Source organism: Cephaloticoccus primus, from assembly GCF_001580015.1.
GTDB lineage: Bacteria > Verrucomicrobiota > Verrucomicrobiia > Opitutales > Opitutaceae > Cephaloticoccus > Cephaloticoccus primus.
Window position 1 is genome coordinate 1 of sequence record NZ_LSZQ01000040.1, and the last position, 40,470, is coordinate 40,470.

General features: G+C 64.6%; 26 protein-coding genes. 15 read left to right on the forward strand and 11 right to left on the reverse strand.

What is annotated here, in order from left to right; genetic code table 11:
* Positions 1-269 precede the first annotated feature (269 nt).
* From AXK11_RS04545 to nadE, 3 genes are all read right to left on the reverse strand, one after another.
* Positions 270-2,228 carry a SpoIVB peptidase S55 domain-containing protein gene (locus AXK11_RS04545; protein WP_068629758.1) on the reverse strand — a complete coding sequence of 653 codons (1,959 nt, stop codon included), beginning with the start codon at positions 2,226-2,228 and terminating at the stop codon, positions 270-272.
* Between the two features lie 67 nt (positions 2,229-2,295).
* Entirely contained in the window at positions 2,296-3,531 is a 1,236-nt protein-coding gene (hemL, locus tag AXK11_RS04550) for a glutamate-1-semialdehyde 2,1-aminomutase (RefSeq protein ID WP_068629793.1), read from the reverse strand.
* Positions 3,532-3,752: 221 nt separating this feature from the next.
* Positions 3,753-4,676, reverse strand: a complete 924-nt coding sequence (gene nadE, locus AXK11_RS04555; protein WP_068629760.1) for an NAD(+) synthase — start codon at positions 4,674-4,676, stop codon at positions 3,753-3,755.
* Between the two features lie 158 nt (positions 4,677-4,834).
* Here nadE and AXK11_RS04560 point away from each other — a divergent pair, with 158 nt between their 5' ends.
* From AXK11_RS04560 to AXK11_RS04575, 5 genes are all read left to right on the forward strand, one after another.
* A complete protein-coding gene (locus AXK11_RS04560) occupies positions 4,835-5,467 on the forward strand; it encodes a Maf family protein (protein WP_068629794.1) in 633 nt (210 codons plus the stop codon).
* A 139-nt stretch (positions 5,468-5,606) separates the two neighbouring features.
* Complete coding sequence (locus AXK11_RS04565; RefSeq protein WP_068629762.1) at positions 5,607-6,761, forward strand: hypothetical protein; 1,155 nt, start codon at positions 5,607-5,609, stop codon at positions 6,759-6,761.
* Positions 6,758-7,648: an RluA family pseudouridine synthase gene (locus tag AXK11_RS04570; RefSeq protein WP_231865758.1), complete on the forward strand. Its 891-nt coding sequence runs from the start codon at positions 6,758-6,760 to the stop codon at positions 7,646-7,648. The genes AXK11_RS04565 and AXK11_RS04570 overlap by 4 nt, the downstream gene beginning before the upstream one ends.
* A gap of 434 nt (positions 7,649-8,082) precedes the next feature.
* Complete coding sequence (locus AXK11_RS09730) at positions 8,083-8,226, forward strand: hypothetical protein (RefSeq protein ID WP_156469200.1); 144 nt, start codon at positions 8,083-8,085, stop codon at positions 8,224-8,226.
* Between the two features lie 120 nt (positions 8,227-8,346).
* Positions 8,347-9,408, forward strand: coding sequence for a 3-deoxy-D-arabino-heptulosonate 7-phosphate synthase (locus AXK11_RS04575; protein ID WP_068629763.1), 1,062 nt, complete (start codon positions 8,347-8,349; stop codon positions 9,406-9,408).
* 366 nt (positions 9,409-9,774) lie between these two features.
* Here AXK11_RS04575 and mutS read toward each other — a convergent pair whose 3' ends face one another.
* Positions 9,775-12,372 carry a DNA mismatch repair protein MutS gene (gene mutS / locus AXK11_RS04580; RefSeq protein WP_068629765.1) on the reverse strand — a complete coding sequence of 866 codons (2,598 nt, stop codon included), beginning with the start codon at positions 12,370-12,372 and terminating at the stop codon, positions 9,775-9,777.
* 491 nt (positions 12,373-12,863) lie between these two features.
* Here mutS and AXK11_RS04590 point away from each other — a divergent pair, with 491 nt between their 5' ends.
* Together AXK11_RS04590 and AXK11_RS04595 are read left to right on the forward strand one after the other, a co-directional pair.
* Positions 12,864-13,673: an alpha/beta fold hydrolase gene (locus tag AXK11_RS04590; RefSeq protein WP_068629770.1), complete on the forward strand. Its 810-nt coding sequence runs from the start codon at positions 12,864-12,866 to the stop codon at positions 13,671-13,673.
* A 60-nt stretch (positions 13,674-13,733) separates the two neighbouring features.
* Complete coding sequence (locus AXK11_RS04595; protein ID WP_082780892.1) at positions 13,734-16,967, forward strand: glycoside hydrolase family 2 TIM barrel-domain containing protein; 3,234 nt, start codon at positions 13,734-13,736, stop codon at positions 16,965-16,967.
* A 397-nt stretch (positions 16,968-17,364) separates the two neighbouring features.
* Here the strand turns inward: AXK11_RS04595 and AXK11_RS04600 are convergent, their stop codons facing one another.
* The 4 genes from AXK11_RS04600 to AXK11_RS04615 all read right to left on the reverse strand — a co-directional run bounded on the left by AXK11_RS04600 (position 17,365) and on the right by AXK11_RS04615 (position 21,354).
* Complete coding sequence (locus AXK11_RS04600; protein WP_082780893.1) at positions 17,365-18,243, reverse strand: phytanoyl-CoA dioxygenase family protein; 879 nt, start codon at positions 18,241-18,243, stop codon at positions 17,365-17,367.
* A 208-nt stretch (positions 18,244-18,451) separates the two neighbouring features.
* Complete coding sequence (locus AXK11_RS04605) at positions 18,452-19,438, reverse strand: DNA polymerase III delta subunit-related protein (protein WP_068629774.1); 987 nt, start codon at positions 19,436-19,438, stop codon at positions 18,452-18,454.
* Positions 19,439-19,537: 99 nt separating this feature from the next.
* Entirely contained in the window at positions 19,538-20,188 is a 651-nt protein-coding gene (gene tmk, locus AXK11_RS04610; RefSeq protein WP_068629776.1) for a dTMP kinase, read from the reverse strand.
* Positions 20,189-20,208: 20 nt separating this feature from the next.
* Positions 20,209-21,354, reverse strand: coding sequence for a PfkB family carbohydrate kinase (locus tag AXK11_RS04615; RefSeq protein WP_068629777.1), 1,146 nt, complete (start codon positions 21,352-21,354; stop codon positions 20,209-20,211).
* Between the two features lie 217 nt (positions 21,355-21,571).
* Here AXK11_RS04615 and AXK11_RS04620 point away from each other — a divergent pair, with 217 nt between their 5' ends.
* The 3 genes from AXK11_RS04620 to AXK11_RS04630 all read left to right on the forward strand — a co-directional run bounded on the left by AXK11_RS04620 (position 21,572) and on the right by AXK11_RS04630 (position 23,843).
* Positions 21,572-22,279 carry a MotA/TolQ/ExbB proton channel family protein gene (locus tag AXK11_RS04620; protein ID WP_231865759.1) on the forward strand — a complete coding sequence of 236 codons (708 nt, stop codon included), beginning with the start codon at positions 21,572-21,574 and terminating at the stop codon, positions 22,277-22,279.
* 31 nt (positions 22,280-22,310) lie between these two features.
* Complete coding sequence (locus AXK11_RS04625) at positions 22,311-22,739, forward strand: ExbD/TolR family protein (RefSeq protein ID WP_068629779.1); 429 nt, start codon at positions 22,311-22,313, stop codon at positions 22,737-22,739.
* Between the two features lie 204 nt (positions 22,740-22,943).
* On the forward strand, positions 22,944-23,843 hold the full coding sequence (locus tag AXK11_RS04630) for an energy transducer TonB (RefSeq protein ID WP_068629782.1): 900 nt from the start codon (positions 22,944-22,946) through the stop codon (positions 23,841-23,843).
* Positions 23,844-24,387: 544 nt separating this feature from the next.
* Here the strand turns inward: AXK11_RS04630 and typA are convergent.
* The 3 genes from typA to AXK11_RS10035 all read right to left on the reverse strand — a co-directional run bounded on the left by typA (position 24,388) and on the right by AXK11_RS10035 (position 30,302).
* Positions 24,388-26,223, reverse strand: a complete 1,836-nt coding sequence (gene typA, locus AXK11_RS04635) for a translational GTPase TypA (protein ID WP_068629784.1) — start codon at positions 26,221-26,223, stop codon at positions 24,388-24,390.
* 549 nt (positions 26,224-26,772) lie between these two features.
* Positions 26,773-29,397, reverse strand: a complete 2,625-nt coding sequence (locus AXK11_RS04640) for a glycoside hydrolase family 2 TIM barrel-domain containing protein (protein WP_068629786.1) — start codon at positions 29,395-29,397, stop codon at positions 26,773-26,775.
* A 188-nt stretch (positions 29,398-29,585) separates the two neighbouring features.
* Complete coding sequence (locus AXK11_RS10035; protein ID WP_068629788.1) at positions 29,586-30,302, reverse strand: type II secretion system protein; 717 nt, start codon at positions 30,300-30,302, stop codon at positions 29,586-29,588.
* Positions 30,303-30,528: 226 nt separating this feature from the next.
* Here AXK11_RS10035 and ilvE point away from each other — a divergent pair, with 226 nt between their 5' ends.
* From ilvE to AXK11_RS04670, 5 genes are all read left to right on the forward strand, one after another.
* Positions 30,529-31,395, forward strand: coding sequence for a branched-chain-amino-acid transaminase (ilvE, locus tag AXK11_RS04650; protein ID WP_068629790.1), 867 nt, complete (start codon positions 30,529-30,531; stop codon positions 31,393-31,395).
* A 651-nt stretch (positions 31,396-32,046) separates the two neighbouring features.
* Positions 32,047-32,571 (forward strand): UvrB/UvrC motif-containing protein, encoded by a 525-nt coding sequence (locus tag AXK11_RS04655; protein ID WP_068629792.1) that lies wholly within the window; start codon positions 32,047-32,049, stop codon positions 32,569-32,571.
* Entirely contained in the window at positions 32,522-33,655 is a 1,134-nt protein-coding gene (locus AXK11_RS04660; RefSeq protein ID WP_231865760.1) for a protein arginine kinase, read from the forward strand. The genes AXK11_RS04655 and AXK11_RS04660 overlap by 50 nt, the downstream gene beginning before the upstream one ends.
* 110 nt (positions 33,656-33,765) lie before the next feature.
* Positions 33,766-36,297: an ATP-dependent Clp protease ATP-binding subunit gene (locus AXK11_RS04665; protein WP_068629804.1), complete on the forward strand. Its 2,532-nt coding sequence runs from the start codon at positions 33,766-33,768 to the stop codon at positions 36,295-36,297.
* A 1,016-nt stretch (positions 36,298-37,313) separates the two neighbouring features.
* Positions 37,314-40,470, forward strand: a 3,157-nt coding sequence (locus AXK11_RS04670) for an autotransporter outer membrane beta-barrel domain-containing protein (RefSeq protein ID WP_197456804.1), incomplete at its 3' end; no start/stop codon positions are given.

Below are 40,470 nucleotides of genomic sequence, written 5' to 3' on the forward strand. Positions count from 1 at the left end.
AAATATCGCTATGGAGGTGGATGGAAAGTTGATGAGTATCCGTCACTATTGGCCGGGCAAGAACTGGTGGTGCGAGTGGACTTATTATGACCTTATAGTCGCTACTAATGACCGGTGGGTTCCGATTCCTGAGGCGGGTACTTATGGCGCGGCTTTTGCCGCTTTGGGACTCGGTGCGGTGCTCCTTCGGCGAAAGGGCAGGCGAGGAGGAGAGCGGAGCACGAAAGGGGGCGACGTTGTGCAGTGCGGGGAAGGAGCGTGTGTGCGGCTTAATCGACGACGCGGAAGCTGAGGCGGTGGGCGGTGGTGACGAGCCGGTCGGGGAGGCTTTGCGTTTCCCAAAGGACCGTGCCCGTACGGCGGCTCTGGTAGCGGGCGGAGTCGCTGCGCTGGGCGATGCGGGCGAGTGAGGCGGGCAGCTCGCGCGTGGCCTGCGCCTGGTCGAGGAAGAGGCCCGCGCGCTCGACGACGGCGATGCTCAAGCCCGTGTTGCTGCGCGCCTGACGGACGAAGTCGAGGTACGCGGAGAAGCTGCGCAGCTGCGTGTTGTTGTTTATGAACTGGCGGCCCGTGACCTGGTCGAGCAGATCGCCGCGAGCGACGATGACTTCGAGCGACTTGCCCAGCCACTCGGGCGAGATCGGGATGGGGATGCGCGTGCGGCTGACCGCGCCCTGGAAGTTTCGCCACTGGATCGTGAGCGTGAGCGGCTCCCCGGGGGCGAGCTCGCTGCGCGAGAGCTGCACGGACTCGATGGTCGTGAGCGGGTTTTCCGCCAGAGGGCGCAGGCGCAGCTTCACCTCGGTGGGGAAGACGCGTTCGTAGGGGTTTTGCATGAGGCTGCCGATGCCGCGCGCGAGATCGCTGATGCCTTGCAAGGCGCCTTGCGCCCCGGCGAGGAGCGTCTCGAAACGCACGGGAGCCTCGCCCGGGAAACTGAACTCGGCGATGAGTCGCGCGCCTTCGTTGAGGCCCGCATCGTTTGAGCCGAGCGTGGCTTGTGCTGCGCCAACGCCGACTGCCAGCGGCATGAGTTGCGGGTGCGGCACGACGCTAAAATGCAGCGTGCGCGCGGCAGCAGTGGCGGTGCCATGAGCACCGCTACCGGTCGGCGCAGCGGGTACGGCATTTGCCTCGCCGTGGCGGCTTGGCGCGGTGGGCTCAATCGCGACCTCGACCGGAATCATAGGCGGGGTTTTCCCAAAAAATCCGGCGATTGCGGAGAGCCGGTCCTGATTGATCGTGCCGATGAGCTCGCCCGTGTTGGCGATTTTTACCGAGTTCTCGCTTGAGGGCAGGATCGTGACGATCTCGGCGCGCGCCATCGGTAGCGCGACTTCGCCCAAGCTCATCATCGGATGGCCAAAGGCGATAAGCCGGTCGCCCTCGACGTAGGAGACGGTGCCCGTCCCTGCGAGGGAGATATCGCCCGTAGTGAGCGCGACGGCGACGGCATCACCCGGGCGCAGCCTGTCTTTATCTGGCGCGCCGCCCGCTGCCGTTGCATCCAGTCCGCCCCTCCCGCTCCTCCCGCCGAGTGAGGAAACCCGGAGCCCGAGCTCGGCAAACTGCGGGCGCAGCCAATCGACTACCTGCGGCGAAAGCCCGCCCACGGCGAAGACGGGCGAGAGCGGGCGCAGCACATCGGCAGTCGGCGCAGTGGCGGGGGCGGACTTGCGGGCGGCGGTGGTCGTAGCAAGCGTGGGGCCGCCATTACGGCGCGCGGACTCCTCGGTTTGAGCGGCGGCGAGTTGTCGGGATTTTTCGCCAACTTCGAGCAGGTCTTCTATCGGCGTAAAACCTGCGTAGCGCACGGTCTCAAACTTCTGGACCTGATAGGAGAGCGCACCCGCGAGGCGGCCTTCGATATAGAGCGGACTGCCGCTCATGCCCGCGACGGCGCCCATGTGTTGCACTCGCGCGTCGGTGAGCAGGCAGAGGATGAGCGACTTGCCCGGGCCGAGCGCGTCGTGGATCACGCCCGTCACCTCGACCTCAAAAGGCTCGGGCTCGGTGCCGCGAAAAACCGTCCAGACCTCCCCGCGCATTCCGGGGCGGAGCTCTGCGAGCGGCAAAAACTCGGGGTTGGCCGGCTGGACTGCGGATAGGCGCGGCGGGAGGGGCGGCTCGGTCGGCGCGACTGTGGGCGGGGCAGGGGGCGTTTGTGCAGCGAGCTGCGGCAGGGAAGAAAGCGCAGCGAGGAAAACGGGGAGGAGCAGGGATCGCATTTTATAAGGGAAGGGCGGCCCGGGCGGGTGCCCCTTGGTTTGAATCGGTGAGCGGGGGAGCGCGGTCTTAAAGTAAACGGATGGCTTCGGCGATCACGTCGCAGGCGCGGTCGATTGCCGGACCCGCGTGGGCAGTGCTGATGAAGCCCGCTTCGTAAGCACTGGGCGCGAGGTAGACGCCGCGGTCGAGCGCCGCGTGAAAGAGCCGCGCGTAGAGCGCTGCGTCGCTGCGCAGCGCGCTGGCGTAGTCGCGCACCGGCTCCGCACTGAAGAAGAAGCTGAACATGGAACCGCACTGCGGGACCTGGAGCGCGATGCCTTTTGCGCGCGCCGCAGCGAGCGCGGCGTCGCGCAGTTGGCGCCCAAGCGCAGCAAGCTGTGCGTAAGGGTTTTCTTCTTCGAGCAGCCGCAGCGCAGCGATGCCCGCCGCGACGGCGAGCGGATTTCCGCTGAGCGTGCCCGCTTGGTAAACGGGGCCGAGCGGCGCGAGGTAGTCCATGACTTCGGCGCGGCCACCGAAGCCGCCGACGGGAAGGCCGCCGCCGATGATTTTTCCCAAACAGGTGAGGTCGGGGCTGATGCCTTCGAGCTCTTGCACGCCGCCGCGCGCGAGCCGGAAGCCGGTCATCACTTCGTCAAAAATGAGGAGTGCCCCATACTTCCGGGTGATGGCGCGCAGGTGGGCGAGGTAGCCCGGATCGGGCATGATGAAGCCGACGTTTCCGCAATAGGGCTCCAGAATGACGGCGGCGATTTTCTCGGGCTGCGCGGCAAAGGCGGCGTCGAGCGCGGCGCAATCGTTGTAGGGCAGGACGAGGGTTTCCTGGGCGAAGGCCGCAGGCACGCCCGCGCTGTCGGGGTGGCCGTGGGTGAGCGCGCCCGAGCCCGCCTTGATCAGCAGCGAGTCGCTGTGGCCGTGGTAGCAGCCGGAGAATTTGATGATGCGGTCGCGCCCCGTGAAGCCGCGCGCCAGCCGGATGGCGGACATCGTGGCCTCGGTGCCGCTGTTGCACAGGCGCAGCTTCTGGATCGAGGGGAAGAACTGGGTGATGAGTTCGGCGAGCTCGATCTCGCCCAGATGCGGCGTGCCAAAGGAGGTGCCGCGCCCGAGTGCCTCGGCGATTGCGGCGCGGATTTTCGGGTGGTTGTGCCCGTGGATCGCGGGCCCCCAGGTGCAGACAAAGTCGATCAACTCGCGCCCGTCACTCGTGGTGAGTGTGGCCCCTTGGGCGGAGCTCACGAAAAAGGGCGTGCCGCCAATCGCGCGGAAAGCGCGCACGGGCGAGTTTACCCCGCCGGGCATGACTTGCTGCGCGCGCTTGAATGCCGCTGCCGGCGTAGAAGCTGCGACGGGCTCTTCGGGGCTTTCATTTGGCGCGCGCTCGGCGGCGAAGGCCTCGGCCTCTCTTTCATGCGCGCGCTCGTTGGTGCGCGTCGAGGGAGTGGCATCAGGAAAGTTTTTGAGCGAGTCGGCAGCGCTGTGTTGTGCAGCGTGGGCTTCAGTTTGTGCGGCGGGAGTGGTCGTCATTGCGAGAGGCTGAGGTTGAGTGCGGGGGCGGCTTGGGCGCGTTTGTATTCGGAGCGGTCGACCTTGGCGGCGATGTCGTTGACGAGTGCCTCCGCAAAGCCTTCCGCCACGAGTTCGGCACGCGTCGCGCCGTCGTCGAAATAGCGCCGGAGCACGGCGTCGAGCACATCGTAGGGCGGCAGGCTGTCCTGGTCTTTCTGGCCCGGGCGCAGCTCGGCACTGGGCGGCTTATCAATCGTGTTTTGCGGGATGATCTCGCCCCTCCCGCTCCCCCCGCCCAGCTCGCGGTTGATCCAGCGGCTGAGCGCGTAGACCTCCGTTTTGTAAAGGCCGGCGATTGGCGCGAGCCCGCCGCACATGTCGCCGTAGAGCGTGCAGTAGCCGACGGCGGCTTCGCTTTTGTTTCCAGTGGCGAGGAGCAGCGCGCCAAACTTGTTGGAGAGCGCCATCATGAGCAGGCCGCGCATGCGGGCCTGGATGTTTTCCTCGGTGAGGTCGGGTGCGTAGCCGGTGAAGAGCGGGGCCAGGGCGGCCTCGGCGGCAGCGACGGGCGCGGCGATCTCTATCGTCTCGAAGCAGATGCCGAGGTTTTGGGCGAGGGCGCGGGCATCGTCGCGCGAGTGTTGCGAGGAGTGGACGGAGGGCAGCGAGACGCCAGTCACGCTGGCCGCTCCGAGGGCCTCGACCGCGAGCGCGGCGACCAGCGCGGAGTCGATCCCTCCGGAGAGGGCGACGAGCACGCGCTGAAAGCCGTTGGCTCGGGCGTAGTCGCGGATCCCGCCGGAGAGCGCCGCGTAGAGCTCGGGGAGCGGCCAGATCGGATGAGCGGGTTTTCCGCTGTTGGTCGAGCTGCCGTGGGCTGGGCGGCGGCGGGCGAGCGGGCCTGCGGTGGTGCGGATTTGGGCGGGGCCGGTGGGCATGGGATTTTTTAAGTGGTGTCGCGGAGGCGGTGTGGAAACGCGTGAGGAGGCAAGGCTTTGGGGGATTTCGCCGAGCTAGCAACCCGCAAGGCTTGCCGGTCGCAGCTTACGGCTTACTCCGGTTTGCCCTCCCGCCGCCTCCCTCCCTCCCGCTCCTGATGAGTGCCACCCAAAATCACATAGGCCCAAGCCAATCTCCCTGCCTCCCGCATCCGTCGCCACGGCAGCGGCTCATCCTCGCCTCCGCCTCGCCGCGCAGGCGCGAGCTGCTCGCGCAGTTGATCAGCGGTTTCGATATCGTCGCCGCAGAAGTCACCGAGCACGAAGATCCGGCGACCGATCCGCGTGTGATGGTCGCGCACAATGCCGCGCTAAAGGCCGACTGGGTGGCGGAGCGGCACCCTGAGGCCGTGGTGCTCGGCGCGGACACGACGGTTTTCATCGGCGAGCGCGTGCTCAACAAACCGGCTGGCGCGGCAGAGGCGCGGGCGATGCTGCGCGAGCTCAGCGGCCGCACGCACACCGTGTTTACCGGACTGGCGCTGCGCTGCGGGCAGAGCGGCCTGCGCCTCGAAGCGCGCGTGAGCAGCGAGGTCACGTTCAAGCCGCTGGAGGAGGCATTGATCGAAGCCTACCTCGCCAAGGTTCACACACTCGACAAGGCGGGCGGCTACTCGATCCAGGAGCATGGGGAAATGATCGTGGCCTCGCGCCGCGGCTCGCTTTCAAACATCATCGGCTTGCCGCTGGAGGAAACGAAAGAACTCCTCGTCCGGGCGCGGGTCTTGTGATGGGCTTCTCGCGATCCGCTGCCATGTACGTGCTGCGCACGCGGCTCCGGCTTACGCCTCGCGCCCCCGCGCTTTACGCCTACGGATTCACTCCGCCTCATTCCGCCTCTCCCCCTCCCAATCCTTGCTATTTCGTTAAATGGATCTCCTCGCCGAAACGCAGGCCAAGCAGCGCCAGGAGCGCGACCGCAGTCGTGGGCCGCTCCCCGAGATCGTGCGCGGCAGCGGCAAGGATCGCTCGGTGCAGATCGGCATCGCGGGGACGGTCCTCATCCATGTGTTGCTGCTGTTGCTCGGGCCCCGGTTGTTGCGCTTTGAGCACGGCAGCCTGCCGCCGGCTGGCGAGAGGAGCCAGGAGTTCAACATCGAGCTCGAGGACCCGCTGCTTGAGCAACTCGCCGGGCAAGCGCCGCCGCCCGATCCATTTAACTTTGTCGAGGTAAACCCCGATGCGCCGGATAACGAGCCTGACTCGACCGTAAACTTCGGCGCGCAAAACCAGCAGAGCGCGCAGCCCGAAGAGTCGGAGGACATGAGCGGCGACCGCCCTTTCCTCGAAGGCCAAACCGAAATCCAGACCAGCCAGATCGTCTCCGGTGAGCTCACCGAGCAGCCCCCGCCGCTGCCGCCCGAGCCGAGCCCGCCGCCGCCTGTGGAGGAAAACGAAGAGACTGCCGAAGAGCAGGCCGACTCGGCGCGGCGTGAGGAAATCCCTCTGAGCGGTTTTGAAAAACTGCCGAGTGATGGCAGCGACGGTTACGGCTCCAATGTGGCCGAAGTCCCCGAGGGCTCGGCAGAGTTTGACGAATACGTCGAAGGCGTGAAAGACGCGCCCGCGCTTACGGGGCCGCTCGGGCGCTTGCGCATCGATCCGACGCGCCCCCTGCCGAGGCCGCGACTGGAGCCGCAGAAGGTGCGCGCGCGGCCAGCGATCTTTACCGAAAACCTCGCGGGCACCGCAAACATTGGCCCGACGGGGATTGATGCGCGCTGGAGCAACTACGGCCAATACCTCCAGCAACTCATCGAGACAGTGCAGATCCAGTGGGATCGCATCCTGCTCCAGAGCCGCGTCTACCCGGGCTCAAACACTCAGGTGAGCGTGAAGTTTGCCATCAACGACCGCGGCGAAATCGCGCGGATCGTGAGCGTCGAAGGCAGCGCCGGAGAGCTCGGCAAGCAAAGCTGCGTGAGCGCCATCACTTCGCGCGCCCCGTACGGCGAGTGGACGGACGACATGAAGCGCATCCTCGGCGAGGAGCAGGAGATGACCTTTACCTTTTACTACCGGTGAGTGCGCAAGGTGAGGCCGGGTCGCCGAGGGCCGAGGCGGGGCGGGCAGGGCAGGGGAGCGACTGCGCGTGGGATTGGGCGGCGCTGCCGCTCGGGCGCGACGTCGTGCTGCTCGCGCACGATGCCAATGGCGTGGCCGCGCTGTACAAACCGGCGGGCCTGCTCTCGCACCCCAATGCGGGTGGCGACGAGCACCGCGCGCTCCTTCGCGCGCCGTACGATTTGCAGCGGGAGTGCTACGAACTGAGTTCGCCGGAAGCCGGAGTGACGGGCGAGGGGCAGGTCGTCACCAAGCAGCCCGCAAAAAAATCATCCGCTGGGAAAGCCCGCCTCTGGCTCCTCAACCGCCTGGACTCGGCGACCTCGGGCGTGCTGCTCGTGTGCCACACGGAAGGGCTGGCCGAGTCGATCCGGCGCGAGTTTCGCAACCGCTCGGTGCACAAGACCTATGTCGCCCTCGTCTTCGGAAAGCCCGCGCAGCCCTCCGCGCTGTGGCGCGACCGGCTGAGTGTAGAAAAGCGCGGCGGTCAGATCCGCACGCAGGCCACACGCAGCGGTGCACTCAGCGCAGAGTGCCGCGTGCGCGTTTTGCGCAGCGGCGCACTGCACGGCGTCGCGGGCCACAAGGCGCTGTCGCTGCTGCAACTGGAGCCGCTCACGGGCCGCAGCCACCAACTGCGCGTGCAGTGTGCGCGACGCGGCCTGCCAATCGTCGGCGATGCGACTTACGGCGACTTCGCCGCCAACCGTGCCTTCGCCAAAACACACGGCACCAAACGGCTTTTCCTCCACTCGCTGGAAACCCGCTTCGACTACACCTGGCGCGACGCGAACTACTCCTTTGCGGCCACCGCGCCCCTCCCCGAAGCCTTCGGTGCACTACTCTAAATTTCCCGCCGGCGAGGCACCGCCTCGCCACCCAATAAGCCGGTCGAAGCTGACGAGCCGCCAACGAGCGGCTCGCATAATGAGAGGGTCTCTGACCCCACTGCGCGTGGGGCGGTGGCGGGTCGCCACTTCCATTCAATTTGCGATTTTTCCCGTGCGCTGCGCGCCCGGACAAAATCGCAAATTTAACGGGCCATCCCCCAGTCGCGTTGCGACTGGGAGTGAGGCATCAAATGCGGATGGAGCCCGTACCCATTGGGGCGAAGTTTTTGGTTAACGGGTTAGCCGCCCTTTGGTCGGGCATTTTCAACTGTGCGGTTTGCTGCTGTGCGGAACGCACGGCATGCAAACCGCACAGTAAATGGGTGCAGGCACCGCCATAAGACCGGTCTGCGACCGCGCCGCCCGCGTAGGGCCATCCTGCGGCCCCATCCATGCGCTCCGTTGTTGACAGTGCGCTGGGGGCCGCGCAGACCAAGCCGCACTTCATGCAGACCGCAGTCCTTTACGTGTTTGGTTTTAGCTTCTGGCGCTTTTTTTATCGCGCCGCTGCGCACGTGGGCTGCCCAAACGCTTAAGCTGAAGACCCGGATTTTTCTGAAAAACGCTCTCTCACTTAAAAAGGCCGCCCGAAATGGGCGGTCTTTTTTTTTGGATCAAAAACCCATCCCAGACCTCAAACCAACCCGTACACCACGATGATTCTACCCAAAGCCAACTCCCTGAGCCCCAAGCAACTCCGTGAAGTTACCTCAATAGTCGGCGAGTTTGACTGCCAGATCCAGCCAATCGCCGGAGCGCTGCGCACGATCTACGCGATCGTGGGTGACGAGCGTGACGACTTGATGATTAACCGACTCGAAGGCCTAGACTACATCGACCGGATCGACCGCATCCAGTCGCCGTTTAAACTCATGGATCGCCGATCCGACCTTGCGCGGGGCCGCCTGAAAATTGGCGAGATGACGCTCGGAGAGCAGCTCCTGGTCATCGCCGGCCCCTGCACGATCGATCCGAAAAATCCAAATTACTTTTACGAAACTGCGGCTGCCGTAAAAGAAGCCGGAGCCCAAGCCATCCGCGGTGGCGTGTGGAAGCCGCGCACCAATCCCTATAGCTACCAGGGCGATAATCGCTCACTCGATATTTTGATGGAGGGCGCCCGCCGTACGGGGCTGCCCGTCGATACGGAGGTAATGGATGAGGCGCAGCTCGCCCTCGCGCTCGATGCGGGCGTGACGATCCTGCAAGTCGGCGCGCGCAACGCACTCAACTACTCGTTGCTCCGCGCGATTGGCCGCGCGATTGCGCAAAGACCCGAGGTCTCCGTACTCCTCAAGCGCAGCATGCACATGGGGCCGCTCAACGAGTTCATCTCGGCTGCCGAATACATCGCCGCCTTCGGGAATCCGAACATCATGCTGTGCCCGCGCGGGACGACGCCCACACTCGACGGCTACCGCAACCACCCCGACGAAAGCGCCACGCCGCTGCTCAAGGAGAAGACCTGGGCCGCCGTCGTCGTCGATCCCTCCCACTCGGTGGGCAAGGCGGCTTACGTGCCTGCGGCCTCGCTCGCAGCCGTGGCTTACGGCGCAGACGGGCTCTGCATCGAGTCACACATCGAGCCGCAAAAAGGAATCGGCGATGACCCGAAACAGGCCATCACACCCGAGACACTGAAAACGCTGATCTCTCAAGCCCGCGCACTGTGGGAACTGAAACGGCCCGAGGCGGCGGAGACTCAACACGCCGCTTAAAACTGCTGCGGCCCCCCGACAAGTCGAAGACTCCACTGCGCGTGGGGCAGCAAGGCGGCCCTACGCGGGCGGCGGCAGGCGGTGCCTGCACCCGTTCACTGTGCGGTTTGCGTGCCGTGCGTTCCGCACAGCAGCAAACCGCACAGTTGAAAATGCCCGACCAACGGGCGGCTAACCCGTTAACCAACGAACTTCGCCCCAATGGGTACGGGCTCCATCCGCATTTGATGCCCCTCCCCCAGTCGCGTTGCGACTGGGGGAGGTCCCGTTAAATTTGGGAATCGTGCTTCGTCGCGTAGCGACGGGGCCGATTCCCAAATTGAATGGAAGTGGCGACCCGCCACCGCCCCACGCGCAGTGCGGTCTTCATAAGAGGCTGAGCTGTGAGTCGTCGATTGCTTCGACGGTGATTTTCTTGCGTGGGCGGGCTGCTGGGGCGGGCTGGTTTGTGGGGGGCAGGGCGACTACGGCCTCTTCGCTTTCGAGGCGGGAGAGGATTGTTTTGGCGCGCTCGATTACGCTGAGTGGCAGCCCGGCGAGGCGGGCGACCTGGATCCCGTAGCTGCGGTCGGCGGCTCCGGGCTGCACGCGGCGCACGAAGACGATCTCATCGTTCCACTCCTTTACCGTGACCGAGAGGTTTCGCAGGCGCGGCAGGTGTTTCTCAAGTTGGGTGAGCTCCTGATAGTGCGTGGCGAAGAGCGTGCGCGGGCCTGCTTCCGGGTCGGCGTGCAGATGCTCGACGACCGCCCACGCAATCGAAAGTCCATCGTAGGTCGAGGTGCCGCGGCCAATCTCGTCGAGGATGATGAGCGAGCGGCGGGTGGCGTTGTTGAGGATGTTTGCGGTCTCGTTCATCTCGACCATGAAGGTGGAGTTGCCGCGCGCGAGGTCGTCGCTCGCACCGACACGCGAGAAGATGCGGTCTACAAGGCCGATCCGGCACGACCTGGCAGGCACCCAGCAGCCGATGTGCCCGAGCAGGGCGATAAGTGCGACCTGGCGGATGTAGGTCGATTTACCGGCCATGTTTGGGCCGGTGATGAGGGCGAGCTGCGCACCGTTGGAGGCCAGCTCGGTATCGTTGGGGACGAAGGCCGCGCTGCTGCTCGCGCTGGCTGTGGCGGCGGCCTCGGGCGCTTTTAGCCGCTGCTCCACGACGGGGTGGCGGCCTTCCTCGATGAGGAGCTGGTCGCTCTCATCGACGATGGGGCAGGTGTAGTCCCACTCGCGCGCGAGTGTCGCCCAGCCTGCGAGGACGTCGAGCTCGGCGAGCGCGTCCGCCGTGCTGGCGAGCGGCTCGGCCTCGGCCAGGACGGAGGAGACGAGCGCATGAAAGAGGTCTTGCTCGCGGGCGATTGCGCGCTCCTCGGAGGTGAAGATCTCCTTCTCTTTTTGGCGAAGCTCTTCGGTGATGTAGCGCTCACCGCCGACCGTGGTCTGGCGGCGGATGTAGTTTTCGGGGACGAGGTGCAGGTTCGCCTTGGTGACCTCGATGTAGTAGCCGAAGTTGTTGGTGAATTTCACCTTCAGGCTCTTGATGCCGGTGCGCTGCTGCTCTTCGGCTTCGAGTTGGGCGAGCCAGGTTTTGTTGTTGCTGGTGAGCGAGCGCAGCAGGTCGAGCTCCTGGTCGTGCCCCGCACGGATCATGCCGCCATCGGCGACATCGCCCGGGAGTTCGTCGGCCAAGCCGCGCGAGAGCAGGTCGAGAAGCTCGGGCAGGGGCGCGATTCGCGCGCTGTACTCGTCGGCGAGCTGGCCGCCCCAGTCCCCGATATCGGCGCGGATTTTTGGAAACTGCGCGAGTGAGTCGCGGATGCCCGCGAGCTCGCGCGGATTGCGCAGCCGGTTTTGCAGCCGGCCTAGGATGCGGGGAATGTCGCGGACCTGAGAGAGCGAGTCTTGAAGCTCGGCGAGGCGACCGGGCTGCGCGGCGAGCTCGCCCACCAGATGCTGGCGCCGGTGGATCTCGGCGAGTTGGAGCGTGGGGGCGCTGAGCCAGCGCTCAAGGAGGCGTGCGCCGGTGGCGCTCCGGGTGCGGTTGATCGCTTCGAGCAGCGTGCCGTCGCGGGTGCCGCGCGAAGAGCTGAAGATCTCGAGATTTCGCAGCGTGGCGGGATCGAGAAGGAGCGTGCCGCTACTGCGGTATTCCTGGAGCTTGCGGAGGTTTTCGGGGCGGGAGCGGAGGTTTTCCGTGGCGTAGTAAAGGAGGGCGCCTGCGGCACCGAGCGCAGGATGCGTGGCGGCGAGGCCGAAGCCTTCGAGATTGAGCACGCCGAGCGTGTCCATGACGGTCTTCGCTCCGGCAGCGGTCTCAAAGTGGTACGCGGGGACCTCGCTGCGGGTGCGGTCGGCGCAGAACTGGACGAGGTCGCGCAGCTCGGCCTGGCCGCTCTCGTGTGCGGCGACTTGCGCTTGCCAATGCTCAAGATCGCCCTCGGCGAGGACGATCTCGGCGGGCGCAAGCGCGGTGAGGACGGGCAGGAGATTTTCGATGCGCGGATCGCTCGCGAGCCGGAATTCGCCGGTGGACAGGTCGAGCCAGGAGGCGTGCAGGCCGCGCTTATCGTGGGCGAGCGCACAGAGGTAGTGGTTGCGGTTGGCGTCGAGCTGCGAGGCGGCAAGCGTCGTCCCGGGAGTCAGGATGCGGGTGAGCGTGCGTTTGACCAGCTTGCCGGGCTTGACGGGGCCCGACTGGTCGCAGAGGGCGACCTTCCGGCCCGCGGCGAGGAGCTTTGTGACGTAGTTGTCGGCGGCGTGGTAGGGCAGCCCCGCCATCGGGTAGTCCTGCCGCTTGGTGAGCGTGATGCCGAGGAGCCGCGAGGCGATGACGGCATCTTCGTAGAAGAGTTCGAAAAAGTCCCCCAGGCGGAAGAGGAGCAACGTGCCTTCGGGGAGGCCGCGTTTTACCTCGAAGTACTGCTCCATCATCGGGGTAAGTTTCGTCGCCGGTTTTTCGCTCATAGGTGTAAAGGGAGACGGTCGAATAAACTGCAAATGCCGCGCAAGGGCCAAAGGCCCATTATTTTTTCGAGCGAGGGCAACGGGCAGGTCGCCCAAAAGAAGAGTCGAGGAGCGCACTACGCGTGCAGCGGTGGCGGGGCGCCACGTGCCATTGAATTTGCGATTTTGCCCGTGCGCTTCGCGCCCGAACAAAATCGCAAATTTAACGGGACATCCCCCCAGTCGCGTTGCGACTGGGACTGAGGCATCAAATGCAAATGAAGCGGAAACCCATTGGGGCGAGATGAAGCGATTTGCCAGTGAATCACTGATTAACGGTCGGGCCCTTTCTACTGTGCCGCTTGTGGGCCGTGCGTTCCGCACGGCCCACAAGCGGCACAGTAAATGGGTGCAGGCACCGCCTGCCGCCGCCCGCGTAGGGCCGTCCTCCCTTCCTAGGGGCGCGAGAATCGGCGTTGCTGCTTCGGGCCACTGCTGATTGCTGGGCGGCCATGAGTTTGGCACTTTTTCATCGTGAGCTCGGCGGCGAAGTGAGGGAGGGGCGGGAGTTGAAGGAGGGGCAGCCGCCATTGGTCATTTTACATGGGCTCCTCGGCTCGTCGCGAAACTGGCAGACGGCCGGGCGCGACTTGAGCGCGGCTGCCCGGGTCTTCGCGCTCGATCTGCGCAACCACGGGCGCTCGCCGCACGCCGGGCCGATGGATCACGCGAGCATGGCGGGTGACGTGCTCGCGTGGCTGGATGCGCAAAACCTCTCCGCTCCGGTTGATTTGCTCGGGCATAGCATGGGGGGCCGCGTGGCGATGTGGCTGGCCTGCCATCACCCCGAGCGGGTGCGCCGCTTGATCGCCGTGGATACGACCCCGCGCGCTTACGTGTGGCCCGATGGGCGGCCCGAGTTTGCCGCGATGAACGCGCTCGACCTGCGCACACTCACTTCGCGCACCGAGGCCGAGCGGCAGATGGAGCCTTGGGTGAAGGACTGGGGCATGCGGAAGTTCCTCGCGACGAACCTTGAGCGGGACGAAGCGGGTCAGTGGCGCTGGACGATCAACCTGCCGGTGATCACCGCCGCGCTGCCCGCGCTGGAATCGCAAGTCCTGGCCGCGCCGGATCGCTTCGAGGGCGAGGCGCACGTCATCGCGTGTGGCCGCTCGCCCTATGTGCGCGCCGAAGATCACGAGACGATCCGCGCGCACTTCCCCCACGCGCAAATCACGACGCTGCCCGAGTCTGGCCACAATCCGCACATGGAGGCGCGCGAGCGCTTCGTCCAGATCGTCCTAAGCATTATTGCCTAAGGCGCGGCGTATGTTTGCCGCTCGCATTGGCGGGGAGGCTGCCTTGCCGTCTGCGCTGCCATGACACTTCTACAGACCGGCCCCCTCAAGTCTTGGATGTCGCCCGAAACGCTGTCGTTTAACCGGCTCCCCGCTCGCGCTACACTTTACCCCTATGCCGATGCGGCCAGCGCCCAGCGCGGCGACCGCACGAAGTCGCCCTGGTGGCAATCGCTCGATGGCGAGTGGGACTTTCGCTACTTTGAAAAACCGGAGCTGGTGCCGGAGGAGCTCCTGAAACCTGCGAACGCCATCGCGGCGCCCGCGCCCGCAGCCGATACAGGCTGGGCAAAGCTCCCTGTGCCGAGTAACTGGACGATGCACGGCTACGACCGCCCGCAGTACACCAACGTGCAGATGCCCTTTGCGACCCAGCCGCCCGAGGTGCCCGAGGCAAACCCGACCGGCCTTTATCGGCGCACATTTGGCGTGCCGCGCAGTTGGGCCGGGCGGCGCACGATCCTGCATGTGGGCGCCGCCGAAAGCGTGCTCGCTGTGTGGGTCGATGGGCAACCGGTGGGCCTCGCCAAAGACTCGCGCCTGCCCTCGGAGTTTGACCTCACGCCCTACGTTCGCGCGGGAGAAACGCACACGCTTACCGCGGTCGTCATCAAGTGGTCGGACGCCAGTTTCATCGAAGACCAGGACCACTGGTGGATGGCGGGCATCCACCGCGAGGTCTACCTCTACTCGCAAGCGGCGAGCTACATCGAAGACCTCTTCGTGCGCGCCGATCTCGATGAGTCGCTGCGCAAGGGCACACTAAAGATCGAGGGCCGCCTCGGCTCGGCGGGCGAGTGGGGCGAGCCCGGGCACAGGCTGCGCGTGCGCCTCTACGATCCTGCGGGCAAGCCGCTGCTGAGGGAACCGCACGAGGCTGCGTTTCCCACCGGCGATTCGTGGAATAATCCGCGCAAGCGGCTCGCGATCGAGATCCCCGTAAAGGCCCCGCGCCTGTGGTCGGCGGAGAGTCCCGCGCGCTACACGGTGGTCGTCTCTCTGGTCGCGCCCGATGGCAGCGAGATCGAGCACACCTCCGTGCGCACCGGCTTCCGCCGCGTGGAGATCAAATCGCGCGAGCTGCTGATCAATGGGCAGCCCGTCCTGATCGTCGGCGTAAACCGCCACGAGCACGACGACCGCCGCGGCAAGGCCATCACCCGCGAAGGCATGCTGCGCGACGTGCTCGCGATGAAGCAGCACAACATCAACGCCGTGCGCACCTCGCACTATCCCAACGACGTTTACTGGTACGAGCTCTGCGACGAATACGGGCTCTACGTGTGGGACGAGGCCAACGTCGAGGCGCACGGGTTTTACCACGAGCTCTCGGTCGACAGCCGCTACGCACCCGCCTTTCTCGACCGCGCCGTGCGCATGATCGAGCGCGATAAAAACCACCCCTCGATCATTGCCTGGTCGATGGGCAACGAGAGCGGCTACGGCCCGCACCACGACGCGATGGCCGCGTGGGCGCGCCGCCGCGATCCGGGCCGGCCGGTCAACAACGAAGGCGCGATCAACCGCGACTGGTCGGGCGGCCAGGTCGGCACCGACATCGTGAGCCCCATGTACGCGTCGATAGAAAAAATCACCGCGTGGGCCAGGGCTCCGAAAAGCACCGACCCGCGACCGCTCATCCTCTGCGAGTACTCGCACGCGATGGGCAACAGCAACGGCAGCCTCGCCGATTACTTCGACGCCTTCGATGCGCACCACGGCCTCCAAGGCGGCTTCATCTGGGAATGGGTTGACCACGCGCTCGTGAAGCGTGCGCCCGATGGCCGCGAGTACTGGGCCTACGGCGGCGATTTCGGCGACGTGCCCAACGACAAAAACTTCGTGTGCGACGGGCTCGTATGGCCCGACCGCGTGCCACATCCCGGCCTTCTCGAGTACAAGCACCTCGCCCAGCCCGTGCGCGTCGCTCTGAAAGCCAGCGTCAGGGGCAAGTCCCGTTTCGTCATCGAAAACCGCCGCTGGTTTACCCGCCTCGCCGATTTGCGCGGCGAGTGGACGCTCCTCGTCGATGGCGAGGCGATGCTCGCGGGCTCGCTGCCTCTTTTTAAAACCGCGCCGCAAGCGAAAGAGGAGTTCTCCATCGACACCTCGGCTCTCGCCCTGCCGCCCGGAGCCGAGGCACACATCACTTTCCGCTTCTTCACGCGAAAGGCCACGCCGTGGTGCGCCGCGGGCCACGAGCTCGCCTGGGAACAACACGCGCTGCCCGCCACGAGCTTTGCCATCGCCCGCCGCGCGGAGCCGCGCCGCGCCAGTGCCAAACCCGCCGCCGTCCGCGCGGTGCTTCCCTCGCGACTCGATGTGGCCCAAACCCGAACGGGCTGGACGATCAGCACGACGGGCGGCGACGCAGCGGGAGAGGTCGCATTTGAAGTGAACCGCGACTGCGGACACCTCGAAAACTTGCGCCGCGGCAAGGCGCTCCTCGCGCTGCGCGGCCCGCAGCTCAACCTCTGGCGCGCGGCGACCGACAACGATGGCCTGAAGCTCTTTGAGGATGCCATGTGGGGCGCGGCCAGTGACAAGGCACTCGCGCGCTGGCTGGCCGCAGGCTACGACCGCCTGGAGCTCACCGATACGCAAACGCGCGTGAGCACGGCGCGAGGTGGGGCGGCGGCCACGATCACGATCAGGCAGCGCTGGCTTGCGCCCGGCGCCCGGCGCAGCCTCACCCACACGCACCGCTACCGCGTCGCGCCGAGTGGTGAGCTCAGTGTGGAAAACGAATTCGCGATTGATAAGGCGCTGCCCGAGCTGCCGCGCGTCGGCGTGTCACTCGTCTTGCCCGCCGCGCTGGAGCAGCTCCAGTGGTTTGGCCGCGGGCCTTGGGAGAGCTACTCCGACCGCAAGCGCAGCGCCCTGCTCGGCGTGTGGGAGACCAGCGTCACTGCCGATTATGTGCCCTACATCCTGCCCCAGGAATACGGGAACAAAACAGACCTGCGCTGGCTGCGCCTGCACGACGGGAAACGCAGCAGGGGCGGCGGCGGAGCGCAGTTGCGCGTTATCGGCGCACCGACCTTTGAGGCTTCGGCCAGCCACTTCACCGCAGCCGATCTGTTCGCCGCCAGGCACACGATCGACCTGGTCCCCCGACCAGAAGTTTACCTCAACATCGACTACGCCCAACGCGGCTTGGGCACGGCAAGCTGCGGCCCCGACACACTCCCGCAATACCTGCTCCCCGCAGGACGCTACGCCCTGCGCTTCTCGCTGAGCGACCGCACGGACTGAGACCACCCCTGCGCGTGGGGACGGGAGGGCAGCCCTGCGCGGGCGGCGGCAGGCGGTGCCTGCACCCGTTCACTGTGCGTTTCGTGTTTCGGGCGTTCCGCCCGAAACACGAAACGCACAGTGAGGAGCTCCCCGACCTTCGGTCGCGGTCGTTGACCGCCTTATCTGGCGAGGCCCTCGCTGGGGCCTCGTCCGACGCTACACTTTTACCCGTTAACTAAAAACTTCGTCCCAATGGGATCCCGCTTCATTTGCATTTGATGCCTCAATCCCAGTCGCAACGCGACTGGGGGAGGCTCCTTCAATTTGCGATTTTGCTCGGGCGTGAAGCGCACGGGCAAAATCGCAAATTGAATGGCACGTGGCGCCCCGCCACCGCCCCACGCGCAGTGGGAGATTAGTAGTGTGCGGAGCCGGCCCAGGCCCCGCAAGGGCCGCCGCCGTTTGCTTCAGGCACTGTGAATTCGGAGCCATCCATCCGCACCAGTGGCAGGTAGTAGTTGGAGATTTTGCTCAAGTCGCCCAACGCGTAGTGGCAGACGAAGGAGCGGCGGAAGCGCGTCTTGGAGCGATTCGGCGCGGAGCCGTGGATCACGTTACCGTGAAAGAAGAGCGTATCGCCGGACTTCATGATGGCGGGCACGGGCCGCTCGATGTCCTTGGGCATGGGCACGCGCATCGCGGTGTCGCTTTCCCGGGTCGTCTCTGCCTTTGGCTCGTGGCAGATGAGGTCGAGCCGATGCGACCCGGGCACGACCATTACGCAGCCGTTTTCCTGATCGACATCGTCAATCGCCGTCCATGCGCCAATACAGGTGCCCGGCTCGACCATCAGGAAGAAGTTGTCCTGATGCATCGCCTGACCGCGCCCGCCCGGCGGTTTGAAAAAGTACATGGACTGCGTGGCGATCGGTTCGCCGCCCATGCAGACCTCGAGGATCGGGCGCATAAGCGGGTGCAGCATGTAGTGGCGGGCGCGCTCGTTGTAGCGGTGCGGGTGCATCATGCGCGGGTAGTCCTTCTCGGGGGCGCTGTGGTAGAGCTCCATCTTTCGGGGCTCGTAATGGCCCGGGACGCCCTCGGCCTGGATCTTCGCAAAAACCTGGCGGATCTCCTCGACTTCCTCCGGGGAGAAAAGCTGAGGCACGATGACATAGCCGTCGCGGTTATAATCCTCGGCCAGCTTGGGCAGATCGAATTGGGGGAACTGCGCGGAGAGCTCCGCAAGGCGCTCGTCGGAAACACCGAGAAGCTCGGTGGGGGATATGGGGCTCATGGGATTTCAGGGGTGCTGTAAACGGCGCCCCAAGTAGTCCGTTTTTTTATAAAAGACAGAACAATGTCCGAAAAAATCGCCGCAAATATTGCCCGCAAAATTGCGCACAGCTGAGGCATGGGAGAAGGCCCAGATCGCTGGCTAACCCGTAAACGCTTACGGCGCGGCCAGGCGGGTTTTCCGCTTTTTCTGGCGCGCTTGAGGGCGACTAGCGGCGGGCCCACAGGCGCATCGAGTGCAGGAGAAAATTTTCCAGAGCGGTGGCGTGATTGAGGTTTAGCCGCAGGAGGCCGACGCTGTGTTCGAGCGCGTTAATCGCTTCGGTATGCGCGCGGCGGGTGCGTGTTGCGAGGCCGTCGGCACTCGCCAATCGGGGCAGGGCAAAGGCGCGCGTGGCTTGCTCGATCTCGGCAAAAATCCGCTGGCGGATGCCGTTGGCGAGCCGCTTCTCCACGGCCTTTTGATCTTCCTTGTCGAGCTCTTCGGGGAGCTTTTCTTTTTCGATACTCCAGGCTTCGTCAGTCGCAGCGGTGAGGATGGAGTCGAAGCGGGCGACGAGGCCGTAGAGCGTGAAAACGGAGTCCGACACTTCGGTCTTGCTGCTGATGCCTTCGCAGAGGCGGCCGAGCCACGCCTGGTAATCGGCGAGCCATGCGGGCAGCCCGGCGGCGTGCTCGATGGCTTCGCCGCTCACGGGAAAGCGGAAATGCAGCACACGGCTGCGCACGGTGGGGAGCAGCGCGTAGGGCTGCGTGGTGAGCAGCAGCAGCGTCGTATTGGCGGGCGGCTCCTCCAGCGTTTTTAGAAAAATGTTGGCCGCGGCGAGGTGCATCCGGTCGCACTCGTAGAGGATGGCGACCTTGCGCGGGGAGACGCTGCCGGAGACCTGCACTTTGGCGATGAGCTCGCGGGTGTCGTCTGCGGTGATCTGGCGCGAGGCGCCGCTGGGCCGCAGCGCGAAGCAGTCGGGATGCTGCGCGGGCGGGAAGGGCGCGCTGGACTCGGCAGTGTTGAGCAGCCGGTCGGCGAGTGCGAGGGCGACTTCGCCGAGCAGGGCGAGGTCTTCGCCGTGCAGGAGCAGCCCGTGGGCGAGGCGGCCTTTGCCTATCGCATTTTCCAGAACGGCCACGCTGGGCGCGCCTTGCAGGGCGCTGGGCCAGGGAAGTGGCGTACGTTGTGCGGCAGCGGCGGACACGGGGAGCGGAGAGGCGAGGGAGGGAAGGGGATTGGGGAGTTCGCGCGGGCAGGGAGGGCGGGCGAGGGCGCAGCGGTTTTTGCACAGGCCGCTCAGCCGCTAGAGGCCGAGGCGGACTTGCACATGCTCCCAGATCGCCTGGGCGACCTGGTTGATCGTGCGCGTGCCGTCTACGAGGACGACTCGGTCTGGCATGTTTTTTGCGAGCAGCAGGTAGCCTTCGCGCACCTTGCGGTAGAAATCGATGTTCTCGCGCTCCATCCGGTCGGGTACGTCGGTCACGCGCTGGCTCAGGCGCGACAGGCTGACCTCGGGCGGCACATCGATGATGACCGTGATGTCGGGCATCACGTTGCCGATGGCGAAGCGGTTGATCTGCGCGACGGGATCGGAGGCGAGGTTGCGCGCGATGCCCTGGTAGACGGTCGAGGAGTCGAGGTAGCGGTCGCTTAAAACGTACTTACCGGCGCAGAGCGCGGGCGCGATGACTTCGCGGACGACTTGCGCGCGCGCCGCAGTGAAGAGCAGGAGCTCCGTCTCCGGGCACATCTCGTCGCCGCGCGAGTTGTGCACGAGGATGTTGCGGATCTGCTCGCCGATCTCGGTGCCGCCGGGCTCGCGCGTGGTGAGCACGTCCTTGCCCAGTTTTTGCAGGCGCGCGGCGAGCAGGGAGCTCTGGGTGGATTTGCCGCTGCCTTCGGGGCCTTCGAGGGAGATCAGGCAGCCTGTGGGTTTGGTTTCCAGTGGCATGCGGCGGAGTCTGGGCCGGCTCAGCGCCAGTTGGCGAGCAGGGTTTCTATGTTGGCGATGGTGGGGCTCTCCGCAGTGCGCACGTAGTGGCCGCTGGTACACACGCCGACGCCGAGGCAGGCCTCGGGCGAGAGGCCGAGCAGCTGGCCGGTGGCGAAGCCCGCGTTGAAGTGGTCGCCCGCTCCGGTCGAGATGAAGGGCTCGGCGACGAAGGGGCCGGGCACCCAGTACGAGCCTTCGCCGGTCGCGCAGGCGGCGGACTCCTTGGGGTGGATCACCACGGTGCCGAGGCCCAGGTAGTGGCGGATTTTTTCGGCCATGCGCCGCAGGCCGCTTTCGCTCTCGGTCTCGGTGCCAAAGCCGAGGACGGAGAAGACCTGCTGGGCTTCCTTCAGGTTGAGGCCGAGCGTCACATGCCCGAAGGCTGCGAAGCGCCCGATCCTGTCCAGCGCGTAGGCGAGGTCGGAGGGCGAGCGCTTCTCCGGGTCGCAGAGGTCGAAGAAGTAAATCCGCTCGGTCTCGGTGCCGTCGGCGGCCACGCGTTTGCGCGGGATTTTTGGCAGCACGTTGTCCACCAAGTCGATGAAGACCTCGGTGAGGTGCGAGATCATCACCCAGTTGAGCACCGCCACGAGGTCGGACTGCGCGATTGTGGCGATGTACTTTTCCTCGCCGATCACCTCGCGGATATGGGCGGGCGTGATCAGGTCCAGGCTGCTGGTCTGGCCGAGCAGCAGCTTGCCGTCGGTAAACTCCAGCGCGTTCGTCGCACCCGCCTGACAGAGGCTGAACACTTCCTTTGCGCGCTCGGTGATGCTTGAGAAAACGGGGTGCGTGTTGGGCGCGCCGAGGGCGCCGATGTAGGTGAGCGCCAGCTCGTGGGCGAGCATCGCATTGGCCATGATCGGGCCGTTGCCGCCGAGCTTCTCCATCGTCGGGTACAGCTCGATATTCGTGCTCTTGCCGCTGGCCCCGAGGATGCGGTTGCCAAACTCCTCAATCGTGCGAAACGCCGTAAAGTTGTCCCCCTGTCCAGCGCGCCGAGCTACGGGCGAGACGATCGTATCCACGAAGCCATCGAAGCCTACGAGAACCTGCTTCGAGGGCAGCTTCTGGCTGGGATTGGCGGCGCGGAGCTCGGCGAGAGTGCGGGTTTTAAAATCCATAACACGTTTTCTGATTGGAAGTAGGCAAAAGAGTGGCACGTCAGCCGCAAGCGGGGGCCCGCGGCCGACTGCCCGGCGGCGACGCTGCCAAGCGCGGGCGCGGTCGCGCAAACAGATTCCGCGCGCAGTGTGGCCCGTAGTTCTACACCGTTTTTTGTCCCTCGATCAGGGCAATTGCATTGAAGGCCCTCGCCAAAGCGCCCAACGCTCCCTGCCCATGTTCGAGCTGCCCGCCCTCCTGCTGCCTCCACTCGCTGCGATCAACATCATCGAGATTTTTTTGCAGAGCGACATCGTCGGCCAATTCATCACCGTATGCCTCTGTGTTTCCAGCCTTGTGACGTGGACGGTGATGTTCGGGAAGCGCAACGAGATGAAGCGCATGGGCGCGCTGAACCTCGCCTTCGAAGCGCGGCTGCGCGACGAACGCTCGCTGCTCGACCTGCCCGAGTCTTTCCGCCAGCGGCGCGCGATTCCCTACGGCGACCTCTTCGCCGATGCCGTCGAGAGCTACTGGCGCGCCGATGCGATTTCCCGAGAACGCGGCGACCCCGATCCGCGCGCGCGAATTGAGCACGCCGAAAACGGCCTCCAGCGCGCTCTCGCCCGCCAGACGCTGCGCTACGAGTCGAGCATGATTTTCCTCGCCTCGATCGTTACAGGCGCCCCCTTCCTCGGCCTCCTCGGGACCGTCTGGGGCGTGATGGAGTCCTTCAGCTCGGTCTCCACGCAGCAGACCGCCTCGATCCAGGCACTCGCGCCGGGCATCTCCTCCGCGCTGATGACCACCGTTGCCGGGCTGCTCGTCGCCATCCCCTCGCTCTTCGGCTACAACTACATCCTCGCGCACACCAAGCGGCTGATCACCGAGCTGGAAAACTTCGCCAGCTCCCTGGCCGACCGCATCGAGCTCGAGAGCAAATAAACCCGCACACGCCCGCCACACTTCCGCTCCCATGGCCCGCAGCTTTCGCCGCCGTCAAAATCAGCAACCCATCGCTGAGCTCAACATCACCAACCTGATGGACGTGGCCTTTGTGCTCCTGATCATCTTCATGATCGCCTCGCCACTCATCCAACAGGAGCAGACGATCCCCGTAAACCTGCCCAGCGAGTCCGAGCGCCCGCAGCCCACGCCCCCTCCCGAGCAGCGCTTTCAAACCATCTCCATCGACGCCAGCGGACAGTACTTCTGGGGCGCCCAGGCCGTCTCGCCCGCCGAGCTCTCGCAACTCCTCGAAGCCGAAGCCCGCCAGGCCGAGCCCGCCGCCATCCGCATCCGCGCCTCCGCCCAAATCGAGTACCAACGCGTCGTCTCCTTGATGGACGAGATCATGAAGCATAAGCTCAGTAAAATCAGCTTCGACACCCAGGCCGGAAACTAGGCAACACCGCAGCACACACCCACACCCACACCAACGCGCACGGCAAGCAACTCCTCCGCTCCTCGTCTCCGCTGCCTCCGATCAATTCCCCCCCGCACACACGCCCCCAAGGGAAAGTCCGCACCCACCCGCGCAAACAGCTCACCCGCTTCGGCAATTTTTTTTCGATTCACGCGTTTTCCCCCATTCATTTCGCAACACACCATGAGCGCCCCACGAAAAAACGCATTTTTCCTGTCGCTCATCCTCCATGCGACCTTGGGCGCCTGCCTGGTATTTTTCTCCTTCCTTCACAGCCGCAGTGAGAAACCGCAGCCCCACCTCTTCGAGCTCGTGGCTGGCCCCGGTGATAACTACGCCGCCCTCGAAGCGCCACTCGGCACCGACAGCACGCCCGAAACGCCGATCCGTTTTGACCTGCCCGAACCGCTGCCCAGCCCCGAGCCCCCCACACTCGCTCCGGAGCCCGAACCCGCCCCGCCCGAAATCTTCGACGAACCCGCACGCGAAATCATCCCGACCACGCCCCCAGAGCCTGCCCCAAGGCCCGAGCCGAAACCGGAAACGCGCCCCACACCCGCGCCGCCGCCTCCAAAACCGGTTGCGAAACCCACACCAAAACCTGCGCCGAAGCCCGAGCCCAAGCCCATGACCAAGGCCGAGTTCGACCGGCTGCACGGCAACAAGCCCAACCCGACTGCCGTTAAACCGGGCAACGCGCGCGCCGCCCCTCCGCGCGTTCGCCAGATCAGTACACGCGGCATCGTTGGCGGCTCCGCATCGGTGAGCACAGGCGCAGGCGGTACCGCGCTCAGCCGCGCCGAGAGCGACCTGCTCGACGCCTATATCTCCCTGCTGCGCCAACGGCTGCGCGCCGCGCACAGCAAGCCCGCCGGCCTCAGCGACCAGCTCCAGACCAAAGTCCGCTTCGCAATCGGGGCCGACGGCACACTCTCCAACCTCCGCATCATCACCTCATCAGGCAGCCGCGAGTTCGACGAATCCGTCCTCGCTGCCTTCCGCAAAGTCCGCTCCATCGGCCCGACACCCAACGGCAAAAGCGACACCTGGGAACTCACCTTCAAACTCACCGACGCCACCTAAGCCCTGCACGCAGCGACCCATAAAACGGTCAACGATTGCCCTGCGCGGGCGGCGGCAGGCGGTGCCTGCACCCACTTACTGTGCGGCTTGCTGTCGGGCGTTCCGCCCAACGAGCAAGCCGCACAGTTGAATGAACTCCCTGAACGGAGGTCGGTAATGTTCAGGCAAGTTTGAAGATTGTAAGTGGGACGAGGGAACAGGACGGCGCACCAACGAGTGCGCCGCAAAATAAGTCGGTCGAAGACCGCGCCCAAATGGGTTTCCGCTCCATCCGCGTTTGGATCGCCTCCCCCTGTTGCGAAGCAACAGGGGGAGGCCTTTCAATTTGGGAATCGTGCTTCGGCACTGCGTGCCGAAGCCGATTCCCAAATTCAATGGCACGTGGCGCCCCGCCACCGCCCCCCGCGCAGGGGGCTCAGACCCGTTCATTGGGCACGGCCCTGTTGGGCCGTGTCCTCGACTCGTTTCATAAGCGGTGCACTCGTTGGTGCGCCGTCAGCGTTGACTCTTCTTTTGGCGGCGCGGCAGCCCAAAGGAGGTGTGGCTAGGCGCTGGCGGACTTGGCTTGTTTGGCGGCTTTGATGCGCTCGCCGTTATTGAGGATGCGTTTGCGCAGGCGCAGGCTTTGTGGGGTGACTTCGAGAAGTTCGTCTGCGGCGATGTATTCGATGGCGCGTTCGAGCGAGAGTTGGGTAGCGGGGGTGAGTCCGGCGGCGACGCCCTCGCCCTGGGAGCGGAAGTTGGTGAGCTTTTTTTCGCGCACGGCGTTTACGGCGATGTCTTCGTTGCGCGGGTTTTCGCCGATGATCATGCCTTCGTACACTTTTTCACCCGGGGAGACGAAGAGCTTGCCGCGCTCCTGGCACTGCACGAGGGCGTAGGTGGTGGTCTCGCCGGCCTCGGTGGCGATGAGCGTGCCGGTGATGCGGGTGAGGACTTCGCCTGCGTAGGGGCCGTAGTTTTTGAAAAGGTGGCTCATGATGCCGCGGCCGCTGGTGGCGTTGACGACATCGATTTCCATGCCGATGAGGCCGCGCGTGGTGATGGTGGCCTCGATCATGGTGGTGCTGTTGAGCTTCTCCATGTTGGTGAGCTGGCCTTTGCGGTTGGCGAGGTTTTGCATGATGGCGCCGACGCAGGTGTCGGGCACCTCGATCCAGACGGTCTCGTAGGGCTCCAGCCGCTCACCGCCCGGGCCGCGCTGCTCGATGACGGTGGGGCGCGAGACGAGGAGTTCGTAGCCTTCGCGGCGCATGGTCTCGACGAGGACGGCGACCTGCATGGCGCCGCGCGCCTTGACGTTAAAGGTGCCCGCGCGGTCGGGCGCGTCTTCGATCTGGATCGATACGTTGGTCTTTAGCTCGCGCATGAGGCGGTCGCGCAACTGGCGCGAGGTGACGAGCTTGCCCTCGGTGCCGACGAGCGGGCCGTCGTTTACCGAGAACTGCATCTCCAGTGTGGGCGGGTCGATCTGGGTAAAGGGCAGGGCGTGTCCGGCCTCGTCGGCGGTGATCGTGTCGCCGATGTCGATGTCCTCAAAGCCCGCCAGACCGACGATGTTTCCGGCGCTGGCCGACTCGTTCTCGGTCGTGCCCAGACCGCTGAACTCAAAAACCTTGGTGATCTTGGCCTGCACGCGTTTGCCGCCCTCGGAGTGGCGCAGCACGTAGACGGGCGAGCCGACCTTTACGCTGCCGCCGAGGATTTTCCCGACGGCGATCCGGCCCACGTAGTCGCTCCAGTCGATGTTGGAGACGAGCATGTGAAAGGGATCCTCGGGCTTGGCAAAGGGCGGGGGCACGTGGTCGAGGATGGTCTGGAACAGCGGGGTCATGTCGCGCCGCTCGTCGTCGAGCTTGTACATCATGTAGCCGTCGCGGCCCGAGCCGTAGACGACCGGCGCGTCGAACTGCTCGTCGTCGGCATTGAGCTCGAGGAGCAGCTCGAGGACCTTGTCGTACATGCCCGCGGGGTCGGCGTTTTCGCGGTCGATCTTGTTGATCACGATGATGACCTTGAGGCCGTGCTGGAGGGCCTTGCGCAGGACGAAGCGGGTCTGCGCCTGCGGGCCGTCGTAGGCATCGACGAGGAGCAGCACGCCATCGACCATGCGCAGCGCGCGCTCGACCTCGCCGCCGAAATCCGCGTGCCCGGGCGTGTCGAGGATGTTGATCGTCTTGTCCTGCCAGTGCACCGAGGTGTTCTTCGCCTTGATGGTGATGCCCTTCTCGCGCTCCAGATCCATCGAGTCCATCGCGCGCTCTTCGACTTGCTGGTGGGCGCGCCAGGCTCCGCCGTCCTTGAGGAGCTTGTCGACGAGGGTCGTCTTGCCGTGGTCGACGTGGGCAATGATGGCGATGTTGCGGATATTTTGGTTCATGCGCGGCTTGGTGATCGTAGCGTTTTTTTTAGAAAAAGGGGGCGAGCCTGCCCGAGCCCGACTTCCCATAGCAAACACTTCCTCATTTTTCTGAGTGCTGCGGGATGGCAGCGGGAGACTCCCACTGCGCGTGGGGCGGTGGCGGGAGGGCGGCCCTACGCGGGCAGCGGCAGGCAGTGCCTGCTTCCATTTACAGTGCCGCTTGCGTGCCGTGCGTTCCGCACGCCGAGCAAGCGGCACTGTAGAATGAAATCCCTGACCAGAGGTCGGGTGGTCGTTGACCGATTTTATGGGCGTGGCCTCATTGGGTCGCGCTAAAACTGCGTTTACCGGTTAGCCAACGAAAATCGCCCAAATGGGTACCCGCTTCATTCGCGTTTGACGCCTCATCCCCTGTCGCAAAGCGACAGGGGGAAGTCCCGTTAAATTTGGGAATCGAGTTTCGTCGCGAAGCGACGAGGCCGATTCCCAAATTGAATGGCCCGTGGCGCCCCGCCACCGCCCCACGCGTAGTGGGAGCCTGCCGCCTCATCCCGCAGGGATCATGCTCTAATCGGCATGGAGCTCCAGCTCGGTGCTGGCGAGGCCCGGCGCGCTGACGCGCAGCGTGATCGGGCCGGGCGTTTTCCCCGCGCGGATGACGGCGAGCGCGCGGCCCTGAAAGAGCGTGCAAGACGAGTCGGTATAGCGCTCCACGCTACTGCGCACATTACCCGTGCCGAGGGCGGCGAGCTGGCCTGCGCCGGAGACTTCTACGCTGATTCTTTCATCGGCCCACAGTTGCCACTGTCCGGCGGCATCAACGGCTTCGATTTCAACAAAGGCCAAGTCCTGTCCATCGGCGCGCAGAGCCGTTCGATCCACGCTCGCGCGCAGCGCGACGGCGGGGCCGCCGGTTTTTAGGGCGAAGCGTTCGCGCTCTTCGCCGCCCTCAACGCCCACGGCGACAAGCTCACCTGCGGAGTAGGGGACGAGAAACAAGGCGCGAAACTCTTCCGCTTCGCCGGTCGGCTTCTCGCCGACGAGCTGACCATTGAGGTACAGCCGCACCGAGTCGTAGCGCGAGTACACCTCGACTTTTACGCGTTTGCCTGCGGCATGCGGCCAATCCCAAAACGGAAATGCGGGCACCATCGACCACGAAGCCATTTGCCACGGATGCTCGGAGGGCGAGTCCGCCGGATCGCCGCTCGGCGCAGGCGGATACAGGGTGACTGCGCCGCCGAGTATTTTTTGCGGGAGGGGCGGCGGCTCCTGCACGGCCATGTAGAGTTTTTTGCCGCCCGCCTTTTCGTCGTTCCAGACGATCTCGCGGTAATGCGAGACGGGCTTTCGCCAGCCGGTGAGGTCGATGTCGCCGCAGTACGCGCCGCGCCAAGGCCACGCACTCAGCGTGCCGGGCGCGTGCGGGTTGATGCCCGGGAGCCAGGAGCCGCCGATCCGCGCTTCGCCGAGGTAGTCGAGCGCCGTCCATACGAAGTCGCCCACCGCGTAAGCGTGGTCGCGCAGGGTTTTCCAGTTTTCAAAAACTTCGTACTGAAACGATTCGGTCGCCATGACGACCCGCTCGGGAGCGCGGGCGTGGTCGCTGGCGTGGTTGGCGGCCCAGTCCATGTTGCGCGGCATCGGGCGGCCCGGCTCGTGAGGGTCGCGCGGGGAGAGCTCGTAGTTGTAGCCGCCGACATCAAGCTCCGCGAAGAGCGGGTCGAGCTTTAGCCACATCGGGCCATCCTCGCGGTCGGCGTTGAGCGCGGCCGTGACGGGGCGCGAGGTATCCAGCGAGCGGACGAGTGCGGCGAGTTTTTTGGTGATTTCGAGTCCGGCCGGAGTCGCTCGCTCCATCATCTCATTACCGATGCTCCAGAAGATGACTGAAGGGTGATTCCAGTCACGGCGCATCCACGCCTCGACGTCGCGCGCGTACCACTCCCAGAAAATCTTGTGATAATCCTCGTCCGTTTTCTTGGCCTCCCACGTGTCGAAAATCTCGTCCAGCACGAGCATTCCGAGTCGGTCGCAGGCGGCGAGCAGCGCGGTGGAGTGCGGGTTGTGCGCGGTGCGGATTGCGTTGAATCCGGCGGCCTTCATGAGCTCGACCTTGCGTTCTTCGGCGCGGTCAAAGGCCGCTGCGCCGAGGATGCCGTTGTCGTGGTGGATGTTGCCGCCGTTGAGCTTGATCGACTGGCCGTTGAGCAAGAGCCCGCGCTCGGCCGACCAGCTCAGCGTGCGCAGGCCGGTCGTCACGGCGACTTCGTCCAGCAGGTCGAAGACCTGTTCATTTGGCGCGGTGTCGTTGCCACCGCGTCCGCTGCTTTGTGCGCTGCGCAACTGCGCGACGACGCGGTACAGGCTCGGGCTTTCGGGCGACCACGCTTGCGGCGCGGGGATTTTCAGGTCGGCCACGATCCGCGTGCGCGACGCGGATCCGGCCAACTCGCCCGCTGCGCTGGCCTGGGCGACTTGTGCGCCATCCAGCGCGTAAACCGCAAAGTCCAGGCTCACCGCGCCCGCGCTCTGCGCAGTGCTCACGACGCCCGCCTCGACGCGCAGCACAGCCTCGGCGTCATTCAGCGAAGTCGTCGTCAGCTTGAAGTCGTTGGTCGCGATGTGTGTCTGCGAAAACGTGTGCAGCCACACATGCCTGTAAATCCCCGAGCCGGTGAACCAACGCGACGAAGGCTGGCACTCGTTATCCACGCGCACCGCAATCGTAATCGGCGGCGGCACTGCTCCGCCCACCGCGAGCGCGGCCTGCACGGCCTCGCTCAAATCTACGTTGAACGGAATATAGCCGTAGGGCTGCTTCACCCCAGTGTGCTGGCCGTTTACGAAAACCTCGGCGTTGCAGTACACGCCCTCAAATTCGAGCACCACACGCTGCCCCGCCCAAGCCGGATCAACCGCAATGGTCTTCCGGTACCAGCCAATCCCGTTTTGGAAAAAACCGCCGCCGCTTCCGCAGGGCGCTTTCGGGTCGCGCGGCAGCTCGATGCTCCAGTCGTGCGGCAGATCGACCGTGCGCCACGCGCTGTCGTCAAAGCGGGCCGCCTCCGCGCCCGCCACATCGCCGAGCTGGAAACGCCATTGGTCGTCAAAAAGGCATTTCGAGCGCGGCCCTCCGGAAGAGGAGGGCGAGGCACTGCTGGAGGCGAGGGCGGGCGAGGCGTGAGTCATGGCAGGCGAGGGAATGGGGATTTGCGGTCGGCAGGTGGAAATGGAAGGCCGCTCAAAAAACGACCGCGCGCGACAACAGCTCCGGCACTTACGTAGTCAAGAGGCGACCGCGCCGCGGCCCCGTTTTCAGAAAATGCGAATCGCTCCCTGAGTGCTCGCCAGGCTGCCACGCGTTTCTATTCCACCGTCTACAGCGCTGGGGCGGGGGTGCCGCCCGGGCTGCCGATGCCGCCGCGCGAGGTCGCCCAGACTTTTATGCCGGCACGGCGGGGCAGGGCTTCGAGGAGATTGTCGGTGCGCTGGCCGGTCTGCGTGTGGATGAATTTGCCCGAGGCATTGCTGGAGAAGAACTCCACATTGCCGCCGAGAAAGACGACGTAGCCGCCCGTGTCGCCATAGACGCCGTCAGCCGGATCCCAGGTGCCGTCGGGCCGGAGTCCGCGGGTGAAGGCGACAGGCGTTGTGGACGGATCGCTCATCCGCAGGCCGCCGACAAACTCCCAGCTCAGCTCGCGGCCCGCGCTGAACGCGCTGTCCACGAGGTTGCGGTTTTGCGGGTTGAGGAGGGCGGCGGGCACCTCCCCGTCAAAGGCCGGATCGAGCGCCGAAAAGTACATGCCGGGTTCGCTGAGGGCTCCGGCGCGAGCGAGCAGGCCGGGCCACAGGAAAACGCCTTGGGCCGCGCTGAGTTGCCCCGGGAGGTCGGGGTTGGGGAGCCGGTCGTTGTTGTCGGCGGCGTAGTTGATCGCGGCTTTTATGATTTGGCTCAGGTTGCTGGCATCGACGATGCGCTGGGCCCGCGCGCGGGAGCCGCTGAGGGTGGGGATGATAATCGCCGCGAGGATTCCGATAATGGCGATGACGGTGAGCAGCTCGATGAGTGTGAAGCCGCGTTGGCGCTTCATTGGCGGGCGCGAGTGCGCACGCGACGCGCACGCAGTATTTCGGTGGGGGATTTTTTTTAGAAAGCTCATGGGGAGAGGTGGGGGCGGGCGGGGCAGCGAGGGGGCACTTGGGCAAACTGTCTTCCCGATGCGATTTGCGCACAAACCGATATTTTGTGCGGCACGTGCATGGCGCGCGGACTCGACAAGGCTTTCGGAGCTCTCCTAGCCTGCACGCCTTTTGCTTATGAAAATTTACCTCAATGGGCAGTTTGTGGATTCCGCTGATGCAGCGATCTCTGTTTTCGACCACGGTTTGCTCTATGGGGACGGAGTGTTCGAGGGCATCCGGCTTTATGGCGGAAATGTGTTTCGGCTGGAGGAGCACCTGGAGCGCCTGGAGTACTCGGCGCGAGCGATCATGCTCGACATCCCGCACACGCGCGCGGAGCTCAGCGAGATCGTCTGCGAGACTTGCCGCCAAAACGGGCTCACCGACGCGTACATCCGGCTCGTCGTCACGCGCGGCGTGGGAGACCTCGGGCTGGCGCCTTGGACCTGCCCGAAGCCTTCGGTCTTCGTGATCGCGAGCAAGATCTCGCTCTACCCGCAGGAGTATTACGACAACGGCCTGGCAATCGTCACGGTGCCCACGCGGCGGATCGGCCCCGCTGCCTTGCCGCCGACCGTCAAATCGCTCAACTACCTGAACAATATTTTGGGCAAGATCGAGGCCCGCCAGTTTGGCGCGCTGGAGGCGATCATGCTCAACGAGCAGGGCTACGTCGCCGAGTGCACGGCGGACAACATCTTCATCGTGCACAAGGGCGAGCTGATCACCCCTGCGATCTCTCACGGCGCGCTAAAGGGGATCACGCGCGACGCCGTCCTCGACATCGCCGAGGAGCTAAAGGTGCCGCTGCGCGACAGCTCGATGACCCGCTACGATGTGTGGTGCGCCGATGAGTGTTTCCTCACAGGCTCGGGCGCGGAGGTCGTGCCGGTAATCGCGCTCGACGGCCGGCGGATCGGCGACGGCAAGCCCGGGCCGATCACGCGCGAGGTGCTGGCCTCTTTCCGTCGGCGCGTCCTCGTCGAAGGCACGCGCATTTAACAAACCTCCTGCCACTGCGCGTAGGGGTGGGAGGGTGGGGCCCTGCGCGTGGGGCGGTGGCGGGTCGCCACTTCCATTGAATTTGCGATTTTGCCGCGTGCGCTGCGCGTCCGAACAAAATCGCAAATTTAACGAGACCATCCCCCTGTCGCGTTGCGAGGGGCGTAGCCCCGTTCCATTTGGCGAGCCGCTCGTTGGCAGCTCGTCAGTTGCCTCAACCAAAGCGCGAATGGAGCGTAAACCCGTTTGGGCGATTTTTTGGGTTAACGGGAAAATGTTGCCCTGACGCGGCGGCCCGGTCTGCGACCGCGCCGCCGCGCAAAATGAAGCGGTCAACGACCGCGGTCCAACGAGGTCGCGCCCATGGAAAGGCTCGAAGATCCTGTCGCAACGCGACAGGGAGGAGTCCTTTAAATTTTGGAATCGGCTCCGTCGCTACGCGACGGAGCCGATTCCAAAATTTAATGGCCCGTGGCGACCCGCCACCGCTCCGCGCGCAGCGGAAAACAAACGGGCCTGTGCGCACGCGCTTGTGCCCGCTTGTCGCTCCTGCGCTGTCTCAGCGTGCGACATTGGCACGGGATTACTTATGCCTGTGCTCTTGCTAGCCTGTTACAGGTTGGCATCTTGCGCGCAAAGCTCCTCCTCCCTATGGCCCCTCCTCTCAAATGTGATCTGTGCGACAATCCGGCGACCGTGCACTTGACGCAGATCGTCAACAACAAGGTGCACAAGGTCGACCTCTGCGAACACTGCGCGAAGGCCAAGGGCGTCACCGACCCGAGCGGTTTTTCGCTCTCCGAGCTCCTGCTCGGTGCGGCGGCGGGTAACGCCGTGGCTGCCGCGGCCCAGCCGCCACCGCACACGCTGCGCTGCGAGAAGTGCGGCTACACGGAGCTGGAGTTCAAGAAGAGCGGCCACCTCGGCTGCCCGGATTGCTACGACACCTTTGAGCCGCTCATTGAGGGGATGCTCGACAAAATGCACAAAGGCACGGCCCACCTCGGCAAGGCGCCGCAGCGCGCCATCGAGCGCCAACGCCTCCACCAACGGCTCACCGAACTCAACGACGCCCTGAGCGAAGCCATTAAGACCGAGCGCTATGAAGACGCCGCCCGCTGCCGCGATGAAATCAACCAAGTCAAACAGACCTACGGGGAAGAGCCGGCGCGTTAAGCCGCTGACGCTTGAGGGCCTCCTTGACTCGCCCTCGGAGCTCGCCGCCGATGCCAGCGCGGGCAGCGTGTCGATCGTGCTGATGACGCGCATCCGCCTCGCGCGAAATCTCGCGGCGACGCCCTTCCCGGGCTGGGCGCGCGACGAGCAGCGCGAGGAGGCGTACCAGGCCTGCTGCGCGGCGCTCACTGCGATCCCGCTGATGAAGCGCGGCCTCAGCGTCTCTGTGGCGGAGCTCACGGAGCTGGAGAAGCAAATCCTCGTCGAGCGTCACTTGATCAGCCGCGAGCTCAGCGAGGCCAAGCGCGGCGCCGGCGTCGTCATCAGCGCCGATCAGGCCCTCTCGGTCATGGTGAACGAGGAGGACCACCTGCGCATCCAGGTCCTGCGCGGCGGCTTCCAGCTCAAGAAAGCGTGGAGCGCGATCAACGAGCTGGATTCCGCCCTCGAAGACCACCTCAACTACGCCTTTTCGGAAACGCGCGGCTACCTCACTGCCTGCCCCACAAACTTGGGCACGGGCATGCGCGCCTCGGCCATGATGCACCTGCCCGCGCTCGTCATCACTGGCCAGATGGAGAAGGTCGTCCGCGCGGTAAACCAACTGGGGATGGTCGTGCGCGGCCTCTTCGGCGAGGGCTCGGAGGCCAGCGGCAGCATTTTCCAGATCTCGAATCAAACGACCCTCGGCGAGTCCGAGTCGGGCATCCTGAAGCGGCTCGGCAGCGTGCTGGAGACCATCGTCGAGCACGAGAGCAACGCCCGCCAGCGCCTCCTCGAAGCGCAGGCGAGCAACCTCTTCGACAAGATCGGCCGCGCCTACGGCATCCTCCACAACAGCCACCTGCTCAACTCTGCGGAGGCCATGAACCTGCTCTCGCTCATCCGCCTGGGCGTCGATCTCGGCCACTTCCCCGAGGCTGAGCGCGCGCGCGTCGACCGCCTCTTTATGGAGACGCAGCCCGGCCACCTCCAGCACACGCAAAAAGGGGAGATCGAGCCCATGCAGCGCGACCTCCTGCGCGCGAGTCTTTTGCGCACAGAGTTTGCCAACGTTTCCGCACCCGATTTCAGTCGCGCCTGAGACTCGGCGACGTGCCCTCCCGCCGCCCCCGCCGCCGCGCCCTCTCTGCCGAAAACCCATTTTTTAAAAAAAACGCCCGAAGAAGCACCGAAATCCCAACCATTGCCGCCATGTCCCAAGACCCGACGAACAACCTAACCCCGCGCGCGCAGCAAGTCATCACCCTGTCGAAGCAGGAGGCCGCCCGCTTCAAGCACAACTACGTGGGCTCCGAGCACCTGCTCCTCGGCCTCATCAAGCTGGGGCAGGGCGTCGCCGTCAGCGTGCTGCAAAAGATGGGGCTCGACCTCGAACCCGTGCGCGCCGAGGTCGAGAAGCAAGTCGGCACCGGGCAGGATGGCCCCAAGTCGCCGGATCAGATCCCCTACACCCCGCGCATGCGAAAAGTCCTCGCGCTCGCGGGCAAGGAAGCGAAGGCGCTGAGCCACTCTTACGTCGGCACCGAGCACCTGCTCCTCGGCCTCCTGCGCGAAGGCGAAGGCGTCGCCGCCCGCGTCCTGAAGTCGCTCGATATCGACATCGAGCGCACCCGTCAGGAAATCCTGCGCGAGCTCGATCCGGAGTTTGCTTCGGACGACTCGATGGAGCCGGGCCTGGTCGCAGCCGGAGTCGGCGGCGGCGACGATCGCCGCGACGTCAAGACGCCCGCGCTAAAAGCCTTCGGGCGCGACCTCACCGAGCTCGCCCGCAAGGGCGAGCTGGATCCCGTAGTGGGCCGCGCCGAGGAGATCCGCCGCGTCGTCCAGATCCTCTGCCGCCGCACCAAGAACAATCCCGTGCTCATCGGCGAAGCGGGCGTGGGCAAGACTGCCATCGCCGAAGGACTCGCCCAGGAAATCGCCAGCGGGGCCGTCCCCGACATCCTCGCCGAGAAGCGCGTCATCACGCTCGACCTTGCCCTGATGGTCGCAGGCACCAAGTACCGCGGCCAGTTCGAGGAGCGCATCAAGGCCGTGATGGATGAGATCAAGCGCGCCAAAAACATCATCCTCTTCATCGACGAGCTGCACACCATCGTCGGCGCGGGCGCAGCCGAAGGCGCGATGGATGCCTCAAACATATTCAAGCCCGCGCTCTCCCGCGGGGAGCTCCAGTGTGTCGGCGCGACGACCCTCAACGAGTACCGCAAGCACATCGAAAAAGACTCCGCGCTCGATCGCCGTTTCCAGAGCGTAAAGGTCGAGCCGCCCAGCGTCGAAGACACGATCACCATCCTTAAAGGCATCCGCAGCAAATACGAGGAGCACCACAAGGCGACCTTCACAGACGCCGCGCTCGAAGCGGCCGCCAAGCTCTCCGACCGCTACATCACCGGCCGTTACCTGCCGGATAAGGCGATCGACATCATGGATGAGGCGGGCTCCCGCGCCCGTATCGGCTCACTCGTGCGCCCGCCCGATATCGATAGCCTCAACAAGAAAATCGAAGCCGTCTGCTCGAAGAAGGAAAAGGCCATCGCCGGACAACAATTTGAGGAAGCCGCCAAGTACCGCGACGAAGAGAAGACGCTGCGTGCCAAGCTCGAAGAAACCACGACCGCGTGGCGCAAGGAGCGCGACGAGCACCGCGTAAAAATCGACGAAGACCTCATGATGCAGGTCGTCTCCACATGGACGGGCATCCCGCTGAGCCGGATGGAGAGCAAGGAGACCCAGAAGCTCCTCTCGATGGAGGCGGAGATTCAGAAGGTCGTCGTCGGCCAGGACCTCGCTGCCTCGGCCATTGCGCGCGCGCTGCGCCGCTCCCGCGTTGACCTCAAAGACCCACGGCGGCCCATCGGCTCCTTCCTCTTCGTGGGCCCCACCGGCGTGGGGAAGACCGAGACCGCCAAGCAGCTCGCCTCCCAGATGTTTGGAAACCAGGACGCGATCATCCAGATCGACATGTCCGAGTACATGGAGAAGTTCGCCGTCTCGCGGCTCGTCGGCTCGCCCCCGGGCTACGTCGGCTACGACGAAGGCGGCCAGCTCACCGAGGCCGTGCGCCGCAAGCCGTACTCGGTCGTCCTCTTCGACGAGATCGAAAAAGCGCACCCCGACGTCATCCAGATCCTGCTGCAAATCCTCGAAGACGGCCGCCTCACCGACTCGCTCGGCCGCACCGTGGATTTTCGCAACACGATCATCATCATGACCTCCAACATCGGCGCTGCGCTCCTCCAGCGGCAGACTTCGATGGGCTTTGCCGCCGCTGCCGCTGATCCCAACGATGCGGAAAAAATGCGCGAGAAGGTCATCGAAGAGGCCAAGCGCGTTTTCAAACCCGAGTTCCTCAACCGCATCTCGGACATCATATTCTTCCGGCCACTGGAGAAGGCTGACCTCGTTAAAATCGTCGAAATCGAGCTGGAGAAATTCAGCAAGCGGCTCGTCGATCGCAGCATCAAGATCGAGTTTAGCGCGGCGGCTAAAGAGCTCCTCATCGAAAAGGGCTACGACGAAAAATACGGTGCCCGCCCGCTGCGCCGCGCCATTGAGCACAGCCTCGAAGACCCGCTCGCCGAAGCGATCTTGCGCGGCGAAATCAAGGATGGGGGCCGCGTGACCGTCGATAGCGACGGCGAACGCCTCCTCTTTAAACAAAGCGCGGCAAGCAAAACCGGCAAAGCCGCCAAGACAGCCGCCGCCGAGCTCGCCTCATAGCCCCAAGATAAAGGGGCGAAGATGACGGAGCACAGTGGCAATGGGTTGAGGACGAGCCGCCCGCCAGAAAGGGCCGAAGCCGACGGCGCACCAACGCGTGCGCCGCCAAATAAACGGGTCTGAGACCCCGCGGGGGGCGGTGGCGTGGCGCCACGTGCCATTCAATTTGCGATTTTGCCCGTGCGCTGCGCGCCCAAGCAAAATCGCAAATTTAACGGGACATCCCCCAGTCGCGTTGCGACTGGGAAGGGAGCTTCAAATGCGGATGGGGGCGTAAACCCATTTGGGCGCGGCGAAAAAGTTTACGGGTTAAATCTCCGACCCGACCGAAGGTCGGGGAGCTCCTCACTATGCGGTTTGTGTTTCGGGCGGAACGCCCGAAACACAAACCGCATAGTGAACGGGTGCAGGCACCGCCTGCCGCCCCACGCGTAGTGGAGAAATAGGGGACACCGTCCCCCGCCGCCCGTGCAGGGCTACTCTCTTGCCCACGCGTTGAGGAGCGCCGCGAGATTAGGCAGGGAGATAAAGTACTTACTGGGCCTCAAACTGGGATTTTGGGGTCAAAAGCTGCCCAGCTTTTTGCAATAAACTACGTAGAATAATCTTTGTAAGATACGTACTAATAGTCAGTTCCTTGGCCCATGGATGAAGTGAAATACTTATTTATGGACAAAAAATGCCAGTACGGTAGCCGTGCTGGCCTTATGCATTTCGTCGGCTCCTGCGTAGTTACCCCCCCCCCACCATCGCGTTGTAAATTAACTACTTACATAAGTTTATTTACCGCGTGTGCAGCAATTGCCGTACTTGCTGCGCTAACTCCGCAGACTGCCAGTGCGCAGATTTTGCCTCCGAGCACCGTCGTGGAATGGAGCGGAGCGGGCTCAAACAACAATTGGGGCACTGGGGCCAATTGGGTGGGCGGCAGCGTTCCGGGAAGTGGAGCCGACGTGCTTTTCGGCGACTTGCCCAGCGGCGGCACCCTCCCGCCCCCCACTGATGAGAGCGCGATTGTGCAGACTGTCGCTCTGGGAAACGTCGACCGTTCGCTGCGTTCGCTCTGGTTTGAGGCGGGGCTCTGGTACACGCTGACGGGCTCGGGCCAGCTCACGCTTGGGCAGGGGCTCGAAGACAATGGGACTCTGCTCGTGGTGAACAGTCCGGGCCTTCAGGCCCAGTCAGAGCACAACATCGAAAATCGCGTCCGGATCACCGACGTCGGGGGCTATGGCCGGATCGAGAACTACTCTGAAGGCGGTTTACGAATCGGTGGCACTTTTGACCTTAATGGCAGAAGCGTCCGGATCGGCGGCACGGGCGCGACCCACCTTGCCAACACGATCAGCGGAGCGGGGAATATCGAGGTGGGCCCGGCAGGAGGCTTCAGCACTCAGCCGCAGCTCATCCTCAGCGGCAGCCAGCCGCAGTGGAACGGCTCGCTCGTGGTAAACAGCGGCGGCTTCGCCATCCTCAAGACCTTCCAGGCGCTCGGCTACGGCGGCGAAAAACGTGTCTACGACGGCGGCTCGCTCGCCCTGCGTTCACACCTCGAAATGGGGCTGCATTATGACCCTCCCGTAAATGCTCCCGACCAGCCGTTGCTCATCACCGGTGCGGGGATCACACGCCGCGCGGAGACCGAGCAGATCGGCGCGCTCTACAACGACGGCGGGGAAAACCGCTTCGACATGCGGGTCGAGTTCGCGGGCGATACGCTCTTTGGTGCGCGCGGCGACCGCGAAGGCGGGCTCACGCTGGGCGGGCGTGTTTATAACGCAGGCGAGGGGCGTTTCATCAAAGTCGGCCCGGGGCTCATTGCGCTGGGCAACTCGGCGACGGGGACTGGCGCCAACAGCTGGAGCGGGGGCACCGTTATCCGCGGCGGCGTCTTGCGGCTCGGCAGTGCGGGGGCACTGCCGACGGGCACCAACCTCGTCTTCGAGGGGGGCATCCTGGAGCTCGGCGACGGCGACTTCACGCGCGGCCTCGGTACGGGGAATAATCAACTGCGCTGGGCCGGCTCGGGCGGCTTCTCTGCCTACGGCGCCGACCGCAGCGTGACGATTAGCGGTGCCCCCCAGTTCTACTGGGGGACGACAGATCCCGATCTGACTCCCCACTTCCTCAAAGACGGCGACGCGCTCCTGCTCAGCTCCCGCTACGCCACGCACAACATCACGTTCACCAACCATGTCCAACTAGGCAGGCAGGCGCGCGAAATCCGCGTCGAGCGCGGCGTGGGCAACGCCCATGCGATCATGTCGGGGATGGTTTATGGGTTTGCCAATAGTGCCATTCGCAAAACAGGCCGTGGCCTTCTACACCTCTCCATTCTTGTGGGTGGTGGTGGGGAGTCACCCCAGCGGATGATCATCGAAGACGGGGCAGTGAGGTATCCGCTCTCTTTTGGTCTTTATTCCAGTAACTACAACACCCGGCTGGCTGGCGGTGTTTTGGGGATCGAGGGAGACTACACCCGTACCCTTGGCCCAAATGATGGCCAGATCCAGTGGATCGGCTCCGGCGGTTTCGCGGCCTATGGCGGCGGTACGCGTACCGTGACGTTCACCGGCCAAGGCGCACTCCCTTGGGGAGGAGGCCGTTTCGTCGGGGACGAGCAGGAGCTGCGTTTCGGCCACTACACCGCCGACGGCACGGTCTCGTTTGCACACGCAATAGACTTGGGGAGTAATAAGGTGCGCGTAATCCGGATCGAGCGCGGTAGCGCCCCAGAGCGAGCCGATGTGCTCCTTGGGGACACAAAAGGCAGCTCGGACTTGTGGTTGGTGGGCGATGGCCGGATCGATTTCAGGGGTCTCATCGGTTTAGAGAGTTCCGGCCCCACCCTGAATATCTTCGGTGCCGAGGTTCGGATCCACGGCCAAGGCCACCTCAGCAGGGAGACGATTACCCTCCGCCACGGCGGCACGCTATTTCTCGACGACTTGGGTAAGCACGACTCTGAGAGTGGCGGGCAGGCCAGTACCAACCGCATTCGTGACGATGCGACCCTTCATCTACAAGGAGGCACGCTGGTTTACCGGCGCGCAAATCACAGCAGCGCTTCCGAAAAGATAAAGGCGGTCGCGGTCGATGCGGGTGAAAACAGCATCATGCTGTTCCCGACCAATACGGCTGAGGGTGAGCTACGCGCGGAAACGCTTGTGCGGGGCACCGGCTCGCGTGGCACGCTGCACTTCTGGAAGCTCTACTCCCTGCTGCGGCTCGATACCTCGGCCAGCGGGCATGCCATAAACGACTCCAAGGGTACAGGGATCATCCCTTGGGCCGTTTTCGCAGGAGGCGCGGGAGGCTGGGCAACCGTCGTTCCCAATGGCACGGGCAGCGCCCTCAAAGCTCTGGATGCTTACGAAGTCGGGGCAGAGAGCGGCTGGGCCGCAGCGCACAACGTGCTGACCAGCGGCGGTCAAATGCTTGGGGCGAATCGCACGATCAATTCGCTGATTCTGGGCGGCGGCGATCTCGGCCTCGGCAGTGGTTCGGGTAACGGGCATACCCTCACGATCAACTCCGGCGGGCTGATCGCCATCAACAACGGGACGAGGGGCATCAACGGCAGCGGCCAGATTACGACGAGTAACAGCCGTCCATTCTACGTTCACACGTTTGGCAACCTGACCTTCGGAGGGAGTGCGCGTTTCAGTGGCGGCATGGATCTGGTCAAAAGCCAGTCGGGCACGCTGACGCTCGACAGCAACGTCACCCACACAGTCGGAAACGTGTACATTCACCGCGGCATTCTGGACCTGAAACGCGGCACGCTCTCGGTAAACGGCCGGATCTGGATCGGCGACGGCTCGGGTCGCTCTGTTCTCGTTCCGACTCTCACGGGCAACGCCATCCTCAAGCTCGCGCCCAACCGCTGGAACCAGATCGTGAAAACCGGTGGTGGCTTGGCCTCAATCACGCTCAACGGGACGCCCTACGATCCGCGCGGCCCTGAGTACGGCGGCGCGCAGGCGATCCTCCAGATGGGCGGCAACACCAAGCAATCGCTCGCCAACCTGCACATCGAAAACCGTGGGACGATTGACTGGGTCGGCGGTGAAGTGGGCCGGGCCAACATCCTGTGGATCGATACGCTGACCTTCAGCAGCCCCGACGCGCAGCTCTTCATCCGCAACTGGTACGAGTACGAAGACATCCTGC

Coding starts and splice junctions, on each gene's coding strand:
- AXK11_RS04600 (WP_082780893.1), bottom strand. CDS start 18,243: ATGAGCCCCATATCCCCCACCGAGCTTCTCGGTGTTTCCGACGAGCGC.
- AXK11_RS04640 (WP_068629786.1), bottom strand. CDS start 29,397: ATGACTCACGCCTCGCCCGCCCTCGCCTCCAGCAGTGCCTCGCCCTCC.
- typA (WP_068629784.1), bottom strand. CDS start 26,223: ATGAACCAAAATATCCGCAACATCGCCATCATTGCCCACGTCGACCAC.
- AXK11_RS09730 (WP_156469200.1), top strand. CDS start 8,083: ATGCGCTCCGTTGTTGACAGTGCGCTGGGGGCCGCGCAGACCAAGCCG.
- ilvE (WP_068629790.1), top strand. CDS start 30,529: ATGAAAATTTACCTCAATGGGCAGTTTGTGGATTCCGCTGATGCAGCG.
- AXK11_RS04615 (WP_068629777.1), bottom strand. CDS start 21,354: ATGGATTTTAAAACCCGCACTCTCGCCGAGCTCCGCGCCGCCAATCCC.
- mutS (WP_068629765.1), bottom strand. CDS start 12,372: ATGAGCGAAAAACCGGCGACGAAACTTACCCCGATGATGGAGCAGTAC.
- AXK11_RS04545 (WP_068629758.1), bottom strand. CDS start 2,228: ATGCGATCCCTGCTCCTCCCCGTTTTCCTCGCTGCGCTTTCTTCCCTG.
- AXK11_RS04625 (WP_068629779.1), top strand. CDS start 22,311: ATGGCCCGCAGCTTTCGCCGCCGTCAAAATCAGCAACCCATCGCTGAG.
- AXK11_RS04620 (WP_231865759.1), top strand. CDS start 21,572: ATGTTCGAGCTGCCCGCCCTCCTGCTGCCTCCACTCGCTGCGATCAAC.
- AXK11_RS04575 (WP_068629763.1), top strand. CDS start 8,347: ATGATTCTACCCAAAGCCAACTCCCTGAGCCCCAAGCAACTCCGTGAA.
- hemL (WP_068629793.1), bottom strand. CDS start 3,531: ATGCCCGGCGGGGTAAACTCGCCCGTGCGCGCTTTCCGCGCGATTGGC.
- AXK11_RS04565 (WP_068629762.1), top strand. CDS start 5,607: ATGGATCTCCTCGCCGAAACGCAGGCCAAGCAGCGCCAGGAGCGCGAC.
- AXK11_RS04665 (WP_068629804.1), top strand. CDS start 33,766: ATGTCCCAAGACCCGACGAACAACCTAACCCCGCGCGCGCAGCAAGTC.
- AXK11_RS10035 (WP_068629788.1), bottom strand. CDS start 30,302: ATGAAGCGCCAACGCGGCTTCACACTCATCGAGCTGCTCACCGTCATC.
- tmk (WP_068629776.1), bottom strand. CDS start 20,188: ATGCCACTGGAAACCAAACCCACAGGCTGCCTGATCTCCCTCGAAGGC.
- AXK11_RS04595 (WP_082780892.1), top strand. CDS start 13,734: ATGACACTTCTACAGACCGGCCCCCTCAAGTCTTGGATGTCGCCCGAA.
- AXK11_RS04655 (WP_068629792.1), top strand. CDS start 32,047: ATGGCCCCTCCTCTCAAATGTGATCTGTGCGACAATCCGGCGACCGTG.
- AXK11_RS04660 (WP_231865760.1), top strand. CDS start 32,522: ATGAAATCAACCAAGTCAAACAGACCTACGGGGAAGAGCCGGCGCGTT.
- nadE (WP_068629760.1), bottom strand. CDS start 4,676: ATGCCCACCGGCCCCGCCCAAATCCGCACCACCGCAGGCCCGCTCGCC.
- AXK11_RS04630 (WP_068629782.1), top strand. CDS start 22,944: ATGAGCGCCCCACGAAAAAACGCATTTTTCCTGTCGCTCATCCTCCAT.
- AXK11_RS04560 (WP_068629794.1), top strand. CDS start 4,835: ATGAGTGCCACCCAAAATCACATAGGCCCAAGCCAATCTCCCTGCCTC.
- AXK11_RS04590 (WP_068629770.1), top strand. CDS start 12,864: ATGAGTTTGGCACTTTTTCATCGTGAGCTCGGCGGCGAAGTGAGGGAG.